Source organism: Catellatospora sp. TT07R-123, assembly GCF_018327705.1.
Lineage (GTDB): Bacteria > Actinomycetota > Actinomycetes > Mycobacteriales > Micromonosporaceae > Catellatospora.
The window spans coordinates 4,635,355-4,687,363 of sequence record NZ_BNEM01000001.1 but is presented as its reverse complement, the minus strand read 5'-3'; the positions used below and the strand labels follow the sequence as shown (position 1 = coordinate 4,687,363).

Sequence of the window (52,009 nt, the reverse complement as noted above, 5' to 3'; positions counted from 1 at the left end):
ACCGGCTTCAAGGCCCACCCCCGGCGCAAGCTGCGCAAGCTGGTGGAAGAGGCCGAGGAGGAGGGCGACGAGCTGATGGCGATCTGGTCGCACAACACGCGGGTGCTGCTGGCCCGCCCGCACCTGTTCGACTACCACGACTGGTGCGAGGGCGGGCTGGTGCGGCACTCGCGCCGCCTCCAGTAGGCGCGCGAACGTGAAGAGCTCCCCTGGGCGGCCGCCCGGGGGAGCTCTTTCTCTGCGTCGCGAAGGACTCGCATGACGCCGCAACGGCTATGGCGTCATCTTGTCGATCGCGTCCTTGGCCGTGTCCTGGCCCTTGTCGACCTGGTCCTTGAACTTGCCGCCCGTAGCGTCGTCGACTTTGTCGCCAGCGGAGTCGACGGCGCCCTTGGCCTTGTCGCCAAGCTGATCGACCTTGTCATCGGTGATCCCGAGCGCGTCCTTGGCCTTGTCCATAATGCCCATGGCATTCCCCCTCCGGGATGTCCGATAAATCGGACTGATCCCAGTACGAGGATAGCGGCTGGCGGCGGTACGGGGCCCGGCCTTGCGAAGACTCAGCCTTCCGAGGCTCAGCCTTCCGAGGAGCGTGGGCGCCACACCACCAGCGCGGTCGAGGTACGTGCCGACGGCAGCAGCTCGGTGCGCGGGAACGCCGAGATGGTCTCCAGCTGCGCCAGGCGCTGCTGCGCGTACGCCAGCTGCTCCTGCGCCCGGATCAGCTCCTCGCGCAGCTCCAGCGCCATCCGCTCCAGGTCGATGATCCGCTTGACCCCGGCCAGGTTGACGCCGTCCTCCTGGCTCAGCCGCTGGATCTCGCGCAGCAGTTCCACGTCGCGCATGCTGTAGCGGCGGCCGCCGCCCGGCGAGCGGCCCGGCTCGACCAGTCCCATCCGGTCGTACTGCCGCAGGGTCTGCGGGTGCATCCCGGCCAGCTGGGCCGCCACCGAGATCAGGAAAACCTTGGCCTGCTCGTCCACGCCGTCACCTCCGCTCAAGGTGGTCGCGCCGCAGCGGCGGAGCCAGCTCCGCGAACCGGAGCAGGGCCTCCCGGGCCTCGTCCGACAGCTGCTGCGGGACCACGATTTCCACGGTAACCAGCAGGTCGCCGACTCCGCCATCGCGTTTGGGCACACCGCGCCCGCGAACGCGCAGCAGTCGCCCGCTCGGGGTGCCCGGCGGCACCTTCACCTTGACCATGCCGTCCAAAGTGGGCACCCGGACCTCGGCCCCGAGCACCGACTCCGCGTACGTCACCGGGATGGTGACGGTCAGGTCGTCGCCGCTGCGGCCGAACATGTTGTCGGGCCGCACGATCGCCCGGACGTACAGGTCTCCGGGCGGGCCGCCGCGCTCGCCCGGCTCGCCGCGCCCGGCCAGCCGGATGCGCTGGCCGTCGGCGACCCCGGCCGGGATGCGCACGGTCAGGGTGCGGGTCTTGGTGACCCCGCCGGTGCCGTGGCACTCGGGGCACTTCTGGTCCACCACCGTGCCGACACCCTGGCAGTCGCGGCAGGCCTCGGAGAAGCCGAACGCGCCCTGGTTGCGGTTGACCACGCCGGTGCCGTGGCAGTGCGGGCAGGTGCGCGGCCGGGTGCCCGGCTTGGCGCCGTCGCCGTGGCAGGTCTCGCAGACGCCGAGGGTGCGCAGCGTCAGCGGCTGGGTCGTGCCCTGCACCGCGTCGGCGAAGTCCAGGAAGATCTCGGCCTCGACGTCGCGCCCCCGCCCCGGGCCGCGCGGCGCGGTGCCCGCCCCGCCCGAGAAGATCGAGCCGAACAGGTCGGAGAAGCTGGCGCCGCCGAACCGCTGGTCGCGGCCGCCCTGACCGAACAGGTCGGACATGTCGAACTGGTGCGCGCCACCGGGGCCGCCCCGGGCGCCGCGGCGGAAGGCACCCGACTCGAACAGCGAGCGCATCTCGTCGTACTCACGGCGCCGGTTGTCGTCGGACAGCACGTCGTACGCCTCGGACACCGCCTTGAACCGCTCCTCCGCGGCGGCGTTGCCGGGGTTGTGGTCCGGATGCAGCTCGCGGGCGAGCCTGCGGTACGCCTTCTTGATCTCGGCAGCCGGTGCGTCCTTGGCCACCCCGAGCACGGCGTAGAAGTCCTTCTCCAGCCAGTCTTTCGAGCTCATCCGTTACCCCCTCCCCCTGTCGTGATCGGAGCTCCCGCGCCGTCCCGGGAAGGGCGGTGCGGGAGCTCCGGTCATCGTGTCATTCCGGTGCGGCTACGGCCACCATCGCCGGGCGGAGCAGCCGCTCCCCCAGCAGGTAGCCCCGGCGCATAACGTCGATGCAGGTCGGCTCGGTGACGTCGGCGGAGGTCAGGTGGGCCACCGCCTCGTGCCGGTTCGGGTCGAAGGGATCGCCCTTCTCGCCGAACGCGACCAGTCCGAACTTCGTCACCGCGGTGTTGAGCTGCTCGGCCACGGCGCCGAACGGCCCGGACAGGTCACCGTGGTCACGGGCCCGGTCCAGGTCGTCCAGGATCGGCAGCAGGGCCGCCAGCACCTGGCCGGTGGCGAGCTCGGCGGCGACCGTGCGGTCGCGCTCCACCCGCCTGCGGTAGTTGGCGTACTCGGCGGTCACCCGCTGCAGGTCCGCGGTGCGCTCTTCCAGCGCCGTACGGGCCTGCGCCAGCTCCGCGCCCAGCCCGGTCGGCTCGGCCGGGGCCTGGGTGGCCGGGGCGGGCTCGACGAGCTCGCCCTCGACCGCGTCGGCCTCCCCGGCCTCCGCCGCGACGTCCCCGGTCTCGGGCGCTGCCGCCGGCTCGGCCGTCTCCGGCTCGTCCGGCACGGTCTCCGCGACGGCCGGCTCGTCGCCGGTGGTCGCGGCCTCGGGCTGGTCGGTGGTGGGGGCGGCCTGCACGGCTTCCTGCGCAGGGTCGGCCGCCGCCGGGGCGGCCGGGGTCTCCGGCTGCTCGGACATGGTCGCTCCGCTCGGGGTGATCTTCCGCTTGTTCTTGATGACGATGCGCTCGCCGGCGGTCGACTGCTCGTCGGCCGCCGGCGAGTCCTGTGCTCCGGTCACTTCTTGCCCTCGTCGTCGATGATCTCCGCATCGACGACGTCGTCATCGCCGCCCCGCGGCGCGCCGGTCGCCCCCTCGGGGCCCGCGCCGGCCGCGTTGGTGGCACCGGCCTGGCCGTACAGGGCGGACCCGGCCGCCTGCGAGACCTGGGCCAGCTTCTCGTGGGCCTGCTTGATGCGCTCGATGTCGCTGCCGGCCAGCGCGCTGCGCAGGTCGCTCAGCGCCTCGTTGATGCTCTCGCGGGAGTCGGCGGGCAGCTTGTCGCCGCTCTCGGCGAGGAACTTCTCCGTCTGCCACTGCAGGGCCTCGGCCACGTTGCGGGTCTCGGCCTCCTCGCGGCGGCGGCGGTCCTCCTCCGCGTGGTCCTCGGCGTCGCGGCGCATCCGCTCGATGTCCTCCTTCGGCAGCGACGAGCCGCCGGTGATGGTCATCGACTGCTCCTTGCCGGTGCCGAGGTCCTTCGCGCTGACGTGCACGATGCCGTTGGCGTCGATGTCGAAGGTGACCTCGATCTTCGGCACGCCGCGCGGCGCCGGGGCGATGCCGGTCAGCTCGAACGTGCCGAGCTTCTTGTTGTACGCCGCCATCTCGCGCTCGCCCTGGAACACCTGGATGAGCACCGAGGGCTGGTTGTCGTCGGCGGTGGTGTACACCTCGGACCGCTTGGTCGGGATCGTGGTGTTGCGCTCGACCAGGCGGTGCATGATGCCGCCCTTGGTCTCGATGCCGAGGCTCAGCGGGGTCACGTCCAGCAGGAGGACGTCCTTGACCTCGCCCTTGAGCACGCCGGCCTGGAGCGCGGCACCGACGGCCACGACCTCGTCCGGGTTGACGCCCTTGTTCGGCTCCTTGCCGGTGAGCTGCTTGACCAGGTCGGTCACGGCGGGCATACGGGTCGAGCCGCCGACCAGGATGACGTGGTCGATGTCGGCGAGCTTGACGCCCGCGTCGCGGATGGCCGACTCGAACGGGCCCTTGCAGCGGTCCAGCAGGTCCTGGGTCATGCGCTGGAACTCGGCCCGGGTCAGGGTCACGTCCAGGTGCAGCGGGCCCTCGGCGCCGGCGGTGATGTACGGCAGGTTGATGCCGGTGGTGTTCGCGGCCGACAGCTCGATCTTGGCCTTCTCCGAGGCCTCCCGCAGCCGCTGCATGGCCATCTTGTCGGCGGACAGGTCCACGCCGTGCTGGCCGCGGAACGTCTTCACCAGGTGCTCGATGATGCGCTCGTCCCAGTCGTCGCCACCGAGGTGGTTGTCACCGGAGGTCGACTTGACCTCGACGACGCCGTCGGCCAGCTCCAGCAGGGACACGTCGAAGGTGCCGCCGCCCAGGTCGAAGACCAGGACGGTCTGCTCCTTGCTGCCCTTGTCCAGGCCGTACGCCAGGGCGGCGGCGGTGGGCTCGTTGACGATGCGCAGCACGTTGAAGCCCGCGATCTCGCCGGCCTCCTTCGTCGCGGTGCGCTGGGCGTCGTTGAAGTACGCCGGCACGGTGATCACGACGTCGGTGACGGTCTCACCGAGGTAGGCCTCGGCGTCGCGCTTGAGCTTCTGCAGCACCCGGGCGGAGATCTCCTGCGGGGTGTACTTCTTGCCGTCGATGTCGACGGACCAGTTGGTGCCGACCTCGCGCTTCACCGAGCGGATGGTCCGGTCCGGGTTGGTGACGGCCTGGCGCTTGGCCACCTCGCCGACGAGCACCTCGCCGTTCTTGGCGAACGCCACGATCGAGGGCGTCGTGCGGGAGCCCTCGGCGTTCGCGATGACGGTGGGTTCGCCACCCTCGAGCACGGCCATACAGGAGTTGGTCGTACCCAGGTCGATGCCGACCGCACGTGCCATGTTCGTGTTCCTCCAAGATCAGAACTGTCCGGCATCAAGTTGAGTCCGGATGGCTCAATACTGACACGCGACGGCACAGTGTCAAGCGCGTGGTTGAGTCAGTCACACTCAACTTCGACGCTGTCCTGGTGAGGTGTCCCTTTTCCGCTTAGGCTTCCCCTGTGTATGACCACACTGCGCCCGCCGGACCGGGGCACGGCGGCCCCCTCCCGGGCGCGACGCCGACCGGCCCGCTGCTCGCGATCGTCGGCGGCCCCACCGGGGCGGGCAAGTCGACGTTGGTGAACAGCCTCGTCCGCGCGCCCGTCAGCGCCACCGGCATCCTCCGCCCGACCACCCGCCGCCCGGTGCTGGTGTGCCACACCCGCAGCTGGGCCAACGCCCCCCGGCACGACCTGCACCCCATCGCGTCGCCGGCGCTGCCGCCGAACCTCGCGCTGGTCGACGCCCCCGACCTCAACTCGATCGACCAGGGCAGCCGCACGCTCACCGAGAGCCTGTTCGACCAGGCCGACCTCTGGATCTTCATGACCACCGCGGCCCGGTACGCTGACGCCGAGGCGTGGCGGCATCTGCGCGCGGCGCAGCGGCGGCGGGTCGATCTCGCCGTCGTGCTCAACCGGGTGCCGCACCACTCGGCCGACGAGATCCTGCCGCACCTCACCCAGCTCCTCGGTGAGCCCGTGCCGCTGTTCGTCGTCGCCGAATCCGTGCTGGACAGGCAGGGGATGCTGTCCGATCGAGTCGTCACCCCGATCTGGGAGTTCCTCCACAAGACAGCGAATGCGAAACTTGCCGAGTCAAGGGTCGGCGCCGAGTCGGCTGAAGAGAGCGTGAGGAGGGACCTGTGACCGGCCCCACCCCCGGCAGTGAGTCCGTCGGCACCAGGCTCGACCGGGTCCAGCAGTTCGTGGACCTGACCGCCGAGCACCTGCCCGACGAACCGGTGCTGGCGTACGCGCGAGCCGTGGCGGAACGTTCGGCCGACCGGTTGCGCCTGCCCACGTCGTTCACGACGATCGCGCTGGCGGGCACCACGGGCAGCGGCAAGTCCAGCATGTTCAACGCGTTCACGACCATCGACCGGTCGCCCGCGGGCATCCTGCGCCCCACCACCTCCGAGCCGTACGCCTGTGTCTGGGGCAGCCTCGGCCAGGCCGACGAGCTGCTGGACTGGCTCGGCGTCTCGTCGCGGCGCCGGTTCACCCGCGAGTCGGCGCTGGACGCCAACGACGAGGTCGGCCTGCGCGGCATGATCCTGCTCGACCTGCCCGACGTCGACTCCATGGAGCCGCGCCACCGGGTCGAGGTGGACCGCCTGCTGCACCTGGTCGACGTGGTGGTCTGGATCTGCGACCCGCAGAAGTACGGCGACCAGCTCGTGCACGAGGGCTACCTGCGCCAGCTCGCCAGCCAGCGCTCCGGCCTGGTCGTGGCGCTCAACCAGACCGACCGGCTCCAGCCGGCCCAGCTGCCCAAGGTCGGTGCCGACCTGCGCCAGCTGCTCGACGACGGCGGCCTGGCCGACGTGCCGCTGGTGGCCACCTCGGCCACGGGCACGGTGCCGGTGCTGCCGGTCACCAAGCACAGGCCGGTCAAGCCCAAGCCCAGCCCGTTCACCACCGAGCAGGCGGCATCGGGGCACCAGGGCGTGGCCCACCTGCGCGCCGTGCTGGAGCCGATGATCGAGCGCGGCACGGTCGTCCACGAGACCATCGACCGCGACCTCAACGTGATCCTGTCCGACCTGGCCAAGCTGCTCGGCGGCCCGGCGAGCCCGCCCTCGGTGGCGCCGCTGGTGCGCGGGCTGGTCTCCGCGGGCACCGACCCCGCCCGTATCGAGCAGGCGATCCAGGCCTACTCGGCGAGCGCGTCGGTGGGCCTGGGCGGCCCGTGGCCGGAGGCGGTGCGCCGGGCCTCGGTGTCGCGGCTGGCCGAGCTGCCCGCCGCGCTCGGGCAGGCGCTGGCCTCGGCCGACGCGCAGACCCCGCGCCGCATGTGGCTGCCCGGTGGGCGCAAGCGCGCCGACGCCCGCAACGAGACGCTGCGCCGTGCCGAGATCGACAAGGTAGCCCTGCGGTATGTCGTGGAGCCGGTGCGCCGGGTGCTCGCCTCGTACGAGCGCGCCCGCACCACCCTCTCCTGACCCGCAGGACCAACCCTCAAGACCACCCGAATTGCCGGGCAGTCGGGCGTATCGAGACCACTCGTACGCCCGATTGCCCGGCAATTTTGCTGATCTTGGACTGTCAGCGGCCGCCCGTGCCCGCGTGCCGCGACGGGGCGCGATGCACGTTGGGGCGGTGCACGTTGGGGCGGTGCACGTTGGGGCGGTGGACGTTGGGGCGGTGGACGTTCGGGCGGTGGACCTGCGCGTGCCGGGGGCGGGAGAGCCGGACCGGTTCGGCGTGACCGCGTGACGGCAGCCAGCCGGAGTGGTGGCCCGCGGGGCGGGCATGGCCGGGCCGGTGGTGGCCGGGCTGGTGGTGGCCGGGGCGGTGCCGCGGGCGGTGGGCGCCGGGGCGGGGCGGGCAGTTCCGGGGCCCGGCGTGGTCGCCACCGGGACCCGTCGGCCCGGTGGGGCGGGTGGGTCCGGTGGGGCGGGTGGGCTGGGCGGGCTTGGCCGGGTGCCAGACCGGGCGCGGCGCGGGCGGCTTGGCCGTGCGGCGGCGTTCCAGCACCGGGTCGGCACCCTTGACCTGCCGTGGCGCGCCCTCGGCCACGATCTGCGGCTCGGCGGGACGCCCGGTCACCGGGTCGGACTGCGGCGCGGGCCGCGTCGGCCGCTGCCGCGGGTATTCCGGCAGGAACGGCCGCGGCTCGCCGGGCACCGTGAACGCCCGGACCGGCCCGGTCAGGCGGGAGCCGAAGTCCGGGTCGAGGCCGTCGACCCCGGCGCGCAGGACGACCCAGGTCGGCAGCGCGGTCAGCCCGACCATCGCGGCGACGAGGAGGGCGAAGCGGCGGGGCGAGATCGGGGCCCGGCGGCGCCGGGCGGCGGCGGGCCCGGCGGCGGGGCCCGGCGGTGCGGGTGGTGTCGGTGTGGTCTCGGCCGCCACCTGCGGTGGAGGACCGAAGACCCGGTCCAGGAAGCTGTCATCGGACATCGTTGTGCTCCTCGGGGCACGGGGGGAATTCGCCTAGAATGCCCGACTGACCGCCATGATCCGGTTATTTGAGGTGTTCTTCCCCCCTGCTTTTTTCCGTGCGAGGTTGCCAATATCACCTGCCCGGCCTGTGACTGCCGCCACGGATACGGCAGTATGGGGGCCAGGCGGCAGCGTGGCCGTGGTCTCCATGCACCCCGGTCCGTGATATCTGCCGCAGCCTGGCGTCGTCGCCTCCACGAGGGGCGTGACGCGGCGCCGACCGATGCGCGGCAGCACACCCCGCCGCCGACGCACCACTGACAGGGAGACACGGATGACCAGAGTCGAGCGCGCGGCCCCGCGCCGCGGCGGCAAGCGCTCGGGCCCCCCCGAGCCGGAGTTCGTACAGCTCCTCACCCCCGAGGGCGAGCGAGTCGAGCACCCCGACTACTCCGTCGACTTCACCGATGACGAGCTGCGCGGCCTGTACCGCGACCTGGTCACGGTCCGCAAGCTCGACGCCGAGGCCACCGCGCTGCAGCGCCAGGGTGAGCTCGGCATCTGGGCCAGCCTGCTGGGCCAGGAGGCGGCGCAGGTCGGTTCCGGCCGGGCGCTGCGCCCGCAGGACATGGCCTTCCCGACCTACCGGGAGCACGGCGTCCTCTACTGCCGCAACATCGACCCGATCATGCCGCTGGGCCTGTTCCGCGGCGTGGACCAGGGCGGCTGGGACCCGGTGGCCAACCGGTTCAACACGTACACGATCGTGATCGGCGCGCAGACGCTGCACGCGACCGGCTACGCCATGGGCATCGCCAAGGACGGCAAGGTCGGCGACGACGACGAGACCAGCGAGGCCGTGATCGCCTACTTCGGCGACGGCGCGACCAGCCAGGGCGACGTCAACGAGGCGTTCATCTTCGGCAGCGTCTACCACGCCCCGATCGTGTTCTTCTGCCAGAACAACCAGTACGCGATCTCCGAGCCGCTGGAGCGCCAGACCCGCATCCCGCTGTACCAGCGCGCGGCCGGCTTCGGCTTCCCCGGCATCCGGGTCGACGGCAACGACGTGCTCGCGACGTACGCGGTGACCCGCGCGGCGCTGGACAACGCGCGCCACGGCCAGGGCCCGACGCTGATCGAGGCGTACACCTACCGCATGGGCGCCCACACCACGTCCGACGACCCGACCCGCTACCGCGTGGCCAGCGAGGTCGAGGCGTGGCAGGCCAAGGACCCGATCATCCGCATGCGCCTGCTGCTGGAGAAGCAGGGCCTGGCCGACGAGGCGTTCTTCGCCCAGGTCGACGAGCGGGCCAAGGTCGAGGCGGTGGCGCTGCGCGAGCGCGTGCTGTCCATGCCCGACCCGGATCCGGAGACCATGTTCGACCACGTCTACCCCAACGGCTCGCCGCTGGTGGACGCGCAGAAGAAGCAGTTCCAGGCCTACCACGCCTCGTTCGAGGGGAGCCACTGATGGAGACACTCACCCTCGGCAAGGCCCTCAACCTGGGCCTGCGCCGCGCCATGGAGGACGACAGCAAGGTCCTCATCATGGGCGAGGACGTCGGCAAGCTCGGCGGCGTCTTCCGCATCACCGACGGCCTGCAGAAGGACTTCGGCGACGAGCGGGTCATCGACACGCCGCTGGCCGAGGCCGGCATCGTGGGCACCGCGATCGGCCTGGCGCTGCGCGGATACCGCCCCATCGTGGAGATCCAGTTCGACGGCTTCGTCTACCCGGCGTACGACCAGATCGTCTGCCAGGTCGCCAAGCTGCACTACCGGTCCCAGGGCAAGGTCAAGCTGCCCATGGTCATCCGGATCCCGTTCGGCGGCGGCATCGGCGCGGTCGAGCACCACTCCGAGTCGCCGGAGGCGTACTTCGCGCACACCGCCGGCCTCAAGGTCGTGGCGTGCAGCAATCCCGCCGACGCGTACTGGATGATCCAGCAGGCCGTCGCCAGCGACGACCCGATCGTGTTCTTCGAGCCCAAGCGGCGCTACTGGGAGAAGGGCGAGGTGGACACCTCGGCGACGCTGTCGTCGGCGTTCCCGCTGCACGCCTCCCGCGTGGTCCGGCCGGGCACCGACGCCACCGTGCTCGCGTACGGCCCGATGGTCCGCACCGCCCTGGACGCCGCCACCGCGGCGGCCGAGGACGGCCGCAACCTGGAGGTCATCGACCTGCGCTCGCTGTCCCCGCTGGACATGGCCCCGGTGTTCGAGTCGGTCCGCCGGACCGGCCGGGCCGTGGTCGTGCACGAGGCGGTGGGCAACCTGGGCATGGGCGCGGAGCTGGCAGCGCGGATCTCCGAGGAGTGCTTCTACTCCCTGGAGGCCCCGGTGCTGCGCGTCACGGGCTACGACATCCCCTACCCGGCCTCCCGGGTGGAGGAGGAGTTCCTCCCGGACCTGGACCGCGTGCTCGACGCCGTCGACCGCTCGTTCGGCTGGTGAGGGCTGCTCATGGCTATCAACCAGTTCCCCCTGCCCGACCTCGGTGAGGGTCTCACCGAGGGCGAGATCCTCAAGTGGCTCGTCGCCGAGGGCGACGTCATCGAGCTGAACCAGCCCATCGTCGAGGTCGAGACCGCCAAGGCCGCGGTCGAGATCCCGGCGAAGTGGGCCGGCACCGTCGTGAAGATCTTCCACCCCGAGGGTGCCGTGGTGGAGGTCGGTGCGCCGATCATCTCCATCGACACCGGCGGCCCGTCGGCCCCGGCCGACGACATGAGCCAGGGTGCGGCCGCCAAGGCCGAGGCGGTCGCCACCGGCGGCCTGATCGGCGAGACGACCGCCAGCGGGCGTACCGCGGTGCTGGTCGGGTACGGCCCGCGCAGCGGTCCGGCCACCCGCCGGGCCCGCAAGTCCGACGCCCCGGCGCCCGCACCGGTCGCCGCGGCCCCGGTCGCGCCCGCTCCGGCCCCGGTCGCCCCGGCGCCCGCTCCGGTGGCTCCGGCCCCGGTCAACGGGACGCACCGCGGCGGTGCCGTGCTGGCCAAGCCGCCGGTGCGGATGCTGGCCCGCCAGCTCGGCGTGGACCTGACCGCGATCGCCGGCACCGGGCCGCAGGGCTCGATCACCCGCGACGACGTGCAGTCCGCCCAGGCCGCTCCGGCGGTCGCGGCGGTGCCGTCGGTGCCGGGCGCACGCGAGACCCGCATCCCGATCAAGGGGGTACGGAAGCTGACCGCGGCCAACATGGTCGCCTCGGCCTTCACCGCCCCCCACGTGACCGAGTTCCTCACGGTCGACATGACCCGCTCGATGAAGGCCCTGGACCGGCTCCGGGCCGACCGCGAGTGGCGCGACGTGCGCGTCTCGCCGCTGCTGCTGGTCGCCAAGGCCGTGCTGCTGGCGGCCAAGCGCCACCCGATGGTCAACTCGACCTGGGACGAGGCGGCGCAGGAGATCGTGGTCAAGGACTACGTGAACCTGGGCATCGCGGCGGCGACCGAGCGCGGCCTGATCGTGCCGAACATCGCCGACGCGGGGCGCCTGCCGCTGCGCGGGCTCGCCGACGCGATGAACGAGCTGGTCGCGGTGGCCAAGTCGGGCAAGACGCCGCCGTCGGCGATGACCGGCGGCACGTTCACCATCACGAACGTGGGCGTCTTCGGGGTCGACACCGGCACGCCGATCCTGCCCCCGGGCGAGACGGCGATCCTGGCCTTCGGCGTCGTACGCGAGCAGCCGTGGGCGCACAAGGGCAAGGTCAAGCTGCGCCAGATCACGACGCTGGGCCTGTCCTTCGACCACCGCATCGTCGACGGCGAGCTGGGTTCGAGGTTCCTGCGGGACATCGGCGCCTTCCTCACCGATCCCGAGGCGGCCATGCTGGCCTGGACCTGAGCGGTCACCGGCGAGCCACGTGATCCACGACAGTGATCCGTTCGCGACCCCGGAGCCGGCGCGCAGTCCTGTGCGCCGGCTCCGGGGTCGCTTCGCGATGACCGTGAGCCTGTGGACGGCTCCCGGGCCGGCCGGGCTGACCGTATCGTCGACCCTGGTCGCCGACGGAGAGCCGGGGCGCCTGCTCGGGCTGGTCGACGACGAGTCGGAGCTGTGGTCGGCGATCGAGGCCGCGGGCGTGTTCGCGGTGACGCCGCTCGGGCCGCCGCACCGGCAGCTCGCCGACCGCTTCGCCGGGCTGATGCCCGCCCCGGGCGGCCTGTTCCGGCAGGAGGCGTGGCAGGAGACGGCGTACGGGCCGGTGCCGGAGGGCTCGGCGACCTGGGTCGGCTGCCGGCTCGACGGGGCGCGGCCGTTCGGGTGGGGGCTGCTGGTGGAGGCGACGCTGGTCGAGATCACGCTCGGCCCGGCCGACCCGCCGCTGCTGCACCACCGTGGCAGGTACGCGACACTGTCGTGAAATCGGCTCACGATCAACATCTGGGCGTGCGCCCCGCCGCACCATGCTGAGCTGGGCACGCCGCAGTTGCACGGTTCCTGGCGTTGTCGCAGCCGCCTCGTAGGCTGGTTCTCATGTCTACGGATACCCCTGACCAACCCGAGGCCGGCACGCCCAAGGACGACGCGGACCAGCCCCCGCAGCGCCCCAGCGGCCGCGCGTCGGTGGGCCGGGCCTCCGTGGGCGGCTCCACCCCGCCGGAGGGCACCCCGCGCGTGAGCGGGAGCTCCGGCCGCAGCGGCACCTCGCGCCCGTGGAACGAGGGCACCCCGCGCGGCATGGCCTCGGTCCCGGCACGCGGCTCGGCGTCCTCGCGGCCCGGCGGCTCCGGCTCATCGCGGCCGGGCGCGGCGGCGTCCTCGCGCGGGCGGTCCGGTTCGGCCCGGGTGCCGGTCTCGGGCAGCGGGAACACGTACGGCGCCGCCAAGAAGAAGATCAAGCCGCGCTGGGGCCGGATCGCGCTGGTGGCCGCGGTCGCGCTGGCGCTCTGCGCCGGGCTGGGTCTGGGCGGGGCCTGGCTGTACGCCAAGAGCGTCGAGGGCGACCTGTCCCGCACCGACCCGTTCTCGGCGCTGACCGGCGGCCGCCCGGCCAAGAAGGCCGACGGGGCGATGAACATCCTGCTGGTGGGCAGCGACTCGCGCGACCCGGACGCGCCCACCGACAAGGGCGGCGAGTGGCGCACCGACACGATCATCCTGATGCACGTGCCGGCCAGCCAGGACCAGGCCTACCTCATCTCCATGCCGCGCGACCTGCACGTCTTCATCCCGCACCAGGCCACCGACCCCGACTGCGGCACCCGTAAGGCGAAGATCAACGCCGCGTACGCCTGGGGCGGCATGCCGCTGCTGGTCAAGACGGTCGAGTGCTTCACCTCGGTGCGCATGGACCACGTCATGCTGATCGACTTCGGCGGCTTCAAGGATGTGGTCGACGCCCTGGGCGGCGTCGACATGAACATCGAGCGGACCATCACCTCGATCCACAAGCCGAAGCGCACCTTCACCAAGGGCACGATGCACCTCAACGGAGAGGAAGCGCTCGACTACGCACGACAGCGAAAGCAGTTCCCGGACGGCGACTTCGCCCGCATGCGCCACCAGCAGCAGCTGCTGAAGGCGTTGCTGGACAAGGCGGCCAGCGGCGGCACCCTGACCAACCCCAGCAAGCTGCACAGCTTCCTGGAGGCGATGACCAGCGCGGTGACCGTGGACAACGACTTCCACCTGGTCGACATGGCGCTGCAGTTCCGCGGCATCCGCAGCGACAACCTGACCTTCATGACGAGCCCGCACCTGGGCAGCCAGATGGTCAACGGCGAGAGCGTGGTCGTCTCCGACCGCCCGAAGGCGATCGAGCTCTACCAGGCGGTCGCCAACGACAAGGTGAAGGAATGGGTCACAGCTCACACGAGCCCGTCACCTGCCGGGCCCGGCAAGAGCTGAGGCAACAAGTTTCTCCGCAAATAGGGCATATCGATTCAAATCGCTCTATGCTCTCTCGCCGCTTCACAGGAGGACCTATTACAGTGGCCCGGTCTACGGCAAAGGGACCGGGGGATACACGTGGCGAAGCAGGCTCGTCGGGGCGGTGCGAAGAACGCTGTTCCCAAGCAGCGCAGCCGGGGACAGGCTCATGACCCCTATGACGAGTACGACGAGCCCGCCCCGCGCGGCGCCAGTCACTCGCTGAAGAAGCCCGGCAGCAAGAAGAAGGGCTCCGGGCGGAAGAAGAAGCGCGAGCGCAGCCCGGTGTGGGCGAAGCTGACGGTGACCTTGGGCGCGCTGCTGATGATGGTCGCCGGCGCCGCGATCGTCGGCATCAAGTCGGTCGTCGGCGATCTGGAGAACAGCATCCAGGTCGTCAGCGTGCTCGACGAGGCCGGCAAGGACACCGGCCCGCAGGGCGCCGACCTCTCCGGCGCGATCGACATCCTGCTGCTGGGCATCGACGTGCGCGCCACTCAGGAGCGCAACAACGCCCGCGCGGACACGATCCTGCTGCTGCACGTGCCGGCCAGCCACGACCAGGCATACCTGATGTCGATCCCGCGCGACTCGATGGTCGACATCCCCGCGAACCCGAAGACCCGCTACAGCGGCGGCAACGACCGCATCAACGCGGCCTTCTACTTCGGCGCCCAGAACGGCGGCGGCTGGGAGGGCGGCATGGCCCTCACCGCGGCCACCGTCACCAAGCTGACCGGCATCAAGTTCGACGGGGCCGCGGTCATCGACTTCGGCGGCTTCTCGAAGGTCATCAACGCGCTGGGCACCATCAACATCTGCGTGGAGAGCGACTCGGAGTCGCTGCACTACTACCACGTCAACGGCAAGATCACGTACGTCAACGAGCAGAAGGCGCACTCCCAGGGCCTCAAGCCGTACGTGCACAAGAAGGGCTGCCGCGAGATGGAGGGCTGGGAGGCCCTGGACTACTCGCGCATCCGCAAGTCGCTCGACGACGGCGACTACGGCCGCCAGCGGCACCAGCAGCAGCTCATCAAGGCCATGGCCAAGAAGGCCAGCAGCAGCGGCGTGCTCACCGACATCAACAAGATCTCGACGCTGACCAAGGCGATCGGGTCCTCGATGATCCTGGACACCAAGGGCCGCCCGCTGATCGACTTCCTGTTCTCCCTCAAGGATCTGGCCAGCGCCGACCTGGTGCTGCTCAAGACCAACGCGGGCTGGTTCAACAGCACCGGCTCGGGTGGCGAGGCGCTGAGCCAGGGCACCATGCAGATGTTCACCGCCGCCAAGAACGACACGCTCGGCCAGTTCGTCCTGTACAACCCGGAGTTCGTCAACAACGAGAAGTAGCGCATCCCCGATGACCGGCACCGCACGGACCTGGAGGTCACGTGGCGAAGAAGGCACCGAAGGGCAGCAGCAAGACGACGGGCGGCGTGCCGAGACAGCGCACGCGGCCGGCGGGGGCGGGCGGTAAGTCCGCCTCCCGCAAACGGGGCAGGCGCGGGCGCGCGCCACTGTGGTCCAAACTCGCCGTCACCTTCGGCGCCCTGCTGATGCTGGCGGCGGGCGGGGCCATCGTCGGCATCCACTCGTTCGTGGGCAACGTGCAGGACAACCTGCAGACCGCGAACGTCATCGAGAACGCCGACGCGCCCAAGGGCGAGGCGCTCAAGGGCGCGATCGACATGCTGCTGCTGGGCATCGACACCCGGCCGGGGCAGCGTGCCGACGACGCGCGCGCCGACACCATCATGCTGCTGCACATCCCGGCCACGCACGACCAGGCGTACCTGATGTCGATCCCGCGCGACGCGCTGGTGGACATCCCGGCCGCGGGCAACGGGTACGGCGGCCACCGCGACAAGGCCAACGCGGCCTTCTTCTTCGGGGCGCAGAAGGGCGGCGGCTGGGCCGGCGGCCTGAAGCTGACCTACCAGACCGTGCGCAACCTGACCGGCATCCAGTTCGACGGCGCGGCGGTCATCGACTTCGCCGGGTTCAAGCAGGTCATCGACGCGCTGGGCACCGTGTACCTGTGCGTGGAGGCCGACACCAAGTCCTCGCACTTCTTCATGATCGACGGCAAGCCGCAGTACGTGCCCGGCTCCGGCAACGACAACCTGAAGGTCGAGCGCGACCGCGGCCTGCTGGGCAAGGAGTTCGTGCACAAGAAGGGCTGCCGCAACATGGCCGGCTGGGAGGCGCTGGACTTCTCCCGCATCCGCAAGCACGCGGCCGACGGCACCGGCGACTACGCGCGTCAGCGCCACCAGCAGCAGCTCATCAAGGCGATGGCCAAGAAGGCGGCCTCGGCCGAGATGCTGACCGACTTCGGCAAGGTCAACAACCTGATCAAGGCGGTGGGCAAGTCGATGCTGCTGGACACCGGGGCCAGCGAGCCGGTCGACTTCCTGTTCACCATGAAGGACCTGGCCGGCGCGGACCTCGTGCTGCTCAAGACCAACGGCGGCAACTACAACACCGCCGAGGGCGGCGAGGGGCTGAACCAGCTCACGATGCAGATGTTCACCGCCGCCAAAACCGACACTCTCGGACAGTTCGTTCTGATGAACCCAGAGCTGGTCAATAACGAGAAATAGTTTCCGATTGCCGGGAAATCGGCATGGGCGCTTCCTACCCTGGGCAGTGAGGGTTTCTCGCTTCCGAGGAGGGCGTCGTGTCCATGCCCACATGGCGCCAGGACCAGTCTGGCGCCGGTGCGAGCGGGAAACGGGCCAGCGGCATAGGCTGGCCCGTCACGCCGGTACACCGGCCCGGCCCCATGGCCACCGGTCTGGGCTGGCCCGAGTCCGTCCCGGCCAACCCGGCCCTCGCCGCGGCCGCGCCCCGCACGGCGGCGGGCACCCCGGCGCGGCGCGGCAACTGGCGGCAGCTCACGGCGGCCTTCATGGTGGCACTCGTGCTCCTGGTCGGCGGGGGCGTGGTCGCGGGCCGGGCCCTGCTGCACCGGTACGAGGCGGCCGTCGGCCGCGACGTGCTGCTCGACGAGCGGGCCCGCGACGGCGACTCCTTCGTCGGCTGGCGCAACATGGCCGGGCCGCTGAACTACCTGCTGATCGGCTCCGACCTGCGCTCGGCCAATCCCGACGCGGGCCAGCGCACGGACACGATCCTCATCGTCCAGGTCAACGCCGCGCTGACCGAGGCGCACCTGGTCTCCATCCCGCGCGATCTGCGGGTGCGCATCCCGTCCTTCCGCGGCACCGGCTACCCGGGAGCCGAGGACAAGATCAACGCCGCCTTCGAGTACGGCGGCACCGGCAGCGGCGGCGTGCAGCTGCTCTCGGCCACACTCACCGACCTGACCGGAATCCGCTTCGACGGCGCCGCCGTGATCGACTTCGGCGGGTTCGTGAAGGTGATCGACACGCTCGGCGGCGTCACCATGTGCGTGGACACCCCGATCACCTCGATCCACACCGGCCGGGACTTCCCCGTCGGCTGCCGCGCGATGACCGGCGCCGAGGCCCTCGACTACTCGCGCCAGCGGTACGGCCTGCCCAACGGCGACTACGACCGCCAGCGGCACCAGCAGCAGCTGGTCAAGGCCGTGCTGGACAAGGCACTGGCCAGCGGGGTCGCCCGCAACCCGATCAAGCTGGACCTGCTGATCCGCGGCATCGGCCGGTCGCTGACCGTCGACACCGGCAGCGCCAGCATCACCGACCTGGTCCTGGCCCTGCGCAACATCCACCCCGACGGCCTGGTCGGCATCCGGATGCCCTCCCACATCGCCAGCATCGGCGGCGTCTCGTACGTGCTGGCCGACCCCGAGTCGGACAGCCTCTTCCAGGCGCTGCGCGACGGGACGCTCGCGGACTGGGCCCGGGAGCATCCGCAATGGGTGAATTCGATCTGACCTCTACACTGGCAGGCGTGTTCGCTGCGCAGATCCCCACCGTGACCGTTGCCGACGTGCCCCTCGACGTCTACCTGCTCGACGTCCGCGAGGACGACGAATGGAGCGCGGGGCACGCCCCCGGGGCCGTACACCTGCCGATGATGGAGATCCCGGCCCGGATGGCCGAGGTGCCGCAGGACCGCGAGGTCGTGGTGGTGTGCCGGGTGGGCGGCCGGTCCGGCCAGGTTGTGGCATACCTGCGCCAGCAGGGCTGGGACAACGTCACCAACCTCGACGGCGGCATGATGGGCTGGGCCGCGGCGGGCCGCCCGCTCGTGTCCGACCACGGCGGCCAGCCGCAGATCGTCTGACCATGGTCCTGTCCGCCGATCCGGCGCCGCTGGTCTTCGCACACCGCGGCGCCTCTTTCGCGCTGCCCGAGCACACGCTCGCCGCGTACGAGCAGGCGCTGCGCGACGGGGCCGACGGCGTCGAGTGCGACGTGCGGCTCACCCGCGACGGGCACCTGGTCTGCCTGCACGACCGGCGGCTGGACCGGGTCAGCGACGGGCACGGGCCGATGGCCGGGCTGACCCTGGCCCAGCTCCAGAAGTTCGACTTCGGCTCCTGGCACCCGGGCGGCTCGCCCGCCGGGGTGCTGACCCTGGACGACCTGCTCGACACGCTGCGCGCCGCGGGCCGCCCGGTCCGCCTGCTCGTCGAGACCAAACACCCCAACCGGTACGGCAAGGCCGTGGAGTACCGGCTGCGCGCGCAGCTCACCCGGCACGGCCTGACCGCCGGCGCGCAGCCGCGGCTGCGCGTGACGGTGATGTCGTTCTCGCCGCTGGCGGTGCGCCGCTCCCGGGAGCTGCTGCCGTCGCTGCCCACGGTGCAGCTGATGGACCTGCTCCCGCCGGGCCTGCGCATCCGGCGGCTGCCGTTCGGCACCCGGATCGCCGGCCCCGGCCTGGAGCTGGTGCGCCGCCGGCCGGACCTGGTGCGCCGGCTCAAGGCGGGCGGCCAGGAGGTGTACGTCTGGACGGTGAACGAGCCCGACGACGTCGACCTGCTGCTCAAGCTCGGCGTCGACGGCCTGATCACCGACCGGCCCGCGGAGGTGCTGTCCCACCTCGGCCGATGAGCCGTCGTCGATGGGTCTGTCGGTCGATGGGCCCCTCGGTCGGTGAGCCCTCAACTATCGGCACGACCGGACCCTGGCGCGGGTCGTCCCCGACAGGCAGGATTCCTGTTTGTGGAGGTGGCGTACCGCGAGCTGACGTTGGGCATCGCCGCGCTCTTCAACGACCCCGACACCCGGTCCGGCGGGCTGCCCGCCGTCGACCGCCTGGTCCACCTCGGCCAGTACACGCTGGGTGTGCCCGGGATGGCCCTGGCCGAGCTGCACGGCGACGGCGGCCGGATCATCGCCGCCGCCGGCACCGCCGCCTGGGCCATCGGCCGTCCGGTGCGCCCGCACGTGGTGACCATCGCCTGCCGCCCCGGGCCGCCGACCTACCGGCTGGAGCTGGGCGAGGTCGATCCCGACACCGCGGACCAGCTCGCCGCGCAGGGCACCCCCTGGATCCTGGTGCACCGCGTCGACGCGGCCGCCGGCCCGGTCGCCCTGCTGGCCGCCTTCTTCACCACCGAGCGCCCGGCCGACCCGGACCAGCTGGCCGCGATGTCGCTGCTCGGCGCGACGGTGGCCCGGCTCTACCGCGACGGCGCCGGGCTGCCGGTGCAGGCCGCGCCGGAGGCCCCCGAGCTGGCCGACCGCGAGCTGTTCATCGCGGTCACCAGCCACGAGCTGCGGACCCCGGTCACGGTCATCAAGGGGTACGCCGACACGCTGCGCGACCACTGGGGCCAGCTCGACGAGGAGGCCCGCCACGACGCCGCCCGGGTCATCGGGCAGCGCAGCGACGAGCTGGCCCGCCTGGTCGACCGGCTGCTCGCCGCGAGCACGGGCACCGCCGTCGGCATGCTGCGGCTGGCGCCGTTCGACCTGCTCACGGCGCTGCGCCAGGCCGCCGCCGGGCTGCCCGCGGACCTGCGCCGGCGGCTGTGGCTGGAACTGCCGAGCGGCCTGCCGCTGGCCCACGGCGACCGGGCCACCATCCCGACCGTGCTCACCGAGCTGGTCACCAACGCCGAGAAGTACTCACCCGGGCCGGAACCGGTCGTGATCACCGCGGCCGAGGACGCGCGCACGGTGCTCTTCCGCGTGCTCGATCGCGGCATCGGGATCTCACCGGACCAGTCCCATCGGGTGTTCGATCGCTTCTGGCAGGCGGACAGTGGCGACGGACGGCGATACGGTGGTGCCGGACTGGGTCTGTATCTCGTCCGAAAGACTATTGAGCGACAAAACGGTTGGGTGTCCTTACGTCCCCGGGATGGGGGAGGTACGGTCGCAGAGGTACGGCTTCCGCGAGGTGACGGGAAGAGGGATGCGACCGCATCCAGGGAGGCATGATCGTGTCGATGGCTGTCGCTGAGCGAGCCTGGTGCGTGGTGGTGCCCCACCATGCTCGCGGTGCTCAGCAGGCCCGGCACCGACTGGCCGCCGCGCTGGCCGACGCCGTGCCCGCCGCCCTGCTCGACGACGTGGTCTCGGTCGCGGCCGAGCTGGTCGGCAACGCGGTCCGGCACGCCGACCCGCTGCCCGGCGGCGTGGTCCGCCTGGCCTGGCGCCTGCGCTCGGAGAACGGCAGTGCCGTGATCGAGGTGCGGGTGACCGACGGCGGGGCGACCCAGGTGCCGCGCCCCCGCGTGGCCGGGGTCGAGGACCCGGACGGCCGCGGTCTGACCATCGTCGATGCGCTCGCCATCCGGTGGGGTGTCGAGCGGGACGGTCTCGGGCAGAGCGTCTGGGCGGAACTAAGCTGACCGCGTGAGTAAGAAGAGTCGGCTGGAGAGCCGCAAGGAGCCCAAGCAGCCCAAGGTCCGCGACATCTTCGTCGCCCGCCCGTTCGAGGGGCTGGCCGACGAGGCCGAGTGGGTGGCGCTGCGCGAGCTGGTCCCGGCCGCCACCGCGCCGCTGACCCTGGCCCCGGAGTACGCCGAGAAATACGGCGACCGCCAGATCATGCTCGCCACGATCCTGCCCATGGCCTGGCCCGCGCTGACCAAGACCGACGGCCGGGTGCTGCTCGGCCTACAGCGCCACGAGCGCTCCGGCGACGTCAACCGCGACCTGGCGGTGGCGCTGCTGTCGGCGCTGGAGGCCGAGCCGGGCGCCCCGGTGGCGGTGCCGCCGCTGCCCGGCGAGGGCCCGCGCCTGGGCGACATCCTGGTCGGTGCGCCGCTGGAGATCACGGTGCACGACGGCTTCGACTTCTGGCTCGACGCCGACCAGGAGCGCGACGCCGAGGTCAACGCCTCGCTGGAGGCGGCCAACTCCTCGGTGTACCCGACGGTCGCGCTCGCGGCCGCGCGGGCGGCGTACTGGTGCCGGGTGCCGGAGAAGGCGCACGTCCGCTGGGTGCTGCCCGACGGCGAGGACGTCGCGATGAACGCGCTGGCGCGGCTGAGCGCCGCGGGCGAGCTGAAGCTCACCGAGCAGACCAAGTTCGCCGGCATGTTCCGCGCCCACGGCCTGCTGGTGCCGGTGTGGGACCTGCCGCACGGCGACGAGGCGGGCACCTGGGAGGAGCCGCTGGCCGCGGTCGCCGCCCGGTACGAGGCCGCGAAGGCCGTCGACGAGCCGCTGACCGCCGACCAGCGCCGCGCCAAGCAGGGCCTGCTGGGCCGCCAGCTCAACCTCCGCTGAGGACGGTCACCCCGGCGCTCTTCTCATGTCGGCATCGACGAAGATGAAGAGCGCCGGGGTGTTGTGCGAGGATGTCCCGCGTACCACGGGAGTGATGCGCGCGAATGAAGCTGAACCAGACATTCATCCATTCATTCGCGCACAGTCGCGCCCGGACCCCTTAACGCATCGACGTTTCGACACGTACGGTAAGGGACACCTAACTCAATGCGTGGCGTCCCGCCCCTCACGGAGGCACACCATGACCGTCTACCCCGATCGTGCGCCGCTCGGGCGGCCGAGTTTCGGCCGTCCCAGTCTGCCTCTGCCGGTGTCGCCGACCACGGACAGCGCCTCCGCGCCCCACGCCAACCCCCTCGCCTGGGCCCGCCGGCTGCGCACCGACCGCACGCTGCGGCGCATGTCCGCCACCGAGGACCGGGCGGTGCACCGCCTCGGCCGTGACTGGCACGTCATCGAGTGGCCGCAGCTGCCCGAGCTGGCCCGCTCCGCCTCCGGCGAGCCCGGCAAGCCCAAGCAGCCGCCCGCGATGGGCTTCATCGCCATCGGCCCCGGCGGCATCTTCAGCGTCTCGCTGGCCCAGCACGGGCGCAGCCGGGTGCTAATCGCCGGGGACGTCGTCCAGATCGGCGGACGGCGGCCGCCGTACATCTCGCAGGCCCGGCGCGACGCCAAGCGCGTGGCCAAGGCGATGTCGGCCGCCATCGGCCAGGACGTCAAGGTCTTCGCGGTCCTCGCCTTCCTCGGCGCCGGTCCGATCAGCGTGAACGGGCTGCCCAAGGAGTGCATCATCACCTCGTTCCGGGAGCTGGACCGGGTGCTGGAGTCGACCGGGCAGCGGATCAGTCCCATGACCGCCGAGAAACTGTCCCAAGTGGCCCGCAACCCGGCGATCTGGGCCAACCAGCCGTCCCCCGGCGCCAGCGGGTACACCTGGCACCCGGACGGCGGCGCACCCGGTGACAAGGGCACCCCGCGCGGGTAACGTGAGCAGCGATGACCCACATCGAGCTCTCGCTCTCCCACCTGGAGCCGGTCGCCGCCCATCCGCTCATCACGTGGTCGGCACCGATCCCGTCGGCTGAGGAGTCGTGTCTGGTCATCGACGCCGCCGGTCTCATCGTCGCCGCGTCCGCACCCTGGGCGCGGCTGGTGGAGGCCGCCAGGCCCAGCGAGCTCAAGGGTCTGCACGTGCTCGACAGTTCCGTGCTCTGCCTCATCGACTTCACCGCCGCCGGCAAGGAGCTGGGTGAGGCCGAGCGCGAGCAGATCCCCCCGCTGCTCGCGCTCACCTCGAAACGCCTGGCCCGCGGCCTGATGCGGGTGCGCACCGACGACGGCGCGGGCAGCCGCACCATCGACGCCGTGGCATCGCCGCTGTGGCACGGCGGCACCGTCGTCGGGTCGCTGAGCTTCTTCGCCGACGTGTGAGCAGCCGATCGCGCTGATCCGCGCTAGTCTCGGTCCCCATGCCCCTGCGTCTGACGCGATCCATCGCCGCGCTCGCAGCCGCCGGGATGACCGGGACGGCTCTGCTCGGCGGCTGCGGAGTGCCGCCCGAGTTGCAGCCCAAACCCGGCGCACCGGTGCCGCAACCGTCCACTCCGGCCACCACCGCGGGCCTGCCGCCCGGGTTCAGCATGCCGCCGACCGTGCCGCCCAGCACCGGTCCCTCGGCGACCTTCTCCGAGATCACGGCCACCCTGTGCCAGGGCCGGCCCAGTGCCGACCAGGTGATCTCCGCTCTGCGCCGCACCACGAGCATCCTGCCCGGCAACGGGTCGGTCACCGTGGTCACGCCGCCCATGTGCGCCGGCACCTGGCAGTACACGGTGCTGTCGGTGACCGGCCGGGAGCCGTTGCAGGTGGTGACCAAGGGCGCGCCGGACAAGCTGAGCGTCGTCACCGCGGGCACCGACATCTGCACCATCGAGGTCCGCAACTTCGCCCCGGCGGGCATCCGGCTCACCGCAGGTTGCTGACCCGGCCGCGGCGTACTCTGATCACATGCCTGGAGTCCCGCCCACCCGGTTCGTCTACCTGGGCCCGGAGAGCACCTTCGCCGAGCAGGCGCTGCTGACGGTGCCCGCCGCCCTCAACGGCGTCCGCACGCCGTCGCGCAGTGTGCCCGAGGCGCTGGAGGCGGTGCGCGCCGGCGACGCCGACGCGGCCCTGGTGCCGTGGGAGAACTCGATCGGCGGGGCCGTCGGCGTGACCTTCGACGAGCTGGTCGACGGCGACCCGCTGGTCATCACCCGCGAGGTGGTGATCCCGGTGGAGTTCGTGCTGGCGGCCCGGCACCACATGACGCTGGACCGGGTGCGCACCGTCGCGGCGCACCCGCAGGCGTCCACCCAGTGCCGCACCTGGCTGCGCACGTACGCGGCCGACGCGGTGGTCTCCGATGTGCTCTCCAACGGCGCGGCGGCCGCCGCGGCCGCCGCGGGCGAGTTCGACGCGGCCGTGTGCGCCCCGATCGCGTTGCACCGCTTCGGGCTCCAGCAGCTCGCCGACAAGATCGCCGACCACCCGGACGCGGCCACCCGGTTCGTGCTGCTGTCGCGCCCCGGCTCGCCGCCGGAGCCCACCGGCAACGACGTCACCTCACTCGCGGTGTGGATCTCGCACGACCGGGTCGGCGCCCTGCTCGCGGTGCTCACCGAGCTGGCCGTGCGCGGGGTCAACCTGACCCGCATCGAGTCCCGCCCCACCGGCGAGCGCCTCGGCCGGTACGTCTTCTTCCTCGACTGCGCCGGGCACGTCGCCGAGGCCCGGGTCGGCGAGGCGCTGCAGGGCCTGCGGCGCATCTGCGCCGGGGTGCGCTTCCTCGGGTCGTACCCTCGCGCGGGCCTGACCGGCGGCCTGCCCGAGCGGCCGGTGCCCCCGCCGGCGGGGCTGTCCGATCCGGACTACGCCGATTCGGCGGCATGGGTGGCCAGGCTGCGGCGCGGCGAGCTGTCCTGAGCATGCCGGTCGAGATGAGCCGCGAGCGGTTCGAGGAGCTGGTCTCCGACGCGCTCGACGAGGTGCCGCAGGAACTGCTCGACCTGATGCGCAACGTGGTCATCCTGGTCGAGGACGAGTCGCCCCCCGGCGAACCGGAACTGCTCGGCCTGTACGAGGGGTTCGCCCTCACCAACCGCGGCTGGGACTACGGCGGCGTGCTGCCCGACCGGATCACCATCTACCGCAACCCGATCCTGCGCATCTGCGACACCGACGAAGACGTGGTCGAAGAGGTCGCCGTCACCGTCGTACACGAGATCGCCCATCACTTCGGCATCGACGACCACCGGCTGCACGATCTCGGTTGGGGTTGAGTCGGCAAGGCGACGCCCAAACTTGTGCAGCTCACCTACGCTCGTAGCGTTTTCAGTGCCCCGTCCCCCTCAGAAGGATGACGACATGCAGAGTGCCCTCTTCGCCGCCGAGAACCTGGAGAAGGAGTCCGCCACTCCGGGTCTGCGGCTGCAGAACTCCAAGATGCTGAAGATCGAGCTCAACGGCGAGGTCATGGCGCGGACCGGTGCGATGGTCGCCTACCAGGGCCAGGTGCAGTTCCAGGCGCTGGGCTCGGGCGGTGCGGCCAAGTGGCTGAAGAGCAAGCTCACCGGTGAGGGTGTGCCGCTGATGAAGCTCTCCGGCCGTGGCGACGTGTTCCTCGCCGACCGGGCCGCCGACGTGCACCTGGTCGACCTGGCCCCCGGTGACTCGCTCAGCGTGAACGGCTCCAACGTGCTGGCGTTCGAGTCGACCCTCAACTATGACATCAAGATGGTCCAGGGCATGGGCATGTTCTCCGCCGCGGGCATGTTCAACTGCGTCTTCAGCGGGCAGGGCCGCCTGGCCATCACCACCAAGGGCACCCCGGTCGTGCTGACCGTGGACCAGCCCACCTACGCCGACCCGCAGGCCGCGATCTGCTGGTCGGCCAACCTGCAGACCGGCTACCACCGCGCCGACCAGCTCGGCATCGGCACGCTGCTGGGCCGCACCACCGGTGAGGCGTTCACGATGAGCTTCGCCGGCCAGGGCTTCGTCGTCGTGCAGCCGTCGGAGGAGTTCCCCGGCGGCGCGGTCGCCGGCGGCTCCGGCGGCAACCAGCAGCAGGGTGGCCTGCTCGGCGGCCTGCTGGGCGGCTGACCCGTCCGGCTCGCGCCTTCACGAACCCCCTGCGGCACCGCGCCGCAGGGGGTTCGCCGTTCAGGGACGCGTGCGATGATGCCGCCCATGGACGAGAACCTCGACGTGGTGGAGCTCGGCGACCTGGCGCACGAACGCGACGACCTGCCCGCCCGCGGCTGGCGGCACCACGCCGCGGACCCGCGTGCCGCGGTGGCGCTGCTGGTGCTCGGCGGGGCGACCGCGGCCGCGTCCCTGTTCGGCGAGTGGCAGATCGCCGCCACCCCGGCCGAACCGCTGGAGTCCTCGTTCTCCGGGATCGGCTCCGTCGTCAACGACGTGTGGTCCAGCGGCGTGGGCGACACGTACCTCGTCGCGCTGACGCTGCTGGGTGCGCTGGTCGCGGTGGTGCTCGCCGCGCCGGTGACGGCACGCGGGGCGGCGCGCGCGGCGGGCCTCGGCCTGTCCGCCGTGCTGCTGGTGCTGCTGGGCGCCGCCGCGCACAAGATGAGCGCCCCGTCCGGGGTGCCGCAGCTGGGCCTGTTCTTCTCACCCGAGGGCACCGAGAAGATCACGGTGACGCTCGCCCGGGGCCTGTGGGCGGCGCTGGCGACGCCGGTGCTGCTCGGCCTGGCCTTCCTGAGCATGCACCTGCGCGGGACGCTGGAGCAGCCGGAGCAGGCCGCGGCGAACCCGTCCGCCGCGTTCGCGGAGCCCGAGCCCGGGGAGATCGAATTGACGGTCTCCACCGCCGCGCCGTTCGTACGGCAATACTGACGCGAACCCGCACGGGCCCGGCCGGTAATCTTTTCGACGTGATTGATCTGCGCCTGGTCCGGGAGGACCCCGAGGCGGTACGCGCCAGCCAGCGGCTGCGCGGAGACGCTGTCGACGCCGTGGACGACCTGCTCCGAGCCGACGAGTCCCGCCGCTCGGCCGTGGCCGCCTTCGAGGCGCTGCGGGCCGAGCAGAAGCAGCTCGGCAAGCTCATGCCCAAGGCCTCCGGCGACGAGAAGACAGCCCTGCTGGCTCGCACCAAGGACCTGTCCGACCAGGTGAAGGCGGCCGAGGCCGCGGTGACCGAGGCGGAGCGCCTGCTGCGGGCGGCGCAGTTCGCCATCGCCAACGTGGTGCAGGACGGCGCGCCCGGCGGCGGCGAGGACGACTACGTCGTGCTGCGCGAGGTCGGCGAGCGCCCCGAGCTGGCCGACCCGCGGGACCACCTCGCCCTGGGCGAGCTGCTCGGCGCCATCGACACCGAGCGCGGTGCGAAGGTCTCGGGCGCCCGGTTCTACTACCTGACCGGCGTGGGCGCGCTGCTCCAGCTCGGGCTGCTCCAGATGGGCCTGTGGCAGGCGGTCGAGGCCGGGTTCACCCCGGTCATCCCGCCGGTGCTGGTCAAGCCGGAGTCGATGGAGGGCACCGGTTTCCTCGGCTCGCACGCCGCCGAGGTCTACCACCTGCCCGCCGACGACCTGTACCTGGTCGGCACGAGCGAGGTGCCGCTGGCGGCGTACCACAAGGACGAGATCCTGCCCCTGGACGGGCCGCTGCGGTACGCGGGCTGGTCGAGCTGCTTCCGCCGCGAGGCCGGGTCGTACGGCAAGGACACCCGGGGCATCATCCGGGTGCACCAGTTCGACAAGGTCGAGATGTTCTCGTACTGCCCGCCGGAGGAGGCCGCGCAGGAGCACCTGCGGCTGCTGGCGTGGGAGGAGGAGATGCTCGGCAAGCTCGAACTCGCCTACCGCGTCATCGACGTGGCCGCGGGCGACCTCGGCTCGTCGGCGGCCCGCAAGTTCGACTGCGAGGCGTGGCTGCCCACCCAGAACCGGTACATGGAGGTCACCTCGACCTCGAACTGCACCACGTTCCAGGCGCGCCGCCTGAACACCCGCTACCGCGACGCCGACGGCAGGCCGCAGACCGTGGCGACGCTCAACGGCACGCTGGCCACCACGCGCATGATGGTGGCGCTGCTGGAGCAGCACCAGCAGGCGGACGGCTCGGTGCGCGTGCCCAAGGCGCTGCAGCCCTTCGTCGGCGGCCGCGACGTGCTGGAGCCTGTCAAGGCGCGGTCCTGAGCAGCGTGCTGCGGCAAGGCCTGCCGAAACTCGTCGCGACGGACCTGGACGGCACTGTCGTCCGGTCCGACGCCACGGTCAGCGGCTTCACGCACTCGGTCTTCGAACGGGTGCGTGCGGCCGGGGTGCCGATCGTCGGCGCGACCGGCCGCGGCCCCCGGCTGGAGGAGCTGAGCCGGATCGACCTGCCGCACGCCGACCTGCTGGTGCTCGGCGGCGGCGGCCGCGTGCTCGACCTGCGCGAGCCCGGCCTTCCGCGCGTCCTGCGCGACGCCCGCCTGCCCGGCACCACCCTGGCGGCGCTGGTGGACGCGCTGGAGCAGCGGCTGGGGCCGGTGAAACTGCTGGTCGAGGCGCTGGACACGCCGAACTCGCCGATCTGGGGCGACGACGTCACGGACTGGCCGTACCCGGACGACGTGCGGGTGCAGCCCCGGGCGGAATCGCTCGGGCACGACATCATCAAGGCGTTCGTCCGGGTCGGCGGGGACGACGACTCCGACACGCTGCTGCGTACGGCGCGCGCCCTGGTGCCGGCGGAGACGGCCGCGTTCACCCATTCCGGGCTGGGCTGGGTCGAGATCACGCCGCCGAACGTGGACAAGGCCAGCGGGCTGGCCGTCGTCGCCGAGGAGCTCGGCGTGGATCCGGCCGACGTGCTGGTCTTCGGCGACATGCCGAACGACATCCCGATGTTCGAGTGGGCGGGCCGCCGGGTGGCGGTGGCCAACGCGCACCCGGAGGTCATCGCGCTGGCCGACGAGACGACCCTCTCCAACGACCGCGACGGCGTCGCGGTCTACCTCGACGGACTGCTGAGACGCAGCCGCTGAGCGCTGGATGCGCGCGCGCCGCGCTCCGGTTTTTGATAGACGTTGGCCTATCACGTCGAAGATGATCTATAAAATCTCGACGTGATAGGCCAACGTCTATGACAAAGCAGTGGCGCGGAAGCCCCGGTGCGGCGGGTCAGCGCCGACGGTTCACAGGTACGGGCCCGTGCCGCGGCCGGACTTGCCGGGCTCGGGGGTGGGCGCGCCGGGCAGGGCGGGGATGTTGCGCATCTGCTCCAGCTGCATCCGCGCCGCCATCTGCTGGGCCACCAGGGCGGCCTGGATGCCGTGGAACAGGCCCTCCAGCCAGCCGACCAGCTGTGCCTGCGCGATCCGCAGCTCCGACTCCGAGGGCGTGGCGCCCCCGGTGAAGTCGACCGAGATCCGCTCCAGCTCCTCGCGCAGCTCGGGCGAGAGGCCGTCCTCAAGCTCGACGATCGACTGGCGGTGGATCTTGACGAGGCGCTGGCGGCCGGCCTCGTCCAGGGGTGCCGCGCGCACCTCCTCCAGCAGCTGCTTGATCATGCTGCCGATGCGCATCACCTTCGCGGGCTGCTCGATCAGGCGGCTGGGGTCCTCCTCGGCGGCGCCCACGGCGATCGCCTCCGCGCCGACCTCCACCGTGCCGATCGGGTGCCCGTCCGGGCCCACGACCACCACGCTCTTCTCGTCCGGGTGCTGCTGGGTCACGCCGACCTCCTCCGTCAGGAACCAACCCATCCTAGATCCTGAGAGCCCGACCAATGTTGATCATTGACGTACGTACCGTGACGCGGTAGAACGCCACAGTGGGTCGAAAGACCCCATGACCGCAATGAAACATCGGCGACGCCAGGGCGTACCACGGAACGTCGGCGGGATCCCTCTGGAGGACACATTGGACGGCCTCGACCGTCGCAGGCTGCTCGGGTTGCTGACCGGCGCGGGCGTTGCGGGACTCACGGGCGCACTCTCCGGCTGCTCGACCGCGACCACCGACAGCCCCAAGGCCACCGTGCGGATCGGTCTGCTGACGCCCCAGACGGGCGCCAACAAGGCCGTCGGCGCCGACCTCGAGATCGGGTTCAAGCTCTACCTCCAGCTGCACGGCAACGCGCTCAACGGCCACCCGGTCGAGATCGTGCCCGAGGACGAGGGCGACTCGACGAAGAGCGGACACGACGCCCTCAAGCGCCTGCACGACAAGCAGGTGCTCGCCGTCGTCGGAGTGGCCAATCCGGACCTGCTGCCGATCGTCCGCGACACCGTCGAGGCGGCCAAGATCCCGCTGCTCGCGACGCACATGGCACCCGCGAAGATGCTCAGCGCCTTCTTCATCTGGCGCACGGCGTACCTCAGCGACGAGCCCGCCAAGGCGGTCGCGTCCTACCTGCGCCGCCGGGTGATGGGCAAGGTCGCGCTGGTCGGCTTCGACAACGCCGCCAACGAGGAGCTGATGGACGCGTTCATCAGCGAGTACGGCTCCGGCGCCAACAACCCGATCGGCGTGGCGCCGGGCACCAAGGCCAGCGCCGACGCGTACGCGCAGTACGCCTCGCAGGTCGCCAACCGCAGCCCCGGCGCCGTCTTCTGCAACCTGCCCACCGGGCACGTGGGGCCGTTCATGCAGGCGCTGGCCGCGGCGGGCTATAAGAACGCCGTCTACGCCCCCGGTGCCTCGTCCGAGGGTCCGGCCTTGGACCAGCTCGGCAAGGGCGCCATGGGCCTCTACACGGCGATGCAGTACTCGGCCGACCTGAGCAACCTGTCGAACCACACGTTCTCGTCGGTGTTCCAGTCGAACTACCAGCGCACGCCCACGTCGTACGCGGTCTCCGCCTACGACGCGGCGGCGGTCCTGGACCAGGCGCTGACGCTGAACGGCAACGAGGCGGCCACCCCGACGAAGATCAACCAGCAGCTCGCGAACGTCGGCCAGATCATCAGCCCGCGCGGCAACTGGCAGTTCACCCAGGGCCGCGCCCCGCAGCAGAAGTGGTACCTGCGCCGCGTCGCCATGGACGGCCCCATCCCGTCGAACGTGTTGATCAGCGACCTCGCTACGCTCGGTTCGTGAAGTTGGACGACGTTGACCAGCGGATAATCGCAGCGCTGCTGTCCGACGCGCGCACCACGTACGCCGAGATCGGCACCGCGGTGTCGCTGTCGGCCCCGGCGGTGAAGCGTCGCGTCGACCGGCTGCGCTCCGGTGGCGTGATCAAGGGCTTCACCGCCGTGGTCGATCCGGCCGCGGTCGGTGGCGGCACCGAGGCCTTCGTCGAACTCTTCTGCACCGGCCGCACCACCCCGGCCCAGATCACCCAGGTCACCCGGCGCCATCCCGAGGTGGTCGGCGCCTACACGGTCTCCGGCGAGGCGGACGCGCTGGTCCACCTGCGCGCCGCCGACATCTCCCACCTGGAGCAGGCGCTGGAGCGGCTGCGGGCCGAGCCGTTCATCACCTCGACCCGCAGCATGATCGTCCTCTCCCGCCTGGTCGACTGAGCTGCTGGCGCGCCGACGCCCCAACCCCGGTTTTCCATAGACGTTGGCCTATTACATCGACTCCAGCAAGATCAGAGTCGATGTAATAGGCCAACGTCTATCTGAAGCGCGCGGACGACGCGGGGCTCACAAACAGCCGAGCTCACAAATACTGGCCGATGCGGGCTTCCTCGATCGGGGCGGGCTTGTCGCCCTCGCCGAAGAAGCGCTTGCCGCCGAACTCGCCGTGCAGGCGGTCGTCCAGCTCGTCGGCCAGGCCGGTCATGACCTGGATCGCCAGCGCCAGGTGGCTGGCCTGGAAGTCGCGGCCGAACACCGGGATCGACGCCCAGACGGTGCCGGAGGTGCAGTAGAGCCGGCCGATCGGCATCCGGTTGGTCAGGTCGGACAGCTTGGCGAACAGCTTCTCCGTGGGCTCGATGTCGGTCAGCACCGGGGAGAAGACGTCGATCAGCGGCGGGTTCTCCCGCACGCGGACGAACACCATCGCCGACCCGGCGCGGATGCCGATGTCGCCGTCACCGTCGACCTGGAGCTCGTCCGGATCGGACTTGAGCAGCGCGGCGACCACGATGCGCACCCGATCGGCGAGGTCGAGGCCGCTGGCTTCGAGCGCGTCGATGCCGGGCAGGATGCCGTCCATCGTGGACTCGTGCCGCGCGGTGCCCAGCGGCTCGGTGGTGACGGGCTCGCCCTCGCGGTCGTGTGCCTCGTACACGAGGAACGCCGGGTGCGGAGCGCCGTAGACGTCGCGCAGGGTGCGCGTGATGATCGTGGCCAGCGCGTCAGGCTGCGCCGACAGGCCGAAGTTCTCCTTGGCCCCGGCGATGACGCCGGGCGGCGACCAGCCCAGCGCGACCATGGCCGCGATCGCCGGGCGCTCCAGCCGGAAGCCCTCGGGCAGGTTCGTGTTGCTGACCGCGCGGGCCTGGAAGGTGCCGTCGTCCAGGCGCTCGACGCTCACGCCGTATACGGCGCTGCCGGTGCCGGACGCGGTCGGGTCGAGCGCCAGCTCCAGCTCGCCGCCGTTGGGCAGGTCGGGCAGCGCGGCCGCGAGGGCGCGGGCGAACTCGCGCCACGCCTCGGTGACCTTCGCATACAGGTCGGCAGTGGTGGGCTCGTCCAGCAGACCGGCCTCGGCCAGGCCGGGATTCGACAGTTCGGTCATCGCTCGCCTCCTCCGGGGGCGTGGCCCCCGTGCAGGCAAGCCACCGCGCAAGCGGCACGTCGGGGAAGCCCCGGGTCCCCTGTCACGCAGACATTACCGACCGGAAGGGTATTCGCGTAGTCAGGGATTGGACTGACCGAGCCGTTGCGCCAGCGCCACCAGACGTGCCGCGAGCTCGTCCGCGTCGCCGCCGCGCCCCACGGCCAGGCCGAGCAGGAACGTGCTGACCGGCGCCCCCGGCCGGACCGTGTTGTGCGCCACCTCCCGGGCCAGGTCCAGCACCATCGCGGTGTCGACGGCGTCGGTCGGCAGGCCCAGTTCGGCGCAGGCCGCCGCGGTGAAGTCAGTCAGGTCGACGGCCATCGGGGCCCTCCGCTCCGGTCAGGTCGTTCGCCGCGCGCAGGTCGGGCACGGTGTCGCAGTCATACCACGGCGGCGGGCCGGTGCCGGTCCAGGCCGCGAGGTGGGGGGCGATGTCGCGGAGCAGGCCGCGCATGGACGCCCCGGCGGGTTCCGGGGGTACGGCCGCCCGCAGCGCCTCGGTGCGCCACACCGCCAGCAGGTGCTGGGCACGGCCCTGCCCGTCGGCGTACAGGGCGGCGGGCGCGTCGGCCGCGAGCAGCTCCGCGAGCGCCTCGGCGGTGAGGAACGGCAGGTCGGCACCGACCACGGCGACCCGGCCGGTGGGCGGGCACAGGGCCAGCCCTGCGGCGATCGCGGCGACGGGGCCACCGCCGGGGGGCTGCTCGCGGGTGCGGCGGACGCCGGGAGGCAGCAGCGGTTCCAGCTCAGTCGGGCCGACGACCACGATCGGGTCGGCGTCGCGCAGAGCGGCGAGCACCCGGCTCAGCAGCGGCACGCCGCCGACGGGCAGCAGCGGTTTCGGCGCCCCGCCCATCCGCCGGGCCGCGCCTCCGGCCAGCACCAATGCCGCGTACGACGGCAAGCCTCCGCCCTCCTGCCTGTGGATGACACGGCGTGTCGTCCACAGGTTAACGATCATCGCTGGCCCGCGCACGGCACCTGCCGCGACGCTGGCCGCATGAGCGCCTCGATCCCGACCTACACCTTCAGCGACCGCGCCGACCTGATCGCCTACGTGCCGTATCTGCTGGGCTTCCATCCCACCGACAGCGTCGTCGTGATCGGGCTGCGCGGGCGCCGCATCAGCGTGGGGGCACGCGCCGACGTCGCCGCCCCGGCCGCGCAGACCCTGCGGGACTTCGCCCGGCTACTCACCCGGGCCGGCCGGCGCGGTGCCCCGGTCACCACCGCCATGCTCGTCGGATACGGACCGGACCCGGCGGCCGCCGAGCGCACCCGCGAGCTGATGCAGGGACTCGACCAGCGCGGATACCACGTGGCGGAGGCGCTGCATCGCGACGGCGACCGATACCACTGCCTGCGGTGCGCCGACTGCACCCCGCCCGAGGGGGAGCTGTTCGACAGCAGCGCCACCGCGGCGGCCGCGGCCGCGACGTACGAGGGCATGACCGTGCTGCCCGACCGGGAGGCGGTGCTGCGGCTGGTCGAGCCGATCGGCAACCTGGCCGCCCTGGCCATGACCCAGGCCGTCGACCGGGCCGAGCTGCGGCTGCTGACGCTGCTGTCGGGCGCCGACGACGAGCAGGAGGCGCTGCGATCGGCGGGGACCGCCGCGATCGACCGGGCGATGGACCGGGCCGCGGCGGGCGGGCGGCTCGACGACGACGACGCGGCCTGGCTGAGCCTCGTCCTGCACGACCTGCCCTGCCGGGACCATGCCTGGTCGCGGACCGACGACGCCGACTGGCAGCTCGACTTCTGGCTCGACCTGACCCGCCGCGGCGAACCGGGCCTGGTCGCCCCGATCGCCACACTGCTGGGCTGGTGCGCCTGGCGCGGCGGCAACGGGGTCCTGGCCGGGGCGGCCCTGGAACGCGCGCTGCGCGCCGACCCCGACTACAGCCTGGCCCACCTGCTGTCCGGCGCGCTGGCCCAGGGCCTGCCCCCGCACACGATCAGCCCCTGGCCCGCCGACCCGAACGCCCCCATCCACCGCCACCGCGCCCGCGCCCGTACCCGCAGGTAAGGAAGGGCACCTGCTCATCGCTTCGCGTCGCAGAAGGTGCCCTTCCCGACGGGCCCGGGTGGCGGGTGCGGACAATCGACGCATGGATCTGGCCTACCTGCGGGCAAACCCGCACCTGCTGCCGACGTTCCTGCACCACCAGCGCATCCGGGAGACCCCCGTCGACGGCGGCTCGATCTGCCACACCTCCCGGCTGACCTTCGACGACGGCGAATCCGTGTTCGCCAAGTCGTGGCCCGAGAGCGGCGGTGCGGCGCCGGACGGCTTCTTCGCCGCCGAGGCCCACGGCCTGCGCTGGCTGGCCGAGCCGGGTGCGGTGCCGGTGCCGGAGGTGCTGGTGCAGACACCGGACCTGCTGGGCATGGCCTGGGTCGAGCACGGGTCACCGACCGCGCGCGGCGCGGAGGAGTTCGGCCGCGGGCTGGCCGCGCTGCACCGGGCCGGGGCCGAGGCGTTCGGGGCGCCGTGGCCCGGCTTCCACGGCTCGGCCCCGATGGACAACACGCAGGTCAGCGGCGTATGGCACGAGTGGTACGGCCAGCGGCGGCTCGCGGCGTACCTGAAGCTGTCGGTCGACCGGGGCGCGCTGGAGCCCGCCGACACCGCCCGGGTCGAACGGGTGATCGCGGGCCTGGACCGCGTCGGCGGCGACGAACCGCCCGCCCGCATCCACGGCGACCTGTGGACCGGCAACCTGCTGTGGGACACCGACGGCCGCTGCTGGCTGGTCGACCCGGCCGCGCACGGCGGCCACCGGGAGACCGACCTGGCCTACCTCGGCCTGTGGGGCGGCGCACCGCACCTGGACCGCATCCTCGCCGCGTACGCCGAGGCGTGGACGCCGGCCGAGGGCTGGCGCGAGCGCGTCCCGCTGCACCAGCTCTCGATGTACCTGCTGCACACGGCCCTGTTCGGCGCCGCCTTCGCCCCCGGCGTACGCGAGACGACCACCGCCTGCCTGGGGCTGGCCGGGCGGGGGTGATCGATGTCTGCGGTCGGAACCTGCGCTCAGCACGCACCTTCCGACCAGAAACATCGATCTCCACGCGCCCCGCCCAGCCCAGGGGGCACTTTCCGAATGGAAAGAGCCCCCGCTAGAGCCTCGGGTCCACCGGCTCGGACTCGCTGGCCAGAATGGCGAATACCAGCTCGTGCACGCGCCACAGCGGCCCGTCGGCCGCCGCCTCGGCGAGCGCGGCCAGGCCGAGGCCGTGCTCGCGCAGCGCCAGCGACCGCTTGCGGCCCAGCCGCCGGTCCCGCAGCCCGGCGAGCTGCTCCGGCTCGGTGTACGACGGCCCATAGATGATCCGCAGGTACTCCCGGCCCCGGCACTTCACGCCCGGCTGCACCAGCCGACCCTTGGCGTCGCGCACGCCGAGCCCGGCGTACGGCTTCACCACCATGCCCTCGCCGCCCGCCCCGGTCAGCTCCAGCCACCAGGCGGTGGCCCGCTCGGCGGCGTCCGGTTCGGACAGATCGAGCACCAGCCGCCGCGTCGGCGTGAACCCGGCCGGGTCGGCCGCGACGAGGCGGTCGGCGAGCTCCAGGTGCCAGCCGTGGTCCCGGTCGGCGAACGTGCGGCCCTGCGCAGCCAGCACCGCGAACGGCGCGAGGGTCACCTCGGCGTCGGCTGGGGCGTAGCGGCGGTAGGCGTCGGTGAACGCCTGGACGTCGCGCAGCCCGGCGCCGAGGCGGTCGCGCAGCGCGGTCACGTCCAGCCCCCGCCCCGCGGCGGCGTCGAGCACGGCCAGGGCGGCGGGCAGCACGGTCCGGCCCGCGGTGCCCACGGCGGCGTACTGGTCGATCAGGGTGCGCGCCTTGGCCGACCAGGGCAGCAGCTCGCAGTCGAGCAGCAGCCAGTCGGTCTCCAGCTCCTCCCACAGCCCGGCCGAGGTCACGGCGGCGCGGACCCGCTCCAGCAGCTGCTCGGTGCGCTCAGGCTCGAAGAACAGCCGCCCGGTACGCGTGTAGACCACCCCGGTGCTGCCGTCGTCGACGAACCGCTTGGCCGCCGCGGCCGCGTCGCGGCAGACCAGCACCACCGCCCGGGAGCCCATGTGCTTCTCTTCGCACACCACCCGGTCGACGCCGGCGGCGCGCAGGTCGGCCAGTGCCTCGACCGGGTGCTCCAGGTAGCCGTCCTGCGCCGAGGTCGAGGCAGGCGCCATCGTCGGCGGCAGCCACCGCAGCCAGCGCGGGTCGACGGCGAACCGGCTCATCACCTCCAGTGCGGCGGCAGAGTGCTCGGCGGGCACGGTGACGGTGCCATACGGCGTCTGCACGTGCCGCCGACCGGTGACCTCGGACAGCCGCAGCTGTCCCGGCGCCCGGTCGGGAACGGGGGCGCGCAGCGGCCGGGCGGGCGCGTAGTGCTCGGCTGCGGCCTCGACCGACACCAGCTCGCGCTCCGGGTAGCGCAGCGCGGTGAGGCGGGCGCCGAACACGGCGCCGGTGTCCAGGCAGATGGTGTTGTTGACCCATTCCGGGGTGACGGTCGGGGTGTGGCCGTAGACGACCATGGCGCGGCCGCGGTACTCCTGCGCCCACGGGTAGCGCACGGGCAGGCCGTACTCGTCGGTCTCGCCGGTGGTGTCGCCGTACATGGCGAAGGCGCGGACCCGGCCGGAGGTGCGCCCGTGGTACTCCTCCTTGAGCCCGGCGTGCGCCACGACCAGCTTCCCGCCGTCGAGCACGTAGTGGCTGACCAGCCCGTCGAGGAACCGGTCGAGCCCGTCGACGGGGTCGGCGGCGAGCTGCGCGATCGATTCGGGCAGCCCGTGCGTCAGCTGCACCTGGCGGCCGCGCAGGTGGCGCAGCAGCTTGTTCTCGTGGTTGCCCGCCACGCACAGGGCACGGCCACCCGCGATCATGTTCATGGCCAGGCGCAGCACGCCGGGGGTGTCCGGGCCGCGGTCGACCAGGTCGCCGACGAACACCGCCGTACGCCCCAGCGGGTGGCTCGCGTCCACGGCCCTGCCGTCGCCGTCACGGACCAGGTCCCAGCCCAGCGCGAGCAGCAGCGACTCCAGCTCGACGCGGCAGCCGTGCACGTCGCCGACGATGTCGAACGGGCCGGTCAGGTCGGTGCGGTCGTTGAACAGCCGCTCGTAGCGCAGTTCGACGGTGTCGGGGTCGCGCACGACGTACACCTTGCGGAAGCCCTCACGGGCCAGGTGCTTGAGCGAGCGCTGGAGGTCGCGGTGCTGGCGGCGCAGCACCTCGCGCCCGAACGCCCGGTCGGGCCGGGCCTGGGTCCGCTCCCAGCACAGCGGCTCCGGGGTGTCCAGCACGATGGCGACGGGCAGCACGTCGTGCGCGCGGGCGGTGGCGACCACCGCGGCGCGGGCGTGCGGCTGCACGTTGGTGGCGTCGACGACGGTCAGCCGCCCGGCGCGCAGCCGCTTGGCCGCCACGTAGTGCAGCACGTCGAAGGCGTCGCCGGTCGCGGACTGGTCGTTCTCGTCGTCGCGGACCATGGCCCGGAACGTGTCGCTGGACAGCACCTGCGAGGGCACGAAGTGCCGCCGGGCGAAGGTGGACTTGCCCGAGCCGGAGATGCCGACCAGCGCCACCAGGGCCAGGTCGGGAAGGTCGAGGATCGTCATGCCGCCGCCTCCGTCGCGGTCGTGGCCTTGGTGAACAGGGCGAGCTGGGTCGGGGTGCCGACCTCCGGATCGGGGTCGCCGACGCCGCGCAGGGCCACGGTGTAGCCGTACTCGGCGGCGACCTCGTCGCACCAGCGCGCGAACTCTGCCCGGGTCCACTCGAAGCGGTGGTCGTCGTGGCGGTGCTCGCCCTCGGGCAGGTGCTCGTAGCGGACGTTGTACTCGACGTTCGGGGTGGTCACGATGACCGCTCCGGGCCGGGCGTCGCCGAAGACCGCCGCGCACAGGGCGGGCAGCCGGGGCAGGTCCAGGTGCTCGATGACCTCCATCAGCACGGCCGCGTCGTACCCGCGCAGCCGCTCGTCGACGTAGGTGAGCGCCGACTGGACCAGGCTGATCCGGGCCCGCTGCCGGTCGGGCAGCCGGTGCAGGCGCAGCCGCCGCTCGGCCAGCTCCAGCGCCCGGGGCGACACGTCCGCGCCGACGATCTCGGTGTAGCGCTGGTCCTTCATCAGGTCGCCGAGCAGTGCCCCGCCGCCGCACCCCAGGTCGAGCACGCGGGCGGCGCCGGTCTCGGCCAGCGCGGCGAGCACCGCGGCACGGCGCACCAGGTTCAGGGGCTTGGGCTTCTCGGCCGCGTGCTCGGCGACCGAGTCGTCGGCGGCCGCCTCCGCCAGCGGCGCCAGCTGCTCGTCGGCGCGCTCGGCCAGGGCACGGCTGTGCGCCAGGTAGCGCCGGATGATCAGCGGCCGCTCGGGGTGCGCGGACAGCCAGCCCTCGCCCGCGCGCAGCAGCTTCTCGATCTCATCGGGCGCGACCCAGTAGTGCTTGGCGTCGTCGAGCACGGGCAGCAGCACGTACAGGTGGTTGAGTGCGTCGGCGAGGCGTACCTGCCCCGACAGGGTCAGGTCGAGGTAGCGGCTGTCGCCCCACTCGGGACGGGCCTCGTCCAGCGGCAGCGCCGAACCGGCCAGAGTCCAGCCCAGCGGGGTGAACAGGCGTTCTGCCAGCGCGAGACCGCCCTTGGCCCGCAACACCGGCACCCGCACCTCCAGCGGAATCGCGGTGGCGGCCAGCTCCGGCCGGTCCTTGGACACGCCGCGGGCGGCGGTGCGGAAGACCCGGTTGAGCGCGGCTGCCAGCAGGCTGGATGCGGCGTACGGGCGGTCGTTGACGTACTGGTTGAGCTGTCCCTCGGCCTTGCCGTCCACAAGCCGGCGCGGGTCGACCTCCAGCAGCAGCGCCATGGTGCAGCGCTGCTCGTCGGCCTGCGGGTAGAGCACGGTCGCGGTGCCGGTGCTCAGATCGAAGGTGTGCACCCGCTCGGGGTGTTTGACCAGCAGGTAGCCCAGGTCCGTGGCCGGGCGGTGCGTCGTGGAGAGGGTCAGCAGCACGACCGCGCATCTTGCCAGGTAGACCGGTGCGCACGCATTCCGGTTACGCGCGCTACCGTCGTGAAGTGACCTCCAACCGATCCGGCCTCGTCGACCGATTCGGGCGCCGTGCTGTCGATCTGCGGGTCTCGCTGACCGATCGCTGCAATCTGCGCTGTTCGTACTGTATGCCCCCGGAAGGGCTGCCCTGGCTGCCCAACGCCGAGGTGCTCACCGATGCCGAGGTCGGGCGGCTGATCGAGATCGCGGTGACCCGGCTCGGTGTCACCGAGGTCCGCTTCACCGGCGGCGAGCCGCTGCTGCGCCCCGGCCTGGTCGGCATCGTGGCCGCGGCGGCCGCGCTGCGCCCCCGGCCGCACCTGTCGGTCACCACGAACGCCATCGGCCTGGCCCGGCTGGCCGCGCCGCTGCGCGACGCCGGGCTAGACCGGGTCAACGTCTCGCTGGACACCCTCGACCCCGACCGCTTCGCCGCGATCGCGCACCGCCGCCGCTTCGACGACGTCATCGCGGGCCTGGCCGCGGCGGCCGAGGCCGGGCTGACCCCGGTCAAGCTGAACACCGTGCTGCTGCGCGGCGTCAACGACGACGAGGCCCCGGCGCTGCTGCGCTTCGCGCTCAAGCAGGGGTACGAGCTGCGCTTCATCGAGCAGATGCCGCTGGACGCGCAGCACGGCTGGAGCCGTACGGACATGGTGACCGCCGAGGAGATCCTCGCCTCGCTGCACACGGAGTTCGACCTGTCGCCCGATCCGGCCGAGCGTGCGGGGGCACCGGCCGAGACCTGGCTGGTCGACGGCGGCCCGGCGAAGGTCGGTGTGATCGCCTCGGTGACCAGGCCGTTCTGCGGCGACTGCGACCGCACCCGGCTAACCGCCGACGGCCAGGTGCGCAACTGCCTGTTCGCCCGCGGCGAGACCGACCTGCGCGGGCTGCTGCGCGGCGGAGCCGGGGACGAGGAGGTCGCGCAGCGCTGGCGCGACGCGATGTGGGGCAAACTGCCCGGTCACGGTATCGACAACCCCGACTTCCTTCAGCCCGCCCGCCCCATGTCCGCCATCGGAGGATGACGTGATCACAGTGCGCTACTTCGCCGGAGCCCGGGCCGCGGCCGGGGTGTTGGAGGAGTCGTACCCGGCCGGGCTCGACCTCGGCCAGCTGGTCAAGGAGCTGGGCGCGAACCGTGGCGATGCTCTCGCCCGGGTGCTGCTTTCAGCCAGCTTCCTGGTTGACGGGCTAGCGTGGCACGACCGTCGCGCGCCGATCCCCACCGGTGCGACAGTGGACGTCCTCCCGCCGTTCGCCGGCGGCTGACCCCCGAACCCGAAGGAACACCGTGCTCCAGGCGCTGGTCTTCTTCAGCATCGTGCTGCTCGTCGTCGGCCCGATCCACTGGTACCTGTGGAAGCGGATGGTGCGCGACACGACCCGGCCCGGCCGGGCCCGCAAGATCGGCACGGCGATCCTGTTCGCCCTGGTCGCCCTGCTGCTGGGCGCGTTCATCCTGCCCCGCGCGATCGGCGCCAAGGCGAGCACGTTCGTCCCCCTGGCCGGCTACCTCTGGCTCGCCGTCCTGTTCTACCTGCTCCTGGTCCTGCTGATCCTGGAACTCCCGCGCGCCCTCGCCAACCGGTCCCTGCGCCGCCGCACCGCGACCCCGTCCGCCACCGCGACCCCGTCCGCCACCGAGACCACGATCGTCGCCGAGACCACGATCGTCGCCGAGTCCGTCGGCCTGACCAAGGTCAGCGAAGTTGCCGGGCAGTCGGGCGAAAGCAAGCCGGTCATTGCCCCGATTGCCGGGCAAGTTGGACGATCGAGCGACCGCGACGGCGACGGCGGCGGCGGCGGTGTGGGTGCGAGCGCGGTGGCGGCGGAGGCCGAGAGCAGGCGGTTGTTCATCGCGCGGGGGGCGGCGATCTTCGCGGGGCTCACCGCGACCGGGATCACGGCGTACGGGGCGAAGACTGCCCTGTCCGGGCCGGTGGTCAAGCGGATCCAGATCCCGCTGGCCAAGCTGCCGCGCAGCATGGACGGCTACCGGATCGCGCTGGCCAGCGACATCCACCTCGGCCCGCTGACCGGCGTCGAGCACACCCGCCGCATCGTGAACGCCCTCAACGGCATGGACGCCGACATCGTCGCGATCGTCGGCGACCTGGTCGACGGCAGCGTCGCCGAGCTGGCCGACGAGGCCGCGCCCCTGCGTGACCTGCGCTCGCGCAACGGCGCCTACTTCGTCACCGGCAACCACGAGTACTTCTCCGGCGCCGAGGAGTGGGTCGCCGAGGTGGAACGGCTCGGACTGCGGGCGCTGCGCAACGAGCGGCTGGCCATCCACGGCCTGGACCTGGCCGGGGTCAACGATGTCAGCGGCGCGAGCGACGGACCGGGCAAGGGACCGGATTTCGCCCGTACGCTGGACGGCCGCGACACCAGCCGACCGGTCGTCCTGCTGGCCCACCAGCCCGTGCAGGCCCACGAGGCGTCGAGGCACGGCGTCGACCTCCAGCTGTCCGGGCACACGCACGGCGGCCAGCTGGTGCCGTTCAACCTGATCGCGGCCCTGCAGCAGCCGGTGATCTCCGGCCTCGGCGACGTCGACGGCACGAAGGTGTACGTCACCAACGGCGCCGGCTACTGGGGCCCGCCGGTCCGGGTCGGCGCCCCGCCGGACGTCACCCTGGTGGAGCTGCGCGCCCCCTGAATTGTCGGGGTTTTCCGTTAGAACTGTCACGGATGTGCGTGGCGGGTGTGGACGGGGGCAGCAAGCGTGTCAGGATTCCGTGTGCCCCCCGTCTGGACTGCTGATCTGCATATCCACTCGCGGTACTCGCGCGCGTGCAGCAAGGACCTTGAGCTGCCCGTGCTCGCCTGGTGGGCCCGGCGCAAGGGCATCGCGCTGCTGGGCACCGGCGACGTCACCCACCCGGCCTGGTTCGAGCATCTGCGCACCCATCTGCGCGAAGCCGAGCCGGGGCTGTACCGGTTGAGCCCCGAGACCGAGCGGGACGTGGCCCAGAAACTGCCTCCGCGCCTGGCTTCGGGCGATCCCGCCCGGTTCATGCTCAGTGTCGAGATCTCCACCATCTACAAGCGGGGCGACCGCACCCGAAAGGTGCATCACCTCATCTACCTGCCCGATCTCGATGCGGCGCAGCGGTTCCGCGAGCGCCTGGGCCGGGTGGGCAACCTGGCCAGCGACGGCCGCCCGATCCTCGGCCTGGACTCGCGCGACCTGCTGGAGATCACGCTGGAGGCCAGCCCGGACGCCTACCTGGTGCCCGCGCACATCTGGACGCCCTGGTTCTCGGCGCTGGGCTCGAAGTCGGGCTTCGACGCGATCGCCGACTGCTACGCCGATCTGGCCGGGCACATCACGGCGGTGGAGACCGGCCTGTCCAGCGACCCGGCGATGAACCACCGGGTGTCCAGCCTGGACGCATACACGCTGGTGTCCAATTCCGACGCCCACTCGCCGCAGGCCCTGGCCCGCGAGGCGACCCGGTTCGACTGCCCCCTGGACTACTACGCGGTCAAGAACGCGCTGGCCGGGGGCCCGGGGATGGCCGGAACCATCGAGTTCTTCCCGGAAGAGGGCAAATACCACGGGGATGGGCACCGCGACTGCGGGGTCAACTGGACCCCGGCGCAGTCGCGCGAGACCGGCGGCCTGTGCCCGGTGTGCGAGCGGCCGCTGACCATCGGCGTGCTCGCCCGGGTCGAGGCGCTGGCCGACCGGGCCGAAGGGCTCGCCCCGGCGCACGCCAAGCCCGTGACGCACCTGGTGCAGCTGCCCGAGATCGTCGGGGAGATCGAGGGGGTCGGGCCGAAGACCCGTACCGTCGAGGGCAGGGTGAACGCACTGGTCGCGGCCCTGGGCTCGGAGCTGTCGATCCTGACCGAGGTGCCCGTGGCCGAGATCGCGGCGGTCGGCGGCGAGCTGCTGGGCGAGTCGGTGCGCCGGCTGCGGACCGGCGCCGTGCACCGCGTCCCCGGCTACGACGGCGAGTACGGCGTGATCCGCCTGTTCGAGCCGGACGAGCTGCGCCCGCACAGCACCGCCGACACGCTGTTCGACCTGCCCGCCGTGCCGGTGCCCGCCCCGCGCAAGCCGAAGGCGCCCACCCCGGCCAAGCCGGTGGTGCGGCGCGCCTCGCCGCGCAAGCCGGTCAGCGCGCCGCCGCTGGCGCCGGAGGCGTCGCCGCACGAGCCGTTCGAGCCGATGCTCGCGGGGATGGAGGAGGTCGGCACCGGCCTGCTGGACCGGCTGGACGCGATGCAGCGCGTCGCCGCGTCCGCGCCGGGTGGGCCGCTGCTGATCGTGGCCGGTCCCGGCACCGGCAAGACCCGCACGCTGACGCACCGGCTGGCATACCTGTGCGCCGAGATGAACGTGTACCCGGAGGAGTGCCTGGCGATCACGTTCACCCGCCGGGCCGCCGACGAGCTGCGCCACCGGCTGACCTCGCTGCTCGGGCCGGTCGCCGACGACGTGACCGTGTCGACGTTCCACGCGCTGGCCCTGTCGGTGCTGCGCGAGCAGGAGCCGAATCTCACCGTCGTCGACGAGCCCGGCTGCCCCGACGGCATCATGCTCGACGAGTTGATGCCGCGGCTGGTCACGCTGCTGCGGGCGCAGCCGTCGCTGGTCGACAAGCTGCGCGCCCGCTGGCCGTGGGTCTTCGTCGACGAGTACCAGGACGTCGACCCCGACCAGTACGCGCTGCTGCGCCTGCTGGTGCCCGGCGACGGCAACCTGTGCGCCATCGGCGACCCCGACCAGGCGATCTACTCGTTCCGGGGCGCGGACGTCTCGTTCTTCCTCCAGTTCTCCCGTGACTTCACCGACGCCCGGGTGGTGCGGCTGACCCGCAACTACCGCTCGGCCGCGCCGATCCTGGCCGCAGCGGTGCAGGCGATCGCCCCGTCGTCGCTGGTGCCCGGCCGCCGCCTCGACCCGGCCCGGGTCGACCCCGACGCCCCGCTGATCGGCCGGTTCGCCGCGGGCAGCCCGTCCGACGAGGCGGCGTTCATCGCGCGCAAGGTCGACGAGCTGGTCGGCGGGGTGTCGCACCGGACCCGCGCGGACACCCGGGGCGTGACCGGGACGACGGTGTCGTTCAACGACATCGCGGTGCTGTACCGCACCGACGCGCAGGCCGCCGCGATCGTCGACGCCCTGTCCCGGGCCGGCGTGCCGGTGCAGAAGCGCTCGCACGACCGGCTGCGCGACCGCGCCGGGGTGAACGCCCTGGTCACCGAGATGCGGCTGGCCACCGGCCTGAACGGCTCCGTCGCGGCCCGGCTGACGCTGACCGCGAAGGTGCTGATCGAGCGCCCCGCGCTCGGCCGGGCCACCCCGGAACCGGACGAGGTGTGGTCGGCGGTCGACCTGCTGATGCCACTGGCCCAGCGGTGCGGGGCCGACCTGCAGAAGTTCCTGGCCGACGTGACGACCGGCGCCGAGGTGGACGCGCTGGACCCGCGGGCCGAGGCGGTGACCCTGCTGACCCTGCACGCGGCCAAGGGCCTGGAGTTCCCGGTGGTGTTCCTGGCCGGGTGCGAGGACGGCCTGCTCCCGCTGCGGATGCCGGGCAACTCGCCGACCGAGGCGGAGATCGCCGAGGAGCGGCGCCTGTTCTTCGTGGGCCTGACCCGGGCGCAGCGGCGGCTGTACGTCAGCCACGCGGCGCGACGGGCCCGGTTCGGCAGCGAGCGCGACTGCCGCCCGACGCCGTTCCTCCAGCCCATCGACGCGGGGCTGCTGGAGCAGCTGAACGAGCAGAGCCCGCAGCGGCCCCGCGAGCAGCAGCTGCGGCTGCTCTGATCGGCCGGCCGCCCGGCCCGAACGGCTGGGACCGTGCCCCCGCAGGGATGACATCACCGTCGCAGGAGTGACACCGGACACGCCCCGGACGCTACGTAGGAGGGAGTAACGCAGCGTCACAACGGAGGTGTCTGTGTCGATCAAGCTGGTGACGGTGGATCCGGTGACCATGGTGCAGCTCGGCTACGCGGCGGCGTGCGCCGACGATCCCGAGATCGAGCTGGTCGGCCAGGCGGCGGACCCGGCCCGGCTGCTGGCGCTCGTCGGGCAGCACGAGCCGAACGTGGTCACCCTCGACGCCGCGGTGCCCGGGGCGCTGCCGCTGGCCGCCGAGCTGCGCGACAGCCGCCCCCGCCTCGGCGTGGTGCTGACCGGCCCGGCCGAGGACAACCTGCTGCTGCGCTCCCTCCAGGCCGGGCTGTCGGCGTACCTGCCGCGGACCGGGCCGGTCGAGCTGCTGATGGCGGCCGTACGGCACGCCGCCGTCGCGCCCGCGTCGTTCACCGCCCCCGACCTGGCCGCCGTGCTGGCCCGCCGCCGCAACTCGACCCAGCAGCTGAGCCCGCGCGAGGAGGAGATCCTGCGCGAGCTGCACGCCGGCGGGAGCCTCGCCGCCATCGCCCTGCGCATGCGGCTGGCCGAGTCGACGGTCCGCACCTACGTCAGCCGCCTGTACGACAAGCTCGGCGTGCACAGCCGCGAGCAGGCCCTGGCCGCCACCCGCCGGTAGGCCCCGGCAGCCCGTCGCACCCCGCTCGGACCATCGCAGTTATGCGTTAACAGGTTATTGGCGCGATTAATGGCAATTCGGATATGCCGTCACGGGTCGGAAAAACGTGCGACCGCCGCCACCAGGCCGCCCCGAATGCGGGACCGGCTCATGTCTCATCCGCCGTCGGCAGGTCGCCGGACGACCGGTTCGACGCGGGTACGCACGGCCCATGATCCACAATGCCGCTGCGCCGGATTCCGGCACCGAGCGGCCGACCTGAAGCGGTGATCGATGCTGATCGTTAACCGAAGATCACCGGAAAGACGACCGGCAGCACGATCGCGGCCCATGCGCCGACCAGCAGACCCGGGCCTATCGCCAGCGAATCCCGCCGCCCGATCCGGCGGAAGATCAGATAGACGATCGCCGTCAGACCGTTGACCACGACGCCGAGGACCACCCCCGTCACGACCATGCCCCAGCCGAACCAGCCGAGGACCAGGCCGAGGACCCCGGAGAGCTTGGCGTCGCCGAGGCCCCACGCCCCGCTGGTAAGCACGCTGACCAGCCCGTATCCGAGCAGCAGCACCAGCCCGCCGAGCAGCGCGCCGCGATGGGCCGACCAGTCGCGGCCGCTGACCGCCCCGGCCGTCACCAGCGCCAGGACTCCCAGCGCCGTGGCCCCCACGATGGGATCGGGCAGCCGGTGGACTCTCAGGTCGATCGCCGCGAGCAGCACCCCGGCCACGCTCAGCACGAGCGACGCGGCCAGCAGCCAGCCGTGCAGGCTCGCCCCGAGCCCGGCCGCGGCGACGGCCCCGACCGGCACGGTCCACCACGGACTCGGCCCGGTGGCGGCGCGGCAGGACGGGCAGCGCGCGGCCGTGGTCAGCCAGCCCGCCCGGCCCGGCGGGAAGGGCCCCGCGCAGGCGCCGCAGCCGGTGCGCTTCGGTTCGTCCCACTCGACCGCCAGCCGGTACGCGATCCGGGGCGTCAGCGCCCCGCAGACGGCACCCACGGCGGCGGAGATCAGCGTGACGGTGGAATCGAGGGGCATGGCGGGCACGGTACCTTGGCAGGCACCCCTGTCTCGTCCCACGCGGAGCTCGGTTTTGTACACCCACGACGACCCTGCGCAGCGCTCCCGGCACACCCCGGCCCACCGCCGCACCGGCAACGAGCCCGAAGAAGACCCGACCGCGGCGGTGCACCGCATCACCGAGATGCTGCCGATCGTGCAGCCGCCGCCGCGCCCCCGGATGGGCGGCCGCGGCCCGGCGGTCATCGGGCTGGCCCTGCTCGGCGTGTGCGTGGTCGCCTTCGTCGCGGTGCTGGTCGCGCTGCGGGTGCTGCCCGACCCGTTCGAGACCGCGGCCGAGCCGCTGCCGGTGACCACCGTGACCCCGTCGGCCGCGCCCCGCACGGCGCGGTTCGCCCAGCCCGGCGACTGCGTGGCCAACCGCGGCACGGAGGAGGACCCGGACCTGGTGATGGCCGACTGCGAGCCCGGGGCGCTACAGGTGCTGGCGCGTTTCGACGCGACCAGCGACACCAAGGAGTGCCAGGGCGTGCAGGGCTACCGCTACCACTACTTCTTCGACAGCGAACTGGCTGGTTTGGATTTCGTCCTTTGCATGGGCAAACGCCCCTGATAATTGCGGTATGAGACCAGTACGAGGGGTCGCGCGCGCCCTGCTGGGCGGGATCTTCGCCGTCGCCGGCGCGCACGCACTGCTGAGGCCCGAGCGGTACGCCGAACAGGCCGCGCCCCTGGCGGAGCAGGTCGCCCCGCTGCTGGAGCGCGTCGATCCACGCCTGCCGTCGGAGGCGAAGTCCCTGGTCCGCGTCAACGGCGCGGCCCAGCTCATCGGCGGTGTGATGCTGGCCACCGGCACCGCGCCCCGGCCCGCCGCGGCGCTGCTGGCCGGGACGCTGATCCCGGCCACCGTGGTCAACCACCCGTTCTGGCTGGCCAAGGACTCCCAGCAGCGGCGCGAGGAGCTGGTGCAGTTCGCCAAGAACCTCGGCCTGCTGGGCGGCCTGCTGCTCGCGGCCGCCGACACGGCCGGTTCGCCGAGCCTGGGCTGGCGGGCGAACCGGGCCGTCCACGACGCACAGAAGTCGATCCGGAAGGCGCAGCGGAAGGCTGTCGGGCAGTTGCATTCAAACTGAGACCTTCAGGCGCGTTTCCCCGCCCCGGTCCGGGTAGTTGCGACATGTGTAGGGCGTGTCTGTGCTGGTTGCAGGGTTGGTGTGACGCCAATCACTCGAACTTCGCACCATGCGTTAACCCGCTGGAAATGTCGCAAAGGCGTGTGGGATCGGACACGGTCGGGTAACACGGGAGGTACTGGAGTGCCCCGCCGTTCTAGGCTGCTGAGCAGACACGAACGGGACACCGAACCCCGGGACCTTGAAGGAGGTGGCGACGCCATGCCGTCTTTCGGCGTGCGCAGTCTGCCCCGCCTCACCGAGCGCCACCGCAACCTCCGTGACCGGCGACCCCTGCGATGGGATCGCTGGACCCTCGTCCGGGTCGGCATAGTCGCCGCCGTCTGCTACGCCTCCTGGGCGACCGAGCAGAACTTCGGACGGTGGTACGACTTCTTCGATATGAAGATCTATCACGGTGCGGTGGAGTGGTGGGCCGGCGGCGGCGAGCTGTACGACTACATCGCACCGAACACCACGCTCGGTTTCACGTACCCGCCGTTCGCCGCGCTGACGATGCTGCCCATGGCCGCCGTCAGCAGCGCGGTCGCCGGCTGGATCAACATCCTCATCGGGCTGGTCTCGCTGGGGCTGGTGCTGACCGTGCTGCTGGTCCCGGTCGCCGACCGGTGCGGCTGGTCGCGCTGGCTCACCGTGGCGATCGCCCTGCCGCTGTTCGCCGCGATCGAGCCGTCCCGGGAGACGCTGGGCTTCGGCCAGGTCAACCTGATCCTGTTCGCGCTGGTCATGGCGGACATGGTGGCGCTGCGGCGCGGCTGGCGCTGGGCGGGCGTGGGCATCGGCCTGGCCACGGCGATCAAGCTGACCCCGGCGCTGTTCATCGTCTACTTCCTGGTCAGCAGGCAGTGGCGAGCGGCGGCGACCGCGACCGGCGCGACGATCGCGGCGACCGCGGCGGCGTACCTGGTGGTGCCGCATGAGTCGACCATGTACTTCGGCAGCGTGATCTGGCAGACCGAGCGGGTCGGCGCCGCGGACATGACGCCGAACCAGTCCCTGGCCGGCCTGCTGTCCCGCCTGTACGACACCACGAACGCCCCGAGCCTGCTGTGGATCGCGTTCACGCTGGTGCTGCTCGCGGTCGGCCTGTCCCGGGCCACCGCCGCGCACACCGAGGGCGACGAGCTGACCGCGTTCACGCTGGTCGGCCTCACCGCCAACGTGATCAGCCCGATCTCGTGGACGCACCACCTGGTCTGGGTCGTCCCGGCGATCATCGCGCTGGGCGACCAGGCGCTGCGCCGCCGCGCCGCCAGCCGGGGCCTGCTCGCCCGCGCCCGGTCCACTCCGGGCCTGCGCGAGCCGATCTGGTTCCCGTGGCTGGTCGGTGCGCGCCACGCGGCCGCCGCGATCGGGCTGTACCTGCTGTTCCTCATCTCCCCGATCTGGCCCTACGAGCACCAGCTCCCCGGGGTCTCGCACTACGCCGACGGACTGTTCGGCATGCTGGCCGAGAACTCGCTGGCGATCGCGCTGATCGTGCTGGTGGCGGCGCTGCCGTCGCGGCCCGGCGCCGAGCCCGCGTTCGGCCACGTCCCGGTGCGCATCCCCCAGGTGCGCCAGGCGGTCCCGACCCCGGCCCGGCAGGCCGTCGCCACCACCCGCTGACGGCCCCGCACGACGAAGCGCGCCCCACCCGACCACGGGTGGGGCGCGCTCTCACTTCCTCCGCCACCCGCCACCCGCCGCCCGCCAGGCGGTCGGTGAGGTTGCAGTTTCGGGGAAAGTGCTGGAATCCGGCCCATGATTCGCGCACTTTCCCCGAAAGTGCGCGAACCCCGCGCGCCGCCGGCGGGGCGCGGCGCCCCGCCGGCGGCGTGCGGGGCTACGGGCAGTTGACCCATTCGTCGGTGCCGTCGGCGAAGAGCTGGTGCTTCCACATCGGCAGGCGCTGCTTGACCAGGTCCACCAGGCGGGCGCAGGCGGTGAAGGCGGCCGCCCGGTGCGCCGTGGCGACCGCCGCCGCCAGGGCGACGTCGCCGACGGCCAGCGGGCCGTACCGGTGGGACACCGCGATCGCGTAGACGTCCGGGTCGGCCGCCAGTTCCTCGGCGACCTCGCGCAGCACCGCTTCGGCGGTCGGGTGCGCCTCGTAGGTCAGCGAGGTCACCGGCCGGGCGTGGTCGTGGTCGCGCACCACCCCGGCGAAGCTGACCACGGCCCCGGCGCGCGGGTCGGCGACGGCCGCCTCGTGCGCGGTGACGTCGAGCGGCGCGGTCGTGACCGTGCTGATGGCGATGCGTCCGGTCACGGGATGGCCACCAGGTCGACGGCGTCGCCGGGGCGGCCGCTGGTGCCGGGCGGGATCACGGCGAACCCCTGCGCCCCGGCCAGCCCGCGCAGCATCGCCGAGCCGACGTGCGGGACCGGCCGGGCCAGCCCGTCCACCGGGTCGAGGCGCACCAGCGCAAGGTGGGTGTAGTCGCCCCGGCCGGGCACGGCCTCGCCGAGGGTCGCCTGCGGCAGCGCCGGTTCGGGACGGCCGGTCAGGCCCGCGAGCAGCGGCATGACCAGGGACACCAGTGCGACCACGGCCGACTGCGGGTTGCCGGGCAGTCCGGCCACGAACCGCGTACGGTCCCCGTGCCGCAGCGCCGCGACCAGCATCGGGAACCCGGGCCGCACCGCGACGGTGTTCACGACGTACTGCGCGCCGAGCTCGGCCAGGGCGGGGTGCAGGTGGTCGACGGGCCCGTGCATGGTGCCGCCGGTGGTGCAGATCAGGTCGGCGCCGTCGTCCAAGGCCGCCCGCAGCGCCTCGACGTGGGCGGCCAGCGTGTCCTTGATCGGGCCGGCGGCGGGGCCGCAGTGGGCGCCGAGCCGCCGCAGGTACGCCGGGATCGACGGCCCGAGCGCGTCGCGGACCCGCCCGTCACCGGGCAGGCCCTCGGTGAGCAGCTCGTCGCCGAAGACCAGCACGGCGGCGCGCGGCGCGGGCCGTACCGGCAGGGTGTCGTGGCCGCACGACGCGGCCAGGCCGATGACGCCCGGGGTGACCGGCGTCCCGGCGGGCAGCAGCACCTCGCCCGCGCGGGCCTCCTCGCCGGGCAGGCGCCATTCGCGCTCGCTCTTGGGGGTGCCGTCGACGAGGTCGCCGCTGCGGGTGGCGTGCTCGACGCGCAGGATCGCCTCGGTCCCGTCGGGCACCATCGCCCCGGTCGCGATCTCGACGGCGGCGCCGTCGCCGGTGAGCGGCTCGGGCACGCCGCCGGCCAGCACCCGGCCGCCGACCCGCCACGGGCCGCGGCCGCGCAGCGCGAAGCCGTCGATGCTGGACGTGGGGAAGGCGGGCAGGTCGGTGCCGGGCGCCAGGGACGCGGCCAGGGTCAGCCCGTCGGCGTCGAGCAGCGGCACGGTGACGGCCGGGCGCTGGGCCTTCCAGCCTGCGCCGTGTACGTCGCGGCGGGCGGCGGCCCAGTCGCGAGGCGTCGATGCGGTCATGGGTTCGACCCTAGTCCTGCGGCCGGGCCGGGCTGCGTCGCGTGGTCCGCGCCGCGCAGCTGCTCGACCGCGTGTGGCAGCACCTTGGCGAGCACGGCCAGGCCGTCGCGGATGCCCCCGGTGGAGCCGGGGAGGTTGACGACGAGGGTGCGCCCGGCGACGCCCGCGATCCCGCGCGACAGCGCCGCCAGCGGGGTGGCCCCGGCCGCGCGGACGGCGTCGGCGATCCCGGTGACCTCGTAGTCGACCAGGGCGCGGGTGACCTCGGGGGTGCGGTCGGTCGGGCTGATCCCGGTGCCGCCGGTGGTGACGATCGCGTCGGGGCGGTCGGCCAGCGCCGCCAGCAGCGCCTGCCGGACCGGTTCGCCGTCGGGGACGACGGTCACGCCGGTGACCTCGCAGCCCATCGCACGCAGTCCGTCAGCTAGGAGAGGACCGCCGGTGTCGGCGTAGACGCCGGTCGCGGCGCGGGTGGAGGCGACGACGACATGGGCGCGCGGTGTCCCGGTGTTTGGGACGACGGTGGCGGGGGAAGGCTCA

At 72.4% G+C, this 52,009-nt stretch carries 52 protein-coding genes and 2 pseudogenes (1 of these 54 cut by a window edge); 38 read left to right on the top strand and 16 right to left on the bottom strand.

The window, feature by feature from the left end; genetic code table 11:
- Nucleotides 1-186: pseudogene (locus Cs7R123_RS20385) on the top strand (hypothetical protein); the annotation flags it as partial.
- An 87-nt stretch (nucleotides 187-273) separates the two neighbouring features.
- Here the strand turns inward: Cs7R123_RS20385 and Cs7R123_RS20380 are convergent.
- From Cs7R123_RS20380 to dnaK, 5 genes are all read right to left on the bottom strand, one after another.
- Nucleotides 274-459 (bottom strand): antitoxin, encoded by a 186-nt coding sequence (locus Cs7R123_RS20380; RefSeq protein ID WP_244871939.1) that lies wholly within the window; start codon nucleotides 457-459, stop codon nucleotides 274-276.
- A 116-nt stretch (nucleotides 460-575) separates the two neighbouring features.
- Complete coding sequence (locus Cs7R123_RS20375; protein WP_212828664.1) at nucleotides 576-983, bottom strand: heat shock protein transcriptional repressor HspR; 408 nt, start codon at nucleotides 981-983, stop codon at nucleotides 576-578.
- 4 nt (nucleotides 984-987) lie between these two features.
- Nucleotides 988-2,139, bottom strand: coding sequence for a molecular chaperone DnaJ (dnaJ, locus tag Cs7R123_RS20370; RefSeq protein WP_212828662.1), 1,152 nt, complete (start codon nucleotides 2,137-2,139; stop codon nucleotides 988-990).
- Nucleotides 2,140-2,218: 79 nt separating this feature from the next.
- Nucleotides 2,219-3,034: a nucleotide exchange factor GrpE gene (gene grpE / locus Cs7R123_RS20365; RefSeq protein ID WP_244871938.1), complete on the bottom strand. Its 816-nt coding sequence runs from the start codon at nucleotides 3,032-3,034 to the stop codon at nucleotides 2,219-2,221.
- Nucleotides 3,031-4,875: a molecular chaperone DnaK gene (dnaK, locus tag Cs7R123_RS20360; protein WP_212828660.1), complete on the bottom strand. Its 1,845-nt coding sequence runs from the start codon at nucleotides 4,873-4,875 to the stop codon at nucleotides 3,031-3,033. The genes grpE and dnaK overlap by 4 nt, the downstream gene beginning before the upstream one ends.
- Before the next feature lie 161 nt (nucleotides 4,876-5,036).
- Between dnaK and Cs7R123_RS20355 the strand changes: the two genes are divergently transcribed.
- Together Cs7R123_RS20355 and Cs7R123_RS20350 are read left to right on the top strand one after the other, a co-directional pair.
- The gene (locus Cs7R123_RS20355) at nucleotides 5,037-5,726 is read left to right on the top strand and encodes a GTPase domain-containing protein (RefSeq protein WP_212828658.1); all 690 of its coding nucleotides are present in this window, start codon (nucleotides 5,037-5,039) and stop codon (nucleotides 5,724-5,726) included.
- The gene (locus Cs7R123_RS20350; RefSeq protein ID WP_212828656.1) at nucleotides 5,723-7,021 is read left to right on the top strand and encodes a hypothetical protein; all 1,299 of its coding nucleotides are present in this window, start codon (nucleotides 5,723-5,725) and stop codon (nucleotides 7,019-7,021) included. Before Cs7R123_RS20355 ends, Cs7R123_RS20350 begins: the two co-directional genes overlap by 4 nt.
- A gap of 103 nt (nucleotides 7,022-7,124) precedes the next feature.
- On the opposite strand, the gene Cs7R123_RS20345 is transcribed toward Cs7R123_RS20350, so the two are convergent.
- Nucleotides 7,125-7,982, bottom strand: a complete 858-nt coding sequence (locus Cs7R123_RS20345) for a hypothetical protein (protein WP_212828654.1) — start codon at nucleotides 7,980-7,982, stop codon at nucleotides 7,125-7,127.
- 316 nt (nucleotides 7,983-8,298) lie between these two features.
- Between Cs7R123_RS20345 and pdhA the strand changes: the two genes are divergently transcribed.
- The 22 genes and pseudogenes from pdhA to Cs7R123_RS20235 all read left to right on the top strand — a co-directional run bounded on the left by pdhA (nucleotide 8,299) and on the right by Cs7R123_RS20235 (nucleotide 28,532).
- Nucleotides 8,299-9,441, top strand: a complete 1,143-nt coding sequence (pdhA, locus tag Cs7R123_RS20340) for a pyruvate dehydrogenase (acetyl-transferring) E1 component subunit alpha (RefSeq protein WP_212828652.1) — start codon at nucleotides 8,299-8,301, stop codon at nucleotides 9,439-9,441.
- Nucleotides 9,441-10,424 carry an alpha-ketoacid dehydrogenase subunit beta gene (locus Cs7R123_RS20335; protein ID WP_212828651.1) on the top strand — a complete coding sequence of 328 codons (984 nt, stop codon included), beginning with the start codon at nucleotides 9,441-9,443 and terminating at the stop codon, nucleotides 10,422-10,424. The genes pdhA and Cs7R123_RS20335 overlap by 1 nt, the downstream gene beginning before the upstream one ends.
- 9 nt (nucleotides 10,425-10,433) lie before the next feature.
- A complete protein-coding gene (locus tag Cs7R123_RS20330) occupies nucleotides 10,434-11,819 on the top strand; it encodes a dihydrolipoamide acetyltransferase family protein (protein WP_212828650.1) in 1,386 nt (461 codons plus the stop codon).
- A 22-nt stretch (nucleotides 11,820-11,841) separates the two neighbouring features.
- Nucleotides 11,842-12,339, top strand: a pseudogene (locus Cs7R123_RS20325) (flavin reductase family protein); the annotation flags it as partial.
- Between the two features lie 113 nt (nucleotides 12,340-12,452).
- Complete coding sequence (locus tag Cs7R123_RS20320) at nucleotides 12,453-13,826, top strand: LCP family protein (protein WP_212828646.1); 1,374 nt, start codon at nucleotides 12,453-12,455, stop codon at nucleotides 13,824-13,826.
- 120 nt (nucleotides 13,827-13,946) lie between these two features.
- Nucleotides 13,947-15,203: an LCP family protein gene (locus tag Cs7R123_RS20315; protein WP_244871937.1), complete on the top strand. Its 1,257-nt coding sequence runs from the start codon at nucleotides 13,947-13,949 to the stop codon at nucleotides 15,201-15,203.
- A gap of 41 nt (nucleotides 15,204-15,244) precedes the next feature.
- A complete protein-coding gene (locus Cs7R123_RS20310; RefSeq protein ID WP_244871936.1) occupies nucleotides 15,245-16,456 on the top strand; it encodes an LCP family protein in 1,212 nt (403 codons plus the stop codon).
- Nucleotides 16,457-16,776: 320 nt separating this feature from the next.
- Nucleotides 16,777-17,736, top strand: coding sequence for an LCP family protein (locus tag Cs7R123_RS20305; RefSeq protein ID WP_244872035.1), 960 nt, complete (start codon nucleotides 16,777-16,779; stop codon nucleotides 17,734-17,736).
- Between the two features lie 17 nt (nucleotides 17,737-17,753).
- Nucleotides 17,754-18,089, top strand: a complete 336-nt coding sequence (locus Cs7R123_RS20300) for a rhodanese-like domain-containing protein (RefSeq protein WP_212828644.1) — start codon at nucleotides 17,754-17,756, stop codon at nucleotides 18,087-18,089.
- A 2-nt stretch (nucleotides 18,090-18,091) separates the two neighbouring features.
- Nucleotides 18,092-18,862 carry a glycerophosphodiester phosphodiesterase family protein gene (locus tag Cs7R123_RS20295; protein ID WP_212828642.1) on the top strand — a complete coding sequence of 257 codons (771 nt, stop codon included), beginning with the start codon at nucleotides 18,092-18,094 and terminating at the stop codon, nucleotides 18,860-18,862.
- Between the two features lie 111 nt (nucleotides 18,863-18,973).
- Nucleotides 18,974-20,197, top strand: coding sequence for a sensor histidine kinase KdpD (locus Cs7R123_RS20290; RefSeq protein WP_244871935.1), 1,224 nt, complete (start codon nucleotides 18,974-18,976; stop codon nucleotides 20,195-20,197).
- A complete protein-coding gene (locus Cs7R123_RS20285; protein WP_212828639.1) occupies nucleotides 20,194-20,610 on the top strand; it encodes an ATP-binding protein in 417 nt (138 codons plus the stop codon). The genes Cs7R123_RS20290 and Cs7R123_RS20285 overlap by 4 nt, the downstream gene beginning before the upstream one ends.
- A 4-nt stretch (nucleotides 20,611-20,614) precedes the next feature.
- A complete protein-coding gene (locus Cs7R123_RS20280; protein ID WP_212828638.1) occupies nucleotides 20,615-21,493 on the top strand; it encodes a DUF5926 family protein in 879 nt (292 codons plus the stop codon).
- Nucleotides 21,494-21,734: 241 nt separating this feature from the next.
- On the top strand, nucleotides 21,735-22,478 hold the full coding sequence (locus Cs7R123_RS20275) for an NERD domain-containing protein (protein ID WP_244871934.1): 744 nt from the start codon (nucleotides 21,735-21,737) through the stop codon (nucleotides 22,476-22,478).
- 11 nt (nucleotides 22,479-22,489) lie between these two features.
- On the top strand, nucleotides 22,490-22,924 hold the full coding sequence (locus Cs7R123_RS20270) for a hypothetical protein (RefSeq protein WP_212828637.1): 435 nt from the start codon (nucleotides 22,490-22,492) through the stop codon (nucleotides 22,922-22,924).
- Between the two features lie 38 nt (nucleotides 22,925-22,962).
- Entirely contained in the window at nucleotides 22,963-23,475 is a 513-nt protein-coding gene (locus Cs7R123_RS20265) for a hypothetical protein (RefSeq protein ID WP_244871933.1), read from the top strand.
- 25 nt (nucleotides 23,476-23,500) lie between these two features.
- Nucleotides 23,501-24,457, top strand: coding sequence for a prephenate dehydratase (gene pheA, locus Cs7R123_RS20260; protein ID WP_212828636.1), 957 nt, complete (start codon nucleotides 23,501-23,503; stop codon nucleotides 24,455-24,457).
- Between the two features lie 2 nt (nucleotides 24,458-24,459).
- Entirely contained in the window at nucleotides 24,460-24,813 is a 354-nt protein-coding gene (locus Cs7R123_RS20255; protein WP_212828635.1) for a metallopeptidase family protein, read from the top strand.
- Between the two features lie 85 nt (nucleotides 24,814-24,898).
- Entirely contained in the window at nucleotides 24,899-25,636 is a 738-nt protein-coding gene (locus Cs7R123_RS20250; RefSeq protein ID WP_212828633.1) for an AIM24 family protein, read from the top strand.
- 87 nt (nucleotides 25,637-25,723) lie between these two features.
- Nucleotides 25,724-26,392 carry a hypothetical protein gene (locus Cs7R123_RS20245; protein ID WP_212828632.1) on the top strand — a complete coding sequence of 223 codons (669 nt, stop codon included), beginning with the start codon at nucleotides 25,724-25,726 and terminating at the stop codon, nucleotides 26,390-26,392.
- A gap of 38 nt (nucleotides 26,393-26,430) precedes the next feature.
- Nucleotides 26,431-27,699 carry a serine--tRNA ligase gene (serS, locus tag Cs7R123_RS20240; RefSeq protein ID WP_212828630.1) on the top strand — a complete coding sequence of 423 codons (1,269 nt, stop codon included), beginning with the start codon at nucleotides 26,431-26,433 and terminating at the stop codon, nucleotides 27,697-27,699.
- Between the two features lie 5 nt (nucleotides 27,700-27,704).
- Complete coding sequence (locus tag Cs7R123_RS20235; protein ID WP_212828629.1) at nucleotides 27,705-28,532, top strand: HAD family hydrolase; 828 nt, start codon at nucleotides 27,705-27,707, stop codon at nucleotides 28,530-28,532.
- A 150-nt stretch (nucleotides 28,533-28,682) separates the two neighbouring features.
- Here the strand turns inward: Cs7R123_RS20235 and Cs7R123_RS20230 are convergent, their stop codons facing one another.
- The gene (locus Cs7R123_RS20230) at nucleotides 28,683-29,252 is read right to left on the bottom strand and encodes a bacterial proteasome activator family protein (protein ID WP_212828628.1); all 570 of its coding nucleotides are present in this window, start codon (nucleotides 29,250-29,252) and stop codon (nucleotides 28,683-28,685) included.
- Nucleotides 29,253-29,409: 157 nt separating this feature from the next.
- Between Cs7R123_RS20230 and Cs7R123_RS20225 the strand changes: the two genes are divergently transcribed.
- Nucleotides 29,410-30,588: an ABC transporter substrate-binding protein gene (locus Cs7R123_RS20225; RefSeq protein WP_212828627.1), complete on the top strand. Its 1,179-nt coding sequence runs from the start codon at nucleotides 29,410-29,412 to the stop codon at nucleotides 30,586-30,588.
- Nucleotides 30,585-31,016 (top strand): Lrp/AsnC family transcriptional regulator, encoded by a 432-nt coding sequence (locus tag Cs7R123_RS20220; protein WP_212828626.1) that lies wholly within the window; start codon nucleotides 30,585-30,587, stop codon nucleotides 31,014-31,016. The genes Cs7R123_RS20225 and Cs7R123_RS20220 overlap by 4 nt, the downstream gene beginning before the upstream one ends.
- 142 nt (nucleotides 31,017-31,158) lie before the next feature.
- Here the strand turns inward: Cs7R123_RS20220 and Cs7R123_RS20215 are convergent, their stop codons facing one another.
- From Cs7R123_RS20215 to Cs7R123_RS20205, 3 genes are all read right to left on the bottom strand, one after another.
- Nucleotides 31,159-32,184 (bottom strand): hypothetical protein, encoded by a 1,026-nt coding sequence (locus Cs7R123_RS20215; protein ID WP_212828625.1) that lies wholly within the window; start codon nucleotides 32,182-32,184, stop codon nucleotides 31,159-31,161.
- A 120-nt stretch (nucleotides 32,185-32,304) separates the two neighbouring features.
- A complete protein-coding gene (locus Cs7R123_RS20210; RefSeq protein ID WP_212828624.1) occupies nucleotides 32,305-32,547 on the bottom strand; it encodes a DUF6457 domain-containing protein in 243 nt (80 codons plus the stop codon).
- Nucleotides 32,528-33,112 (bottom strand): molybdenum cofactor guanylyltransferase, encoded by a 585-nt coding sequence (locus Cs7R123_RS20205; protein ID WP_212829298.1) that lies wholly within the window; start codon nucleotides 33,110-33,112, stop codon nucleotides 32,528-32,530. Before Cs7R123_RS20205 ends, Cs7R123_RS20210 begins: the two co-directional genes overlap by 20 nt.
- Nucleotides 33,113-33,226: 114 nt before the next feature.
- On the opposite strand from Cs7R123_RS20205, the gene Cs7R123_RS20200 reads away from it, so the two are divergent.
- Complete coding sequence (locus tag Cs7R123_RS20200) at nucleotides 33,227-34,255, top strand: DUF4192 domain-containing protein (protein WP_212828623.1); 1,029 nt, start codon at nucleotides 33,227-33,229, stop codon at nucleotides 34,253-34,255.
- A gap of 82 nt (nucleotides 34,256-34,337) precedes the next feature.
- Complete coding sequence (locus Cs7R123_RS20195; protein WP_212828621.1) at nucleotides 34,338-35,237, top strand: fructosamine kinase family protein; 900 nt, start codon at nucleotides 34,338-34,340, stop codon at nucleotides 35,235-35,237.
- 112 nt (nucleotides 35,238-35,349) lie between these two features.
- Here the strand turns inward: Cs7R123_RS20195 and Cs7R123_RS20190 are convergent, their stop codons facing one another.
- A complete protein-coding gene (locus tag Cs7R123_RS20190) occupies nucleotides 35,350-37,860 on the bottom strand; it encodes a polynucleotide kinase-phosphatase (RefSeq protein ID WP_212828619.1) in 2,511 nt (836 codons plus the stop codon).
- The gene (locus Cs7R123_RS20185) at nucleotides 37,857-39,254 is read right to left on the bottom strand and encodes a 3' terminal RNA ribose 2'-O-methyltransferase Hen1 (protein ID WP_212828611.1); all 1,398 of its coding nucleotides are present in this window, start codon (nucleotides 39,252-39,254) and stop codon (nucleotides 37,857-37,859) included. The genes Cs7R123_RS20190 and Cs7R123_RS20185 overlap by 4 nt, the downstream gene beginning before the upstream one ends.
- A 65-nt stretch (nucleotides 39,255-39,319) precedes the next feature.
- On the opposite strand from Cs7R123_RS20185, the gene moaA reads away from it, so the two are divergent.
- The 6 genes from moaA (at nucleotide 39,320) to Cs7R123_RS41120 (ending at nucleotide 46,101) form a co-directional block, all read left to right on the top strand.
- Nucleotides 39,320-40,324 carry a GTP 3',8-cyclase MoaA gene (moaA, locus tag Cs7R123_RS20180; protein ID WP_212828609.1) on the top strand — a complete coding sequence of 335 codons (1,005 nt, stop codon included), beginning with the start codon at nucleotides 39,320-39,322 and terminating at the stop codon, nucleotides 40,322-40,324.
- A gap of 1 nt (nucleotide 40,325) precedes the next feature.
- The gene (locus Cs7R123_RS20175) at nucleotides 40,326-40,568 is read left to right on the top strand and encodes a MoaD/ThiS family protein (RefSeq protein WP_212828607.1); all 243 of its coding nucleotides are present in this window, start codon (nucleotides 40,326-40,328) and stop codon (nucleotides 40,566-40,568) included.
- A 22-nt stretch (nucleotides 40,569-40,590) separates the two neighbouring features.
- Nucleotides 40,591-41,961 (top strand): metallophosphoesterase, encoded by a 1,371-nt coding sequence (locus Cs7R123_RS20170; protein ID WP_244871932.1) that lies wholly within the window; start codon nucleotides 40,591-40,593, stop codon nucleotides 41,959-41,961.
- A gap of 81 nt (nucleotides 41,962-42,042) precedes the next feature.
- A complete protein-coding gene (locus Cs7R123_RS20165; RefSeq protein ID WP_244871931.1) occupies nucleotides 42,043-45,084 on the top strand; it encodes a UvrD-helicase domain-containing protein in 3,042 nt (1,013 codons plus the stop codon).
- A gap of 133 nt (nucleotides 45,085-45,217) precedes the next feature.
- Nucleotides 45,218-45,814 carry a response regulator transcription factor gene (locus Cs7R123_RS20160; RefSeq protein ID WP_212828603.1) on the top strand — a complete coding sequence of 199 codons (597 nt, stop codon included), beginning with the start codon at nucleotides 45,218-45,220 and terminating at the stop codon, nucleotides 45,812-45,814.
- 221 nt (nucleotides 45,815-46,035) lie between these two features.
- Nucleotides 46,036-46,101, top strand: a complete 66-nt coding sequence (locus tag Cs7R123_RS41120; protein WP_374707006.1) for a hypothetical protein — start codon at nucleotides 46,036-46,038, stop codon at nucleotides 46,099-46,101.
- On the opposite strand, the gene Cs7R123_RS20155 is transcribed toward Cs7R123_RS41120, so the two are convergent.
- Nucleotides 46,098-46,853: a prepilin peptidase gene (locus tag Cs7R123_RS20155; protein WP_212828601.1), complete on the bottom strand. Its 756-nt coding sequence runs from the start codon at nucleotides 46,851-46,853 to the stop codon at nucleotides 46,098-46,100. The two genes, Cs7R123_RS41120 and Cs7R123_RS20155, sit on opposite strands and share 4 nt — an antisense overlap.
- Nucleotides 46,854-46,908: 55 nt before the next feature.
- On the opposite strand from Cs7R123_RS20155, the gene Cs7R123_RS20150 reads away from it, so the two are divergent.
- The 3 genes from Cs7R123_RS20150 (at nucleotide 46,909) to Cs7R123_RS20140 (ending at nucleotide 49,636) form a co-directional block, all read left to right on the top strand.
- Nucleotides 46,909-47,448, top strand: coding sequence for a hypothetical protein (locus Cs7R123_RS20150; protein WP_212828599.1), 540 nt, complete (start codon nucleotides 46,909-46,911; stop codon nucleotides 47,446-47,448).
- Between the two features lie 10 nt (nucleotides 47,449-47,458).
- Nucleotides 47,459-47,968 (top strand): DoxX family membrane protein, encoded by a 510-nt coding sequence (locus Cs7R123_RS20145; RefSeq protein ID WP_212828597.1) that lies wholly within the window; start codon nucleotides 47,459-47,461, stop codon nucleotides 47,966-47,968.
- Nucleotides 47,969-48,229: 261 nt separating this feature from the next.
- Nucleotides 48,230-49,636: a glycosyltransferase 87 family protein gene (locus Cs7R123_RS20140; protein ID WP_212828595.1), complete on the top strand. Its 1,407-nt coding sequence runs from the start codon at nucleotides 48,230-48,232 to the stop codon at nucleotides 49,634-49,636.
- A gap of 217 nt (nucleotides 49,637-49,853) precedes the next feature.
- Here Cs7R123_RS20140 and Cs7R123_RS20135 read toward each other — a convergent pair whose 3' ends face one another.
- The 3 genes in view from Cs7R123_RS20135 to moaCB are tightly spaced (each overlapping or abutting the next) and all read right to left on the bottom strand, a layout consistent with a single transcriptional unit that may run on beyond the window.
- Nucleotides 49,854-50,279: a molybdenum cofactor biosynthesis protein MoaE gene (locus tag Cs7R123_RS20135; protein WP_212828593.1), complete on the bottom strand. Its 426-nt coding sequence runs from the start codon at nucleotides 50,277-50,279 to the stop codon at nucleotides 49,854-49,856.
- Nucleotides 50,276-51,469 (bottom strand): molybdopterin molybdotransferase MoeA, encoded by a 1,194-nt coding sequence (locus Cs7R123_RS20130; protein WP_212828591.1) that lies wholly within the window; start codon nucleotides 51,467-51,469, stop codon nucleotides 50,276-50,278. Before Cs7R123_RS20130 ends, Cs7R123_RS20135 begins: the two co-directional genes overlap by 4 nt.
- Nucleotides 51,466-52,009 carry the 3' portion of a bifunctional molybdenum cofactor biosynthesis protein MoaC/MoaB gene (gene moaCB / locus Cs7R123_RS20125; protein WP_280517317.1) on the bottom strand. It continues 467 nt past the right edge of the window, so the window shows 544 of its 1,011 coding nt (coding positions 468-1,011); its start codon lies beyond the right edge, outside the window; the stop codon is at nucleotides 51,466-51,468. Before moaCB ends, Cs7R123_RS20130 begins: the two co-directional genes overlap by 4 nt.

Coding starts and splice junctions, on each gene's coding strand:
- Cs7R123_RS20230 (WP_212828628.1), bottom strand. CDS start 29,252: ATGGGTTGGTTCCTGACGGAGGAGGTCGGCGTGACCCAGCAGCACCCG.
- Cs7R123_RS20275 (WP_244871934.1), top strand. CDS start 21,735: ATGACCGTCTACCCCGATCGTGCGCCGCTCGGGCGGCCGAGTTTCGGC.
- Cs7R123_RS20330 (WP_212828650.1), top strand. CDS start 10,434: ATGGCTATCAACCAGTTCCCCCTGCCCGACCTCGGTGAGGGTCTCACC.
- Cs7R123_RS20250 (WP_212828633.1), top strand. CDS start 24,899: ATGCAGAGTGCCCTCTTCGCCGCCGAGAACCTGGAGAAGGAGTCCGCC.
- dnaK (WP_212828660.1), bottom strand. CDS start 4,875: ATGGCACGTGCGGTCGGCATCGACCTGGGTACGACCAACTCCTGTATG.
- Cs7R123_RS20155 (WP_212828601.1), bottom strand. CDS start 46,853: ATGCCCCTCGATTCCACCGTCACGCTGATCTCCGCCGCCGTGGGTGCC.
- Cs7R123_RS20195 (WP_212828621.1), top strand. CDS start 34,338: ATGGATCTGGCCTACCTGCGGGCAAACCCGCACCTGCTGCCGACGTTC.
- Cs7R123_RS20320 (WP_212828646.1), top strand. CDS start 12,453: ATGTCTACGGATACCCCTGACCAACCCGAGGCCGGCACGCCCAAGGAC.
- Cs7R123_RS20335 (WP_212828651.1), top strand. CDS start 9,441: ATGGAGACACTCACCCTCGGCAAGGCCCTCAACCTGGGCCTGCGCCGC.
- dnaJ (WP_212828662.1), bottom strand. CDS start 2,139: ATGAGCTCGAAAGACTGGCTGGAGAAGGACTTCTACGCCGTGCTCGGG.
- Cs7R123_RS20380 (WP_244871939.1), bottom strand. CDS start 459: ATGGACAAGGCCAAGGACGCGCTCGGGATCACCGATGACAAGGTCGAT.
- Cs7R123_RS20270 (WP_212828637.1), top strand. CDS start 22,490: ATGACCCACATCGAGCTCTCGCTCTCCCACCTGGAGCCGGTCGCCGCC.
- Cs7R123_RS20255 (WP_212828635.1), top strand. CDS start 24,460: ATGCCGGTCGAGATGAGCCGCGAGCGGTTCGAGGAGCTGGTCTCCGAC.
- Cs7R123_RS20295 (WP_212828642.1), top strand. CDS start 18,092: ATGGTCCTGTCCGCCGATCCGGCGCCGCTGGTCTTCGCACACCGCGGC.
- Cs7R123_RS20245 (WP_212828632.1), top strand. CDS start 25,724: ATGGACGAGAACCTCGACGTGGTGGAGCTCGGCGACCTGGCGCACGAA.
- Cs7R123_RS20215 (WP_212828625.1), bottom strand. CDS start 32,184: ATGACCGAACTGTCGAATCCCGGCCTGGCCGAGGCCGGTCTGCTGGAC.
- pdhA (WP_212828652.1), top strand. CDS start 8,299: ATGACCAGAGTCGAGCGCGCGGCCCCGCGCCGCGGCGGCAAGCGCTCG.
- Cs7R123_RS20190 (WP_212828619.1), bottom strand. CDS start 37,860: ATGACGATCCTCGACCTTCCCGACCTGGCCCTGGTGGCGCTGGTCGGC.
- Cs7R123_RS20210 (WP_212828624.1), bottom strand. CDS start 32,547: ATGGCCGTCGACCTGACTGACTTCACCGCGGCGGCCTGCGCCGAACTG.
- Cs7R123_RS20345 (WP_212828654.1), bottom strand. CDS start 7,982: ATGTCCGATGACAGCTTCCTGGACCGGGTCTTCGGTCCTCCACCGCAG.
- Cs7R123_RS20145 (WP_212828597.1), top strand. CDS start 47,459: ATGAGACCAGTACGAGGGGTCGCGCGCGCCCTGCTGGGCGGGATCTTC.
- Cs7R123_RS20130 (WP_212828591.1), bottom strand. CDS start 51,469: ATGACCGCATCGACGCCTCGCGACTGGGCCGCCGCCCGCCGCGACGTA.
- Cs7R123_RS20285 (WP_212828639.1), top strand. CDS start 20,194: ATGATCGTGTCGATGGCTGTCGCTGAGCGAGCCTGGTGCGTGGTGGTG.
- Cs7R123_RS20200 (WP_212828623.1), top strand. CDS start 33,227: ATGAGCGCCTCGATCCCGACCTACACCTTCAGCGACCGCGCCGACCTG.
- pheA (WP_212828636.1), top strand. CDS start 23,501: ATGCCTGGAGTCCCGCCCACCCGGTTCGTCTACCTGGGCCCGGAGAGC.
- Cs7R123_RS20140 (WP_212828595.1), top strand. CDS start 48,230: ATGCCGTCTTTCGGCGTGCGCAGTCTGCCCCGCCTCACCGAGCGCCAC.
- Cs7R123_RS20265 (WP_244871933.1), top strand. CDS start 22,963: ATGCCCCTGCGTCTGACGCGATCCATCGCCGCGCTCGCAGCCGCCGGG.